Here is a 57671-nt window from a genome sequence, read left to right on the forward strand (position 1 = left end):
AAGACAACATTATTCCTCATCATAGAATCATTGAAGATAGCGAGGTTGACTTGGAAGAAGAGAGGCGAGTTTTTTATGTTGCATTAACTCGTGCAAAAGATTCTCTTGTTATTACTATGGCTAATAAGCGTAAAAAAGATAGGCAAATTTTTGATCAGGTGCCTTCAAGATTTATTTCAGAAATTCCTAAAGAATTTTTAAATTTTAATTATTATGCAGATTTTGTTGAAAACAAAGCTTAACCAATATTATTAAATTTATTGAATGAATTCAAAGATTAATTTAGTATAATATATTATTAATTATAAATTAAATCTAAGTATATTTATGGATTTAATATAATCAAAGGAAAGTTATTATGAGTATTGTAATTGATTCTTTTAAAGAGATATCAAAAATTCCAAGATGTTCAAAAAATGTTAAAGGAATTATTAATTTTATTAAGCAGAGAGCCAAAAAATTTGGTTATTCTTTTAAAGAAGATAGTGTTGGTAATATTGTGGTGCAGATAAAGTCAAATAATAATATTGATATGCATCCTATTATTTTACAATCTCATGTTGATATGGTTTGCGAAAAGAATGAATCTAGCTTGCATAATTTTGAAACAGATCCGATTGAAATTGTTGAAGAGGATGGATATCTTAAAGCAGTAGGGACTACCCTTGGGGCTGATAATGGTATTGGAGTAGCTATGATGTTGGGGATTATGAGTGAAGCCAATAATTTTCCTCATCCCGATTTAGAACTTCTGTTTACTGTTGATGAGGAAATAGGTTTAATAGGTGCTCTTGGCCTTGATCCTAATTTATGTAGTGGTAAAAGCCTTATTAATCTTGATGGAGAGGAAGAAGGTTATTTTTTAGTTGGTTGTGCGGGATCAAGACTTGTAGAAATTGTTTTTTCTCCTAAGTATAGTCTTGTAACGAAAAAAACAAAGGTAGAGATTTTGTTTAAAGGGCTTAAAGGTGGCCATTCTGGGGCAGATATTCATTTAGATTTGGCAAATTCTTTAAAATTAATGTTTTTTGCTCTTTTTGAAATTAAGGCAAATCTTAATTTTGAGATTGAAGGCATTTTTGGTGGAAATAGTAGCAATGCAATTCCAATTGAAGCCAAGGCTTTAATCTTTATAGATGATAGTGATTATGATTTATTAAATAAAGAGCTTAAACTGTTTGTGCTTAAAATTAAAAGTGCATATTCTCTTGAAGATGAATTTGATATTATTGTTAATAAAAGAGAATTTTCATCAGTTAAAGTTCTTGATGAAAATAGCAAAAATAAGCTTTTAAATATGGGAATGGGATTTTTACATGGAGTTCAAAAAGTAGAAAATTATGAAAATAAGCTTATAAAGACCTCTTTAAATTTTTCAAGTCTTTTGAGAATGCAAGACGATTATATTTTTACTTTTTTAATAAGATCTTTATTGGATTTAGACAAAGAGTATGTTTGCAATCATTTGCAATCTATCAGTGATTTATCAGGAGCTAATTTGCGTGTAATTTATGATGATCCTTCTTGGCAGCCTGATAAGAATAGCAATCTTTTAAAACATCTTCAAGAAGTGTATAAAGAGATGTATCTTAAAGATGCTAATGTTTCCATAATACATGCAGGTCTTGAAACAGGCATAATATCTTCTAGATTGGGGGGTGTAGAATCTGTTACTCTTGGTCCTTGGATTGAATGTCCTCATACTACTAGAGAAAGAGTAAATATTTCTTCAACTATTAGAGTTTATGATTTTTTGAAAAAAAGCTTAGAAAGATTTCAAAAATTTTAGTTTTGAAAAAAATTAATATTTTATTATAAATTTTTTAATAAAAGTCTTATGGCTTTTATTATTTTTATCTTTTATTGACTTAGGAATTAAATATATATAAAATATTATAATAATCATAGTCACTAGTTATTGGTGGTTGTAGCTCAGTTGGTAGAGCGTCGGGTTGTGGTTCCGAATGTCGCGGGTTCAAGCCCCGTCAATCACCCTTTAATCAATTTTATTTTTAACTGCATTCATAGCTCAATTGGATAGAGCGGCGGACTTCGAATCCGAAGGTTGCAGGTTCGACTCCTGCTGAGTGCGAAATTATTATTTATTTGGTAGATTAGGCATACTTGCAAAAGCTTTTAAGTTTTTGTATACTAGTTTGAGTATGAAGTATGCAGGAGTGGTGGAATTGGCAGACACGCTAGACTTAGGATCTAGTGCCTTTGGCGTGTGGGTTCGACTCCCACCTTCTGTAAAAGTGCGAAAGTAACTCAGGGGTAGAGTGTCACCTTGCCAAGGTGGAAGTCGCGGGTTCAAATCCCGTCTTTCGCTTTTTAATAATTATCAATAAGTTTTAGTTGAGGCATTAGCAGTGATTTTGAGTAAAGATATCAAGCTTCTTCCAGGTTCAAAAGTTGAGGTTGTCATTAGGGTTTCAAAAAGTGTTATTCAGGAAAAATATAATTCATTATTGCAAGATTATTCTTCTCGACTTAAAATTCAGGGTTTTAGAATTGGAAAAGTTCCTATTAATATTATTGAGAATAAATATTCTGAAGGTTTAAGAGCCACTGTTTTAGAAGAAGTGATTAACAATTCTCTTAAAGAATTTTTCAAAGAAGAGTCCAAAATGCCCTTAAGCTATACTACGCCTACTATAAAGGAAAATAATTTAAGATTAAATCTTGATGAAGATTTTGAATTTACTTTTGTATATGAGACTTATCCTGAATTTAAAATTCCAAGTTTTGATGAGATTGATATTAAAGTGGAGATCCCCGAAGTTTTTATTGATGATTCTGATATTGATGATGAGATTAGAAATCTTCAAATAGAAAATGCAATTATCATTGAAGATGAGGAAGGAGTTGTCAAGAAAGATAGCATTGTTAAAGTGAATTTTGTTGAGCTTGATGACCTTTCAAATGAGATAGCATCAACAAAAAGACAGGACTTTGTTTTTACGGTTGGAAAATCTGAGACTTATTATGATTTTGACAAAGATGTAATTGGTATGAGAATAAACGAAGAGAGAGTTATAGAAAAATCTTATATTGCAGATTACAAATTTAAAGAACTTGCGGGTTCTTCAAGAAAATTGAAGATTAAGATTAAGAGTATTAAAAAAAGAGATCTCCCTTTAATAGATGATGAATTTGCACAGGATATTAGTGATAAATATAATACGCTAGATGATCTTAAAAATTTTATAAAATCTAGTCTTTTAAACATTGTTGAAGAAAAAAAAGAAACTTTAAAGCTAAATAAATTTTTTTCTACTATTTCTGAAAAATTAGAAATAGATATTCCCCATTCAATGATTGAGGCTGAAATTGAAATTGCTTTTAAGGATTCTAAAAGGCAAAATAAAAATAATATGAGCTTTGAAGAGTTTAAAAGTATGTTTTATTCTTCAGGATATGTTGGTAGCGACAATTTAAAAGATAAGATTCTTAAAAATTTGAAATTTAAGCTAATAATGCAGAAAATGATAGATTTAGATCCAATTGAAGTTGCTGAGAGCGATGTTGAAGATGAAATGGCTAGGCAGTCTGAGAATTCGGGCGTAAGTTATGAGGAGATTAAAAAATTTTATGAAGATCAAAATTTGATTTCTTATTTAAAGGATGATATCAAAAGGGAAAGAGCTAAGAAAAAAATCTTGAAAAATCTTAAAGAGGTAAAGGGCAAAAAAGTTTCTTTTAAAGATTTTGTTAATTGTAAAATTTGTGAGTAAGAAAAAAATGGAATTTATGCATAATTTAATACCCACTGTAATAGAGAATACGGGCAATTATGAGAGAGTATTTGATATATATTCAAGGCTGCTTAGAGAGCGTATAATATTTTTGAGTGGCGAGATTAATGATCCTAAGGCAGATACTGTGATTGCCCAACTTTTGTTTTTAGAATCAGAAGATTCAAATAAAGACATTTATCTTTATTTGAATTCTCCAGGTGGCAGTATTACTGCGGGTCTTGCGATTTATGATACTATGCAATATATAAAGCCTGATGTAAGGACAATTTGCATTGGGCAAGCTGCTTCAATGGGCGCTTTTTTGCTTGCGGGTGGCGCTAAGGGTAAAAGAGAATCTCTAACTTATTCTAGAATAATGATTCACCAGCCCTGGGGTGGAATAAGTGGTCAGGCTAGTGATATTAATATACAAGCTAATGAAATTTTAAGACTTAAAAAATTAATAATAGATATTATGTCTAATCAGATAGGGGTTGATAAGGAAAAACTGGCTCTTGATATGGAAAGAGATTATTTTATGACTTCAAGTGATGCTCTTAAATATGGTCTTATTGATAGTATCTTAGTAAGGGAATAGTTTTATTTTCGGTAAAAGTTTTTATGGCAAGAGTAAAAGGTCAAAAAGTAAAAGAGTGTTCTTTTTGTGGACTTAGTGTCGCTGAACTTGGTGGTAATGTTGTTATATCTAATGGAGTAGCTATTTGTCCGGAATGTTCTAAAATATGTCACAATCTTTTTAAAGAAAAGTTGTGCAAGCCGCTAGATTCTAAGTCCAACGGGTTGCCAACTCCCAAACAACTTAAAGATCATTTAGACATGCATGTTGTTGGGCAAGAAGATGCAAAAAAAGTTTTATCTGTGGCTGTTTATAATCATTATAAGAGAATATTCAAAAATGATAAATATGATAATGGTATTGAGATTGAAAAATCTAATATACTTTTAGTTGGGCCCACAGGCAGCGGTAAAACTTTGCTTGCAAAAACGTTGGCCGCAGAGATGAATGTGCCATTTGCAATAGCAGATGCTACAACTTTAACAGAAGCAGGATATGTTGGTGAAGATGTAGAAAACATTTTACTTAAATTGATACATGCTGCTCATGGGGATGTTAGCTTAGCTGAGAAAGGGATTATTTATATAGACGAGATAGATAAAATTGCTAAAAAAAACGAAAATGTTTCAATAACAAGAGATGTTTCTGGAGAAGGGGTTCAACAGGCTTTGTTAAAGATAATTGAAGGTACTGTTGCCAATGTTCCCCCAAGAGGTGGCAGAAAGCATCCTTATGAGGATACTATTGAAATTAATACTCAAAATATACTTTTTATATGTGGTGGTGCTTTTGTTGGGCTTGAAAATATTGTTAAGAATCGAATAAATAAAAGTTCTATTGGGTTTTCAGCAATTGAGAAAAAGAATATAAGAGAAGATACTTCATTAAAGTATTTAGAAATGGAAGATTTGATTAAATTTGGCTTAATACCAGAGTTTGTTGGCAGACTTCCTGTGCATTCATATCTTGAAAAGTTAAATAAAGAAGATTTGTTGAGAATATTGGTTGATCCTCAAAATTCTATTGTTAAGCAGTACTATCATATGTTTAAAATGGACAATGTTGAATTGGTATTTGAAAAAGATGCTTTAGAATCAATAGTAGATGAGGCCATTTTAAAAAATACTGGAGCAAGAGGCCTTAGATCTATTTTAGAAGGCCTTCTCAAAGATGTTATGTTTGAGGTTCCTTCTATTAGTAAGGCCAAGAAGGTTGTTGTTACAAAAGAATCTGTTTTAAATGCAGATATTAACCCATTAATTTTGGTGGGAAATGCAATTAAAAAACCTTGGGCAAAAGAGTTATATGAAATCAATCTTAAATATGATAAAAAATAGAAAAGAAGATCTTCCAATTGTTATGTTAAAAGAAAATGTTCTTTTCCCTAATATGACATTGTGGGTAACCTTTGATAATGAATATGTAATTAATTCCATAGCTCAATCCATGTTAGAGGAAAGATTGATTTTATTTGCTTATCCAAATGAGTCTAATTATGATAGATCTGATAGGGGAGGAGTTAAAAATTTATGTTCTGTGGGAACTTATTCTAAACTTATCCAAGTTATAAAGGTAAGTAAAGACGTAATAAAAGTTTTGATTGAGTGCCAAAGTAGGGTTATTATAGGCAGCGTTTCCAAAAAAAATGATTATTTAAGAGCTAAAGTTACTTTTGTTCCTGATGATAGTGGATTAAACAGAGAGCTTTTAACTTACTCTAAATTTTTAAAAGAAACTTATGAGGCTTATAGAAATTCCTTATCTTTAAAATCTTATGATACTGATAATGAACCAATTAATTATTTTGAGAATCCAAGTAAGCTTGTCGATATTATAGCTTCTAATTCAAACTTGGAAAATAGCATAAAATTAGAGCTTTTGCAAGAGCTAAATGTTAAAACCAGAATAGAAAAGTTAATTGTTAATTTAAACATTGAAATTGACCTTTTAGATCTTAAAAAAGATATTAATTCTAAAGTTAGAGCCAAGTTGGACAAGGGGCAAAGGGATTATTTTCTTTCTGAGCAAGTTAAAGAGATACAAAAAAGATTAGGTAAAGATGAAAACGATTATATTGACAGATTAAACTCTAAAGATATTCCAGAAGATATTAAATCTAAGATTGAAAAAGAAATTTCTAGATTATCTAAAATGCAGATGAATTCACCCGATGCTAATATTATTAGAAGTTATATAGAATTAATATTAGATCTTCCATGGAATGAAAATACTGTTATGAAAAATCATTTAAGTGAGATTGAGTTTATCTTAAGAAATTCCCATTATGGTATGGATGAAGCAAAAGAAAAGATAATAAATTTTTTAGCTGTTTATCAAATTAATTCCAAGGTTAAAGCTCCTATTTTATGTCTTGTGGGGCCTCCTGGTATTGGTAAAACATCTCTTGTGGAATCTGTTGCAAGATCACTATCTAGAGAATTTGTTAAAATATCTCTTGGTGGTTTAAGAGATGAAGCAGAAATTAGGGGACACAGAAGAACTTACGTTGGCTCTCTTCCAGGTGTTTTTATTAGTGCGATGAAAAGAGCAGGCAAGTCCAATCCCGTTATTCTTCTTGATGAAATAGATAAAATTAATAGTAGTTATAAGGGAAATCCCGAATCTGCCCTTTTAGAAGTTTTAGATCCGGAGCAAAATTATAAGTTTGTAGATCATTATTTAGAAATTCCTTATGATCTTTCTAATGTTTTATTTGTTACAACAGCCAATTCTCTGACTGGCATGTCAAAGCCGCTTCTGGATAGAATGGAAATAATTAAAGTTGAGGGTTATTCTTATATTGAAAAGTTAGAGATTGCTAAAATTTTTCTGATTCCAAGCATAATTAAAGAGAGTTTTTTGGATAAAGTTTATATAAGAATAGAAGATGATGTTATTTTTAATTTAATTAGAAACTATACTATGGAATCTGGTGTAAGGGGGCTAAAGAGAGTTTTAACTAATTTGATTAGAAAACTTGTAAGGGAGCTGCTTTATGAGTATTCTAAAGATCAAATTATTAAAGGCAATTTTTATTCACCAAGTTCTTTGATACATGGAAATAATTCGCTTTTTACTCATGATCCTGATATTCCAGGTATTTATAAAATAATCAATATTAATAATTATTATAATTATGTTGATACTGAGGATAATTTAGATTTAATTAAGATTGATTCTTCAGGATTTGTTTATGGGCTTGCTTGGACAAGTTATGGTGGTACGGTTCTTCCTGTTGAGGCAACTAAGTTTGAGAAAAAGGGAGACATTATTTTAACAGGCAGTCTTGGGGCTATTATGAAAGAGAGTGCGCAGCTTGCATATTCTATAGTTAAGACCTATTCTTCTAAGCTTAATTTTGATGTAAAAGAAAGTCCTGAAATTCATTTACACTTTCCAGAAGGAGCAACGCCAAAAGATGGGCCTTCTGCAGGTATTACCATTGCAACAGCAATTGCTTCAATACTGTCTGACAAGAAAGTTCCTTTGGATCTTGCAATGACTGGCGAGGTGACTTTAAAGGGCTTTGTTCTTCCTGTGGGCGGTATTAAAGAAAAAGTTTTAGCAGCTTATAGAAACGGCATAAGTAAAGTTATTTTGCCCAAAGACAATAAAAAAGATTATTCTAAGCTTCCAGAAGAAGTTAAGGACAATATAGATGTTAAGTTTGTCTCAAACTTAGAAGAAGTTTTTGATTATTTGAATATTATTTAAAAATTCACATATTTAAATTTATATTTTAGGAGTAGATCTATGAAAGATGGGGTTAGAAAGCCTTCGGGTAATAGAGCATCTTTTAATGCACAGCCCAATGTTAAGGGTCTGAGAAAGAATAATAATTTTTCTTGTTTTGCTAAGAATAATTTGGGTAAAAATTTTTCAAAAGGTAAAAAAAAGGGTAAATAAAAAAGTGGCTAATTAAAGCCACTTTTTGTTCCTTTAACAATGCAGAAATAAAAGGTATGTTATGCTCTCTTAGAATAATATTCTACAACCATTTGTTCATTAGCAAGCGTAGGTATCTCGTCTCTTGATGGAGCATGCTTTACTTTTATGTTTAAATCATCAGCATTTACTTCTATCCAAGTTGGTAAATTCCTAAGAGTCGAAGTTTTTTCTATATTTGATCTTATTAATTTTTTTAAGCTGTCTTTCTCTTTTATTTGAATTTGATCATTTGCTCTTAGTATTATTGAGGGGATTGTAACCCTTCTTCCATTTAATATAATAATGCCGTGAGAAACTATTTGCCTTGCATGTGCTCTTGATATAGCAAATCCAGCTCTATATACAATATTGTCAATTCTTCTCTCAAGTATTGAGAGTAAGTTGTCTCCAGTAACACCGTGATGTTTTTTTGCTTCTTTAAAAGTGTTGGTTAGTTGTCTTTCGCTTACACCATAAGTAAACTTTATCTTTTGTTTTTCTATCAATTGTTTTCCATATTCTGTGATTTTAGATTTTCTGGTTTTTCCATGCATTCCAGGAGGATGCGGCTTTTTTTTAAGGATTTTGTCATATTTTGGCTGCTCAAAAATATTGATACCAAATCTCCTTACTAGCTTGCCTTTAGCTCTTTGTTTTCTATTCATTAATTCCTCACATATTAAAAATAAAGCATAGCAGGGATAGGACTCGAACCTATGACCTTCGGGTTATGAGCCCGACGAGCTACCAACTGCTCTACCCTGCGTCTTACAATTTAAAATGTTAACACAACTTTATTATGAGTGTCAATTATTTGTTTATTATTAATTTAATTAGACTAAAAAATATATATCATTTATTTCTTTATATTCTTGTTTTATGATTTTTTTAATATCTTGTATTTTATTTGTAAAATTTTTAAAGTCATTTTCTGAATTTAAATTTATTTTGATATAAAGCACAAGTTTGTTGCCTTGATTATGGAAATTGAGTGTTTTAAAGTTTATGTGTGAATTTTTTAATGTGTCTTTTACGCTTCTTTTAAGATCTATATTTTGCTTTGAGAGCAAATTGTTTGCGTTATTTATTATTACGTTAAGTCCTTCTTTTATTATGATAAAGCCAATAAATATAGACATAATTTTGTCAAAGCCGCTCCACATGTAAGTTGCAAGTAGTAAGCTTAGTGTAATCCCACCATGTGAGAATATACAGTTTTTATCAGCTGAAGCTAGTGCTAAGAGAAGCTGATTGTTGTATCTTTTTCCTATTTGGAATTTTGTCAAATATTCTATTATTTTCACTATAAAAAAAATGAAAGGGGTTAGTGGTATCCATAAGCTTTTTTTAAGCGATTTATTTGAAAATATTTCTAGTATATTTTTTTTGTCTTCTTCGCTATGATCGTTGCTATGATCATGATCGTGATTGTGATTATGTGAGTGACTATGGTCATGTTCATATATAGCATCGTTTTTATTTTTGTTTTGGTGTATGTGTAGATTAAATCCAGATTCCCCCCCAAGAGTGATAAATTTATTTAAACCTGTTGTATTTAAAAATAGTGTAAATCCCGCCATAAGTATGATTATTCCCATGATAAAAGCTATTAAGCTTTCCATTAGTTTGTGCCCATAAGGATAATGGATGGTTTCAGGCTTGCTTGTAATTTTTAAACTAAAGTAAGTTATTGTAGATAAAACAAAGTCGGCCATCACGTGGAAAGCATCAGCAATAAGTGCAAATGAATTAAACAGTATTCCAACAGTAAGTTTAGAAGATATTGATGCTACTTCGGTAAATATAGAGATTATTCCAATTCCCATTACAAACTTATCTTCTTCTATCTCAGATGCTAATTCTTTTTTATATTGAGAATCGTTATGTTCAAATCCTAAGCTTAAAAGCTCTTCTTGTATTCCAGTAATTTGGCATAAAATTGTTTTAAACTTATTTTTTTTGCCGTAATGAATTAAGTTGCTAATCATTATTCTTTCTATGCCTTCTGATTTAAAATCATCATCAATATAAAAATTAATTATTTCAATTTGATCAGCTTTTGCTTTCGCTTTAAGATTTGAAATTAATTTTGAATTATTTTCAATATAAACAATGTAGATATCTTCTTTTTTTAAAGGATCCAATTTTAAATAAGCAAATTTATGAATGTTTTTTAAGCTTATTATCTTGACCATAATTGTAACATTCTCCTAGTTGTTGCATAATTTTACTAATGTAGTATTAATGCTACATTTTATCATTTATTAAATTCAAGCTCAATCTTGATTTATTGAGGCAAGAGTAAGGAATATTTTATGCGACAATCGGATTTTTTTGTGAAAAAATGTAAAAAAAATATTTTAAATAATAATGATTTGCACAGTTTAATTGATAATATTAAAAATATTTTTTATGAGATTTTAATAGAGTTTGACAGAAGGTCATTAGAAGATATATTTAATTATTATTATAAAGCCTATGATCTTAATAGCAGTTTGTACGGTTTTATAGGAAAATTTGTTCCAATTATTAATTTTTTATTATTTGAAGATTTGGAATATAATTTTAATTCTGATGAGAAAAAACTTATTTTAAGTGTATTTGATTTGTCTGCCAATACTCTTGAAAGCAATAAATTAAATAGGCTTGCAAGTGCTTTAGTTTCTCTAAAGATATTAAGTTGATTTAATTTTTTGCAAGTTGAGATTATGTTGTTACTCTTAGTAGCTCTTTTTTATTAAAAGGAGCTTTAAGCAAATCTTTTAATGTATAAATTTTTATTGGTTTTTTGTTTTCATTAAATGATTTAGATTCTGTTATTATTATTTTTGTATCTTGATCAAAAAATTCTGCCATTACTTGCAAGCACATAGCGCATGGAATAGATTCAGGGCTTGTATTAAGCAATAAAAAATCTATTGTTTGTACACCAATTTTTGCAATCATGTTCAAAATTGCACTTCTTTCTGCGCAACAAGTTGCTCCAAAACTTGCATTCTCAACATTTGTTCCAATGAAAAAATCGTTTGTTTTAGTCTTAATGCAAGCACCCACTTTAAATTTTGAATATGGAGAATATGAATTGTTTCTTGCTTTTTCCGCCATATAAAATGCTTTATCTATATCTTCTTGTTTTAGTTTTTCCAAAATTTTCCACCTGTTATATTTTATTAGCCATTGTGGCTTATTTTATTGAAATATTGTAATATAGTCAATATAAAATAAGCCAAAAACTTGTTTTATGGAAGGTTTGCGAACTTTATTATGAGAGATGTTATCAATTTTATTGAAAAATATAATAATTTTATTATTATTGGGCACAAAGACCCTGATTTTGATTGTATAGGTTCTTCTTTAGCTTTATCGTCTTTTCTCTCAAGAATTGGTAAAAATTCTATTTTGTTAAATGAAGGTCCTTTTATTAGAAAAGAAATAGTTCCTTTTAAAGATAAATTTTTATCCGAATGGCCTAATATTGAGCTTTCAGATTATTCAGTTATTATTTTAGATTGCTCGATTTTAGATAGAATAGGCGATGAATTTATATTTTATGTAAAGAATATGCCTACTTTAGTAATCGATCATCATATGTCTGGTGAAAAATTAGAATGTGAGGGCTATATTGATCCTTTTGCGCCTTCTACTACTTTTTTAATTGAAAAATTGATAAGAGAGTTTGGATATGATCTTACAAAAGAAGAAGCTTGGTATATTTTAGTAGGATTTTGCACCGATACTGGTTTTTTTAAATTCATTTCAAGAAGCGATCCAGAGCCTTTTGAAATGGTTGCAAGACTGGTTTCAAAAGGCATAAGTCTTAAAGAAGTTTATAGCTATATAGAAACCACCAAAAGCCTAAAATCAATAGAAACCCTTAAGTTAATGCTTAACAGTCTTGAATCTTATTGGAATGGAAAGGTTTTGTTTACGTTTTTATCTTCTTCTAGTTCTGGAAAAGATGGTGGAGTTAGTGGAGTTAATGAGCTTTTTTATATGATTTTAAGCAATGTTGAGAATAATGAAATTTTAGGTATTTTAAAGGAAATGGAGGACGGTTCGATTATAGTTGGGCTGAGATCTAAAGATTCTTTTGATGTTGGAAAATTAGCAGAAGATTTCGGGGGCGGTGGGCATAAAAATGCTAGTGGGTTTAGAATTAAACAGGGTTCTCTAGAGATTGTAAAAAATAGAATGCTAGCATACATTAAGGATAATATTTATTTATAATATTTTTTAAAGGGATGGTCCCTTTTGGATCAAAATCCTTCGTGAGTGTTAAAAAACCAGATCTAAATGCCAGAGGCGTTGTTCCATAAATAATTACTATATTTTTTATCCAATTTAATTTTTTAACATGTTGAGGCGTAAGAGATACAATTACGCTTATTTTGTCTTTATATTCTTTTAAATTTTCTAAATATTTCAAGCTTCCAGGTGTTGATAAACTAAAGATAACCTGTTCAAATTCTTTAATTAATTTTTTAATTTCGTCGAGTTTTTGGGAGTTGATCCTGTTTAAGGGATAATAGTTGTAATAATAAGCATATGTATTTTGAAATATTTTTTTGCCTTCTGCAATCATTTTGTAATAAGGAGATATTATAAGGGTTTTTTTAGTTTTAGATATTTCTTTTTCTATTCTTACTTTTGTAATACCCCTTAATGTGTTTTGTTCAAAAAATTTTTCACCTTCTTTTGAGCATATTTTCTCATTTTTATTGAAATTAGGATAAAGATCAGATTTATTTTTATTTTCCTTTAAGTATGCCAATTTTATTCTTAATATTCTTTTATTAGATTCAACAATATTATTTTTTATTTCCGAATCTTTTTTCATTAAGTTTAGCAGCATGTTGTAAGCGTTTTTTTGTATATTTTCATTTAAAGATATTAAAAAAATATCACTTTTTGTTCTAACTATTCTTTCAATTGTATTGTAAATACTCTCATTATTGTATTTTGCTGCGTTCATCAATAGATCATCAGTAATTATTATATTATTGTATTTTAATTTCTTTCTTAGTATATCTTTAATTATTTTTATTGAGGATGATGCAGGAATATTTTCTCCATTTGTAAGCTTTGGATATGCCAAATGGCCTGTCATTATTACCGGGATGTTTTCCTGGATTAATATTTTATATGGCAAAAGCTCATTTAAGTTTATTTCTAGTAAATTAGAATTTATTATTGGAATATCTATATGAGAGTCAAGAGTAGTATTGCCGTGCCCCGGGAAATGTTTTGCAGTAGAAATTATTCCTCCTTGTTTTTGTCCTTTGTAAAAGGCCAGAGAAAAAAGTGAAACTATTTTAGGGTTATCCGAATATGTTCTTGGACCTATTGTGAAATTATTTTCATTACTATATATATCTACTATGGGCGCGAAATTTAAATTTATTCCAAGCTGACTTAGCTCTTGTGCTATGTAATATCCCGTATTATAAGAATCTTTTGGAGAAAGAGATGCTGTAATTCCAAGATTGCCAATTGTTTCTGATGTATTTGATTTTATGTGTTGTGTCCATCCACCTTCTTGATCTGTTGCTACAAATAAGGGAATTTTAAATTTATTATTTTGAGCTGTTTTTTGAGCTTTATTGATACTTTCTGTTAAGTCTTTTAAATTTTTTGCATTCCATCCAAAGATTTTAATTCCTCCAAGGTTTTTTTTACTTATAAAATCAAGAACAAAGTTTGTTATTGATTGATTTGGATAGCTTATCATAAACATTTGACCTAGTAGTTCATGATCTTGCATTTTATTTACCATTTCATTTATTAGTTTTTCTCTTTCCATCGTATCCCAAAAATCAATGGAGAAGCAGTTGTTAGTTATAAAAAGGAGAATAAGATAAAAATTTCTTTTCATTTAACCATAAAATAGTAAATGCTAAATATTAGTATGTTTATTAGCAAATCATTTTGTATTATACTTTATAATAATGCTTTTTAATAATAGCATTGACAAAGCATTATTGAATTTATACACTTAATAAAAGTTTAAGCTGATGTAGCTCAGTTGGTTAGAGCACTCGGCTCATATCCGAGTTGTCGTGGGTTCAAGTCCCTCCATCAGCATTAAGGGTTGTAAATATGGTAGTGGGAATTATTCTTGCAAATGGCTTTGAAGATATTGAGGCTATAGTTCCGATTGATATTTTAAGACGGGGTAATGTTAATGTTCAAATTATCAGTGCAAATGATAACAATGTTGTGATAAGTTCAAAAGGCGTTTCTTTTTTAACTGATGATGTAATATCAAACTGTAAGGAAAATTGTTTTGATCTAATAATTCTCCCGGGAGGCATGCCTGGAGCTACTAATCTTTTTAATTCAAAAGAATTGGATTTGATTTTAAAAGATATGAATGCCAGAGGTAAATATATTGCAGCTATTTGTGCTTCTCCAGTAGTAGTGCTTGCTGCTAAGGGTCTTCTAGGGTTTAATAAGTTTACGTGTTATCCAGATTTGGAAAAAAATGTGCTTGATGGTGAATTTGTAGATAAAAATGTTGTTATAAGCAATAATTTTATTACTTCTAAAGGTGTTGGAACTTCATTTGAATTTGCTTTTACTCTTCTTGAAATTGTAAAGGGAAAACAAATAATGGAAAATGTTAAAAAAGCAACTTTACTTTGCAAGAGTTAAATATAAGGCTATTTTAAATGATTATAATAAATAAACCAGATTTTAGGTTTTAAATTTGAAAAATTATAAATTTTTTGGAATTAAATTATAAATATCTTCAAGAATGGTCAATTCTTCGTTTGTTGGTAGTACTAGTATTTTTAGTTTGCTATTAATGGTTGATATTTCAGATTCTAAATACTTGCTTTGGGCCATTTCATTTTTTTCAAAGTCCAGTTCTATTCCAATTTTTTCAAACCCTTTTAGTGCAAGAGCTCTTATTCCATAATCAGTAACACCAATCCCGCCTGTAAAAATTATTGCATCAACATTAAAATCAAGAATAGCAATGTAAGATCCAATATATTTTTTTATTCTATATGTCATTATATCTATTGCAAGTTTTGATTGATATTCTCCTTCTTCAATTTTGTTCCAAATATCCCGCATATCATTTGATTTTTCAGAAATTCCTAGTATGCCACTTTCTTTATTTAATATTTCTTCAATTTGTTTTGTGGTTTTATTTAATATAGTGCTCATCAAATTAATGATTGATGGGTCTATATCACCGCTTCTTGTTCCCATTGCAAGGCCTTCAAGCGGAGTAATTCCCATGCTTGTGTCATAAGATTTTCCATTTTTAACAGCATTAATGCTTGCTCCATTTCCAAGATGCAAAATTATTAAATTTAGATTATCTATTTTTTTATTTAAAATTTCTGAGGATCTTTTTGTTATGTACGAATAAGAAAGGCCATGAAAGCCATACTTTCTAATATTGTGGTTTTTATACCAAGAATATGGAATTGCATAAAGAAAAGCATGTTCTTTTATAGTTTGATGCCATGAAGTATCAAAGCATAAAACTTGCTTTACATGTGGTAAAATTTTAAGCACCGCTTCTATTGCGATGATTGCATTTGGGTTATGAAGTGGAGCAAGTTCAGAAATTTGTTTTAATTTATTTAAAATACTATTATTAAGAATTACTGAATTTTTAAGGCTTGATCCTCCATGTACAACCCTGTGTCCTATTATTTTAATTTCGCTGATAGTTTTAAGGATGTTTAAATTATTGTTTAATAGCAATTTAAACATTTTCTCTATTGCTTTTTGGTGATTTTCAATTCCTTTTTCAAATATTTCTGTTATTGATCCGTCAGTATTTATTATTTTTATGATTGATTTTTGTGATTTTATTTTTTCAACAATTCCAGATATTATTTTTTTTGAATTTTCATATTGATAAATAGCAAATTTTAACGAAGAACTTCCTGTGTTTATGATTAATATTTTCATTTTTTTTCCTTTTGTATTTGACAAGTTATGTGCTTGTTTTTAGTAAGTTAATATTTTTATATATGTAATTTATTTTCTCAGATTTTTCAATATTTTTAAAGCTTAAAAATATTGATTTTTGATATGAGGGATTTAATATTAATAAATTGGGATGTTTTTGAAGTATTTCTATTATTTTTTCCATAGGAATGCTTTCTATATTTTTATACTCTATTTCCAAAGTTCTGTTTGTTTCTTTTAATTTTGTTATGTTTAAATCTTTTGCTAGAATTTTAAGTTCAGCTAACATTAATAGACTATTTATTTCTTTAGGTATTGGGCCAAAGTTATCTTGGAGCTCTGATCTTATTTTTTTACTTTCTTCTTCGGTTTGAATTTTAAAGATTTTTTTGTAGATTAGTATTTTATCCTGCTCATTTTTTGTATAATTTTCAGGAATAAATCCACTATAGTTAATTTCAATATCAACCTCTTCTTCTTCTGATGTGATTTTTCCCATTTTTTTTTCAATTGCTTTATTTAGCATTGTTAGATAGTAGTCCAATCCAATTGACTCAATTTCCCCATGTTGTTCTCTGCCAAGCAAATTTCCAACGCCTCTTATTTCCATATCTTTCATTGCTATTTTAAATCCTGCTCCTAGATCCGAAAATTCTGTTATTGCTCTTAGTCTTTCAATAGAGCGTTCATTTAGCTTTTCGCTATCTTGATACAAAAAATAAGCATAAGCTTTCTTAGATCCTCTTCCAACTCTTCCTTTTAGTTGATATAGCTGCGCAAGTCCAAACTTGTTTGCATTATTTATTATTATTGTATTTGCATTTGGAATATCTATTCCATTTTCAATTATTGTTGTTGCCAATAAAATTTGATACGCTTTTTTAATAAAATTGTGCATTATGTTTTCAATTTCGTATCCTGTAAGTTTTCCATGAATTATTGCAATTCTTGCATAAGGAGTTAATTTTTCAATGAGTCCCTTTAAATAATGCAGTTCTTCGATATTGTGATTTACTAAAAAAACTTGACCATCTCGAGATAGTTCACTCTCAATTGCATGTTTTATTAAAAGTTCGTTAAACGATTCTAAATAAGCTTCTATTTTTACTCTATTTTTAGGCGGAATTTTTAAAACGGAAATATCTCTGAGCTTAATTAGCGACATGTGAAGAGATCTGGGAATTGGTGTTGCAGAAAGAGCAAGGCAATCAACCGAAATTCTTATTTCTTTAAGTTTTTCTTTTTCTTTTACACCAAATCTTTGTTCTTCATCAATTATTATTAACCCTAAATTTTTGCAGGTGAATTTTTTTGAAAGAATTTTGTGTGTTCCTATGATTATATCAATTTTTCCACTTTTAAGTTCTTTTAAAATCCGAGTTTCTGCGTTATTTTTTATAAATCTACTTAATACTTCTATTTTGATTGGAAAATTTTTAAATCTTTTTTTGAATGTATTGAAATGCTGTTCTACTAAGATAGTTGTTGGTGAGAGTACAACAACCTGTTTGTTCCCCATTACGGCTTTAAAAGCAGCTCTCATAGCAACTTCGGTTTTTCCAAATCCAACATCTCCACAAAGAAGGCGATCCATTACTTTGAAGCTCATCATATCTTCTTTTATTTCTTTTATTGCTCTTATTTGATCTGGAGTTTCATCGTATGGAAATTCAGATTCAAATAACAATTGTAATTCGTTATCTTCTGGGTATTTAATACCTTTAATGCTTTCTCTTTTTGAATAAAGTTCTATTAATTTGTCTGCAATCTCCTCGATTCTTTTTTTTGCGTTTACTTTGTTTTTTATCCATGTTTTAGAACTTATTTTATCTAATTTGATATTTTTAGGATCACTTCCAATGTATTTTTGAATTAAATTTGTTTGTTCAATTGGAATAAATAGTTTTTCTCCTTCAGCGTATTCAATCTCAATATAATCCTTTTCAAGTGAGCTTGTTTTTATTCTTTTTATTTGCCTAAATATACCAATTCCATGGTTTATGTGAACCACATGACTATTTTTCTCAATCTCAACAAAAGAGTCAATAGCTTTTGTTTTTGAAGATTCAAAGGTTTTGTTTATTTTTTGCCCGGTATTGAAAATGTTTGATTCAAGAATAATGGCAATTTTTTCTTTTTCTATTATTAAAGAGCTAGATATTTTTAAAACCTCAATTGATACTTTTGGTAATTCTTTGAAAATATATTTAAGTTTTTCTTTTTGTGATTCAGATTCTGCTGCTATGATTATTTTAAATCCATTTTTTAGCCAATTTTCAAATTCCTCTTTTGTAAGTGCTATATTTGAAAAAAAGTTTCTCTCACTTTCGATTTTAAATTCTATAATTTCTTTGGATTTAGGGTTTTTAATTTTTGAAAATAAAACATCGCTTTTTAGATTGAAGGTTTTATTATTTAAGAGAATTCTTTTTGGATCAATAATATTTTTACCGGCTTCTTTTGCCTCTTTGTAAAGTTTTTCGTATTCTTGGTGTATTTTTTCAATTTCTTTTTCGAAATTGTTAATTTCAAAGTTTACAATAGGCGTATTTTTCTCAATCTCATCACTTAAGTAAGTATTTGCTACTAGTGGATAAAACATTTCTTCCGTTTTTGTTTCTTTTTTAAAATCCAACTCTTCGAGAATCTTTTTATATTCAACATATTTAATTTTTGTTTTTAAGGTGTTAATAGTTTCATCGTCCCAAATAATTTCTTTTTTTGGAAGAATTTGGAATTCTAAAATTTCATTATTATGTTTTAATTGGGTTAAAGGATTAAATTTCCTTATCTCTTCTATTTTGTCAAAGTTTAGTACAATTCTTATTGGATTTTGCTCTCCAAAAGAGTATAGATCTATAATTTCTCCTTTTATTGTAAATTCTCCTGGAATTGTTACTCTGAATGTTTTTTCATATCCCAATGTTATAAGAGTTTTTTCAATGTCTGCTGTATTAATATTGGTATTTTTTTCAATTTTATATATATTCTTTAGTAATGTATTTTTATCGGGTATTTTGCTAAGCAATGATTTTAAGACTGTAATATATATTCCAGGATTTTTTTTATAAAAATTGATTAAAAATTTGATTCTTTCATTAAAGATCGTATTTTTTGAGCCAATACCCTTATATACAAGGGGACTAAAATAGTTAAGTTCAAAGATTTGATTTGTAATTACTTGTAAATCGTTTTTAATTTTATCTAATGTGTGCTCGTCTTTAACTATTAATATTATTTTCCCAGTTTTGCTATATTCTTTGATTTTTTTAATTAAAAAAGCCTTGAAAAATCCTTCATATCCTGTTAATGAAAAAAATGTGTTTTGTTCTAAAAATTCTTTCATTTTTTTTAAATTGGAATTATTTTTTAATATTGTTGTTAGTTCTTCATCTATATTCATTTTTTACCTTTTTGTTTAATTAATTTAGTATAATAATATACTATAGGTATTATTACTTTCTTTATATATAATGTGGTTAGGTTTTGAGGGGAGCTTATGAATATTAGAAAATTGCTTTTTTGTATCTTTTTTATGAATATTTCTTTTCTTTTGTTTGCGGGAGATTACAAGGGTCTTGATTTTAAAATCAAGTTTTTTAATCAATCTATTTATCGCGTTAATAGTAATGTTTTTATTGAAGTTTCTCTTAGTAATGCATCTGACAGTGTTTTAACTTTAGAAATAGGCGATATTAATTCTTTTGGCTTTGATTTTGATGTTACTGATACCACCAATATTAAAGTTAAAAGACCTATTGAATATGTTAAAAAGAGATCTAAAAATGTTGCAATTCCTGTTAGAAATATGAGCTTGAGACCTAATGAAAAATTTTCTGTAGTTATTAACTTAAATCAATTTGTTAAGTTTAGTAAAGATGGAGTTTATTTTGTTAAGGGTATTTTTTTTCCAGACATTTCAGATCCATCTAAGAAAAAAGAATCCAATATTATTACGCTTTTTTTAAATGATAGTTTTGATGAAAATCCAGGCAATATAGATCTTGTTAATTTGTCTGAAAATAACGATATTCAAGATATCTTGAAAAAGAAAAAATTGTCTCCCGATGAGATTGTCAAATATTTGTTAAAGGCATTGCAGCTTGGAAAAAAAGAAAAGTTTTTTTTATATCTTGATATTGAAGGTTTGTTATTAAATGATAAAAGCAAGGCATACCTTTATAAGCAAAAGTTGTCACCCATTTCTAATAAAAATGTAGTTGAAGAGTATAAAGAATATTTGTGGAATTCCAATAATTCAGATATTTCAAAAGCACCAAATAAATTTTCTATCATTGAGACAACTTATTCTGATACTTCGGGCAAGGTGATTGCTGATTTATATTTTGACGATGGGCAATTTTATATTTCCAAAAGATATACTTTCTTCTTCAAAAAATATGATTATTATTGGATAATTTATGACTACATTGTTCAAAATACTGGCATTAAGGAAAAGTAAAGCTTTTTGTGTTTTGAAAATTATAAGGTTTAATATATTATTTTATTTTTTAACAATAAGTTCTGTTAGTCTTAATGCCGATTTTGAGTATAAGGTTGTCAAAGGAGATACTCTTTTTTCAATTGCAATTAAATATAAAGCCAAAGTAAGTGATCTTAAAAGGATTAATAAACTCAAAGTTGACAATATCAAGGTAGGGCAAATATTAATTATTCCAAGTGATTCTAATTTAGGTCGAAACATTACCCATAAAGTCAAGCATTCTTTTAGTTTGCTAGAACCTGTTAATAAAGGAGTAATTTTTTACACCGCAAAAGAGGGCGACACTATTGAGAGCGTCTCAAAGCTTGTTGGATTAAGTCAAGAAGAGATAATCGCTTGGAATGATTTGCGCTCTAAAGATCTTAAGGTTGGAATGAAGCTTGTATTAACTGAGCCTGATTTTTTAAAGCCTTATGTTGTTAAGAAAGGTGATTCACTTTCAAAACTTTCCCAAGATTTTGATATTAGTTCTAAGGATATTTTAAAATTTAATTTTCTTAATGATGATAAATTAAAGATTGGCCAGCAACTTTTCTTAAAAAAAGCTACTAAGAATGTTAATTTTCATTATGTTAAAAGAGGGGAAACTCTTGGTAGAATCGCTTATATTTATGGTGTTACTGCTAAGGATCTTGTAGCTCTTAATGGTAATCGGGCTGTTAATCTTAAAGCAGGTTCATTATTAAATGTTTTAAAGATTGTAAATAATGATTTAGAAAAACTTGTTGGAGGAGATTTAAAAATTGAGAAAAAAATAAATAATAAGTTTATATATCATTCAGTTGCTGTAGGGGAGACTTTGTATAGCATTGCCAGACATTACGGTGTTTTAATTGAGGATCTTAAAAATTGGAATAATTTAAACAGCAATAATATTATGCACGATCAAAAATTGAAAATTTTTGATAAAAAACTTACAATTGATTCTTCTATAATTAAAACTAAAAACGATTTATATATTAAAAACAAGGTTGATTCTAGCTCTAATTCTTCTAATAAAGTTCAAACAATAGTTAATCTTCCCTCAAGTAAAAACAAAAAGCTAAATTTAAATACTTTTGGAATTACTGCCAATCAAGATATTTTTGATATTAGCTCTTTGGTTATTTTAGACTCTAAAATACCAATATTTGAGGTTGTTGGTGATTTCTATTATTGGTATAGACCAAGAAAGATAAGTCAGCCAAGTGAGTTTTATTCAGAAGATTGGCATTCTCCTTTGAATTCTTATAAAAAGGCAACGCAACTTTTCAAAAGTTTTGAAAAGTTGGTAAATTCCAGGTTTAATAAAGGATCAAGGCTTAAAGATAAGTTAATAATTCTTGATCCAGGTCACGGCGGTCTTGATCCCGGAGCTATTGTTAAATCTAGAGATGGTCTTGGAAATGAAGTTTTTGTTGTTGAAGATGAATATGTGTATGATATTGCCTTGAGGCTTTATGTATACCTTAAAGAAGAGGGAGCTAATGTTGAACTTACTATTTTAGCCCCCGACCATTTAATTAGAAATAGTGTTTTTGCTAACAATACTTTTGTTAATGTTAAAAATGAGGTTTACAATGATTATGATCTAAATAAAAATGATACTGTTGATTCCTGGATAAGCGGCACTACATCAGGCCTTAAAAAAAGATTGGTCGTTGTTAAAAACATTGTTAATAAATATAAACATATTAAAGATAAGGATATAGCCTTTTTTAGTTTGCATGCGGATAATAGTGTTGGAGCGCCCAAGAGTATGGGATTTTATTATCAAAAAGATGATGAGAAAAAATATGATACTCATTCAAAATCTGCAGCAGAAAAAATTACAGAAGGAATGAAAAGAAGTTTTTATATTAAGGGTCAAAATCTTCATGTTTTAAGAAATAACATAGTAATGACTAAACTTTTAGTAGAAGTTAGAAACTTAGCATTTCCAGAGGAAGCTTGGTCTATTAGATCTTCTAAGCTTAGAGATCAAGATTCCAAAATTCTTGCAAATGGGATTTTAAAAATATTGGAAAATAATTGACAAAAATTTTTAAATTTAAGATAATGTTTTTAGTGTTCAATTTCCCCTATAGCTCAGTGGTAGAGCGGGTGGCTGTTAACCACTAGGTCGGAGGTTCAAGTCCTTCTGGGGGAGTTAATTAAAGCAAATTGTTTTTTTAGATCCGTTTTTGTTATTTTAAAGTAATTCAGTCTTTCTAAGAGTTTTTTGTTATTTCCATCTCCTAAACAAAGCTGTTTTTGTATTTTTTGTCTATTTTCTTTTGAGTTTTCTCCTATTATGCCAAGTTCTAACAAATCGCTTAATGTTAATAAATCTTTTTGATTATCTTTAGATAAAGTTCCAACTCTTTTAAGTATATTTATTATTTCTGTTTTATTTACCGATTCAACTTCAGTGTCTTTAGTATTAAGATATGCATGTTTGATTTTATTATTTTCTCCTAGATGTTTGACTATTTTTTGTCTAATAATATTTCCAGATTTGTCGCTGTCTGTTAATATTATTATTCCTTTGTATTTTAAGGCTTTTTTTAACAACTTAATAGTTTCAATTTTTAAAGCAAATCCTTTTGTTTCTACTACTATGCAATCAAAAGATTCTTTGATTCTTTTAAGATCATCTTTTCCCTCAACTACAATTATTTCTTTTATTTTTTCCAATTTTAAATTCCTTTTTCAAAGAAAACTCTTAGCAATTTAATTGCTTCTATGTGGTCAGCTATTGATACTGTTTCGCGTAGGGAATGCATTGCCCACATTGGTGTTCCAATGTCAATGGTTTCTATTCCTGTTCTTGCATTTGAAATTGGACCAATTGTTGTGCCTGAGGGAATATTTGCTTTCATTATTATTTCTTGAATCTTAATATTATTTTTAATAGCCAAATTTTTTAATTTTGCAAATCCTGTTGAAGTTGTTGCATATCTGTAATTAGCGCTAGTTTTTACAACTGGGCCTTTACCCAAATTTGCTTGATAGTTTGGATCATGTTTAGAGGTATAACCCGGATGAATGCCGTGAACGCTGTCAATCGAGATATTAAATGATTTGTTTGTTTTTATTAAATGTTCTTCTCTGGTTAAATTAAGAGCAAGATCGATTCTTTCTAGAACTTCTGATAAAAAATTTGAATCGGCGCCTCTTGAAGTTAAAGATCCTATTTCTTCGTTGTCAAAAAATACAGCTATTTTATTTTTATTATTGTTTGTATGAACATAAGCATTCATGATTGCGTGGCATCCCGATTTGTTATCAAGATTTTTAGAAGCCAAAAATTCTCCTTCTGTTCCTATTATTTTAGAGGGTTGTGATTCTGTAAATATTAAATCACAAGATAAAAAATTTTTACACTCTATTCCAAGTTGTTCTAAGACAGTATCTTTTATTGTTTTTTTAGTGCTGCTTATTATTGTTAAATTGTCATGAGTATTGTATTTAAATCCTTCGTTAATTTGTCGGTTTAAATGGATTGCAAGGTTTGGAATAATTCCTATATTTTCAATATTGATTAATTTTGATTCAATATTCTCATTTTTTTTGAAATATACAATTCCCGCTAAGCTTAAGTCTCTGTCAATCCAAGTAGAAATTATTGGGCTACCATAAACTTCAATATGGTTGTAAAGCATGCCACTTGTTTTTTCTGTTGCATCTATTTTTAATTTTAATCCTGGGCTGTCTGTATGTGCTGCTGCTATTAAAAACGGTTCATATTTTTTTTTCACATCAATATTAAAGGCAATAAGACTAGTTCCTTCTTTTTTTATGTAATATGATCCTGTTTTAATTTTCCATTTTTCATCAAGTTTTAATTGTTGTGCATTAAAATATTTTATTAATTTCTCTTCAATATAGTTTACTAGGTGATAGGGGGTAGGGCTATTGTCTAGCAGGTTTTGAAAAAATTTTGGTTCTAGTGTTTTATCATGCACCATAGGTGTTCTCCTTTAATTTTATTGCTTTATATCTATATATTCTATTATAATAGTTTTTAACTGTTAGTTAGGAGTTTGTTATGAGAAAGTGCTTTGTTAGTTTGAGTTTATTGGTTATTTTTTTTGCTTGTAGTTCTAATGTTGAAATTGAGTTAAATGATGATATTAGTGGTATTGTTTCAATATTTATTAATGTTGATAGAGAATTTGAAAAAATTAGAAAAGAACTCTTAACAACTTTGGTAGGAGAAGAAATTGCAAATATGCCTCTTTTTCCTGTAGATGAAATAAAAAAATACTTTAAAAATGGAGAGGAAAAGCTTGGACTTAGGCTTTTGAGTATTAAAATCCAAGGAGATTCTATTAATTTAGTTGTTAAGTTTGATAATTTAATTAAAATTTTAGGCGACTATATGAAAAAAACTGATGTATCTGTGTTTAAGATAGAAAAAAAAGACGGTAAAAATATTATTGAACTTAATATTAATTTGAAAAACGCTACTAAGAATATTAATGAAAATAAAGAATATATTAGTGATGCACTTGCTGCTCTTTTGCCATCGGATGAGGTTCCAATGTCTGCCAAGGAATATAAAGATGTTTTGGTTTATTTTTTATCGGATTTTACTTCCAAAGCAAACGAACTTATTGACAACTCTAAACTTAATCTTATAGTTAAAACTTCTAGAAATGTTCAAGAACAATTTGGATTTAAGCAAATCAACTCAAACACACTAAAGTTTGAGATAGACATGGTTAAAGGATTAAGTCTTGAATCTCCAATAAAACTTAGATTAGTTTATTGACTGGGCTAAAGAATATAAACTTAATCGTTTATATTCTTGTATTCTTTTTTAAAAATTCCTATTAAAACAGCTGTTATAACAGATCCTACTAGTATAGATGTTATCCACATTAATGGTTTTGCTACTATTGGTAGAATAAATATTCCACCGTGTGGCGCTATAACTTCTACCCTAGAAAGTGCAGAAACAAATCCTCCTACAGATGAGCCTAGTATGCATGCAGGTATTACCCTTAAAGGATCTGCTGCTGCAAATGGAATTACTCCTTCTGTAATAAAGCATGCTCCCAAAAAATAACAAACTTTTCCGGATTCTCTTTCTTCTTTTGAGAATCTGTTTTTAAATAAACTTGTGGCAAGGGCAATTCCTATAGGAGGTATCATTCCTCCTGCCATTATGCTTGCATGAGGAATATAATTTTTTGCAGTTATCATTGCAATTCCAAATGCATATGCAGCTTTATTTACAGGTCCTCCCATGTCTATTGCCATCATTCCTCCGAGCAATGCTCCAAGTATTGCCATATTAGTTCCGCTAAGTTGATTTAGCATATTTGTTATTGAGCTATTAATAACAGATATTGGGCCAAGCGTTACATATATCAAAATTCCTGAAATTATAACTGATAAAAAAGGATAAGTTAATACTGGATTTATTCCTCTTAAGTTGTTAGGAATTATTTTGTCAGATATTTTTTTTACAGTTAGTGTAACGTAGCCTGAAATAAATCCTGCTAAAATGCCTCCCAGAAATCCTGCATTTCCATTGCTCATCATTAGTCCTGTAATCATTCCGGGTGCAAGCCCCGGTCTTTCTGCTATGCTAAATGAAATATAGCCAGCAAGTATTGGGATCATTAAAGCAAATGCGCTTCCACCGCCGATTTGCATCAGAATATCTGCTATTTTATTGTAGCTTGGATCGTTTATGTCAAATGCTTTGATTCCAAACATGAATGATATTGCTATTATTATTCCTCCTGAGACTACAAATGGAAGCATAAATGAGACCCCATTCATTAGATGTTTATAAATTCCTGTTCTTTTGTTTTGTTTTTGGAGAGTTTTGGCGGTTTTGTTTGTGTTGATTTTGTTGTAAATTGGTGCTTCGTTTTTAAGAATTGTTTGGATAAGCTCTTTTGCTTTGTGTATGCCGTCTTTTACTCCCACTTCGATTAAAGGTTTTCCGCTAAATCTTTCTTTATCGATAGTTTTGCCAGATGCAATAATGACTCCCTTTGCTTTTTTTATTTCTTCTTCTGTTATTGGATTTTCTGTTCCACTAGATCCATTTGTTTCTACTTTTATGTTTATATTTAATTCCAAAGCTGCTTTTTTAAGGCTTTCTGCTGCCATATAGGTGTGAGCTATCCCCACAGGACATGCCGTTACGGCAAGAATGAAATCTTTCTTTGTATTTAAATTATTAGATTCATTTATATTATCATTATTCATAATTATTTCTAAAAATCTATCTTCATTGTTTGTGTTCATAAGTTCATGTCTTAATAGGTTGTTGCTAAAAGTGTTACTTAGGTATGATATAGCTTTTATGTGTGCATTGCTTGAAGTTTCTTCGGGCAGAGCCATCATAAAAAACAGTTTTGAAAGCTTTTGGTCAGAAGAGTTGAAGTCAAAACCATTGCCAACAACTCTTAAAATAGCAATTCCGTGTTTTTTAATGAAATTACCTTTTGCATGGGGCATAGCAATATGCTCTTCAATGCCTGTTCCGTTAATTTCTTCTCTTTTTTTAATTTCTTTTATAAATGCCTCCATGTCATTTAAATATCCATTTTCATTGAACATGCTAGCCATTTTTCTAATTACGTCTTCTTTGCTAGTTGCATTGTAATTTAAAACAATCAGGTTTTTTGAAAATAAATTTTGCATAATAATCACCTTTATATATCATATAGTATATAAATTTATTAAATTTTACTATTTATTTAATTGATTTTATAAATCAAAGGAGATTATCTTGATATATACTCTAACACTCAATCCTTCTGTGGATTATAAAATAGTTTTAAAAGAATTTCAGGAAGAAAGTCTTAATTATGCTTTAAATAACAATTTTTTTGCTGGTGGTAAGGGAATAAATGTAAGCACTGTTCTTAAAAATTTGGGAAAACCCAGTACGGCTTTAGGATTTTTGGGAGGTTTTACAGGTGATTATATAAGATTTTCTCTTGATTCTAGGGGCATAAAAAACGATTTTATTAAAATAAAGTATGATACAAGATTAAATATTAAAATGATAGCAAATGGCAGAGAAACAGAAATTAATGCCAATTCTCCAGATATTTCTGAGAATGAATTTGAACTTTTGAAAGATAAACTTAAAAGTTTAACAAATAATAGTATATTAGTGATGTCAGGAAGCGTTCCTTCAGCTCTTGGTGAGAATGCATACAATGAAATAGCTAATAGCATTTCTAATGATGTTAGACTTATCATTGATACTAGTGGCAAACCTTTGCAAAAAATTCTTAGATTAAATCCCTTTTTGATAAAGCCCAATATTTATGAACTTGAAGATCTTTTTAATGTTAAATTTAACTCTACAAAAGAATTGATTAAAATCGGAAAAAATCTTGTAGAAAGTGGGGTTCAAAACATTATAATTTCCATGGGAAGTGACGGTGCTATTTTTATTGGCGTTAAAAATGTTGCTTTTAGGGCTTTTGTTCCAAAGATTAATTCTGTTAGTACCATTGGAGCAGGAGATTCTGTGATTGCAGGATTTGTATATGCTTTTGATAATGGAAGTACTTTGGAAGATTCATTTAAATTTGGTGTTGCAGCTGGTGCAGCTACGGCATTAAAAGGTAATCTTTGCGAATTTCAAGATGTTAAAAAGATGCTTTGTGAGATTAGGATTGAGGATATTTGCACTTCTTAATCTTTTAAAAATAAGCTTAAGAAGTGTTTTAAAACTTTACTGTAGCTTTTGAAAAGCTACAGTAAAGTTTAGTTTGCTTAAATTTTTGATTTATATAATTTCTTTTTTACTAAGGCTAATCCTGTAGCTACTACTAGCAATGCAACTATAGCCATGCTTGCAAATAGGCTGGTGGTTGTATTTGATTGAGAGATTTTTGCAGCGATTTCTGTAGTTTTCTCATCGCAAATACAGTTAACATACCCGCATATTGGACAGATTTCTTCTACTCCAAATTGGCTTAATTTTCCATTTGGAATTACATTTTCTTTTGTTATTGTTTTGGTTTGTGCAAAAACAGATGTTGAAATCAAAAGCAAAGCAGTGAAAAATAGATATTTTTTTAGATTCATTTTACATTCTCCTTATATATTTTTTCTTTTTTAATCGCTTAAATTACAACTTTTAAATTAGATATTTGTAAATTTTTTTTAAACTTGCCATAATATTAATAGATTCTAAAAGAAAAGCTGCTGACACGATAAAATGTAAAATTCATCATCGGGAGCGACGGGTCTCGAACCCGCGACCTCCTGCGTGACAGGCAGGCGTTCTAACCATCTGAACTACGCCCCCAAAGCCATTCTTTTAAAAGATTATAGTAGTTTTTAATTTATTTGTCAATTTCTTTAAATGAGTTTATGTGTTCTAGTATTTTTGAATCTCTTTTGCTAGATTTTTTGCTTAGCTTAATGATAGTTTCTTTGTTAGAAATTATTTCTAAGCTATCTTTGGCTCTTGTTATTGCAGTATACATAAGTTCTTTTGTCAAAAAAGGGTTATTTTCTAATATTACTTTTATATGTTTATATTCAGATCCTTGGCTTTTGTGTATTGTTGTGGCAAAGCTGAATTCATAATTTGTTAGTAAATCTAAATTTATTTTTTTATATTTTTCCTCTTTTCTTTGGAATAAAGCATAAAATTTAGAATTTTCATTAAAAATAACACCCCGTTCTCCATTAAATAATTTATTTTTATAGTCAGTTTTAGTTATCATTATTATTTGGCCAATAAAGCTTCCATAGGTCTTTTTTAGGTAAGTTTTTATTATTTCATTTAGTGTTTTAGTTCCAAATTTGCCAAAATTTTTTGAACTTAAAATGATATTTTCAAGTAAAGTTTCAAGTATTGTTTCAATTTTTGATTCTTTTAGTAACTTAAGATTAAAAGTGGGTATTTTTTTATATAAATTGTTTGTATATTCTATTAGATCTTTTTTTAAGTTTATTTTTTCTATTTCTTTCAGTTGAATATTTTTATTGTTATTAATGTATTTGCAAATCAAAGTACTATCTTCTTTGTATATTGCTTTTGAGAGCAAATTTATTTCTTTGTTGCTTCTAAAATTTTCTTTAAGATCTTCTACATTATTGTTATTTATTTTTTTTAATCCTAAAAGACTTGAATATACATTTCCTTCGTTTACTGATGGGAGTTGATTTTTATCTCCTACCATTATTAATTTAGTGGTTATTGGAGTTGCTTTTAGCAGTTTTAAAAAAGTATATGCATCTACCATTGAAGCTTCGTCAATTATTATTACGTCAAAATTTAATTGATTTTCTTCATCATATAGATTTTTTTTGTTTATAAATTTGATTTCCAATAATTTTTGGATTGTGTTGCATTCTATTTCTAAATTTTTGAATGAATAGTCGATACTTGCTTGCAGCCTTAGACTAGCTTTTCCTGTAGGGGCTGCAATTGCTACTAATCCTTTTTTTTTCTTGTTTAATGTTTTGTTAATTGCTTTTAAAATATAGTTAATAGTTGTAGTTTTGCCTGTTCCTGGGCCTCCGCTTAATAGAAAGAAATTGCTTTTTAATGCCTTTCTTACTGATGTAATTTGCTCTTTATTTAAATTATTGGTATTTAAATTTGATATTATATTTTGTATTTTATTTTCATTTAATTTGCTGTTATGGTTTTCTAATCTTTTTATGATTTGTTTTATTAACTCTTCTTCTTCTCTGTAGTTTTTTTGAGTATAAATGTAGATATTGTTTTCCAAAATTAGGGGAGTTGTAATTTTAAGCTTATTATTATTAAATTCCATTAGTATATTGTTTTTCTTTAAAAGAAAAACAATATACGTAATAGTTTCTGGATTTCCAAATGTTTCTAGCCCTTTTAGCATTTTTATTAATTTGTTGTAACTTTTATTGTTTTTTTCTAGGTTTTCTTTTGTGAATATTATTGTATTTTGAATATCTTTTGCTAATAGATTTATGTCAGCTCTTAGGTGGCCTTTATCAAAGTAGTTAAATAAAAATATTAAAAATATTACAATATCTTCATTGTTTGTGGACTTTGCAAGTGTTTGTGCTTTATAACAATTTTTTTTATTGATATTTAAAAGTTCAATTATTTCATAAAGTTTAAGCTCAGGGGTTAAAAATTTTTTGTTTTTATCTTTTAAAAATTCTCTTAATACTAAAAAATCTCTCATAAGTATCTTTTAATGCTTAACTCCAATATGATTTTATCTAAATCAACGTCGTTAAATTTTGGAAGATTAAAATAAATACCATTTTCAAATTTTGATTTTAAGCATTCAACATTGTCTTTAAATGCTCTTGTAAAAAGATATATTATTCCACCAAATTTTTGATTATATTCTTTTTTGTTTTTAAATAATATTTTTTTTATCCCAAGAGCATATATTTTATATTGCAAATCATAATATTCTTTTTTTATTGTATTTTCTAAATTTGTTATATTATAATCATCCCTATCTTTTCCAAGATAGTTTGTTTTATAATCTAGGATATATATTTTATTATTAGCTTTAAATATGAGATCTACTATTCCTTTTAAATATCCATCGTTTAGTTTTATGTGAAGATCTTCAAAGTGTTTGTCAAAAAGATATTTTTGTTTTTGAAATTCAGGATTTATTTTTATTAAAAATTCCATTTCTTTTTGTAATTCTTCAATATCACACAGCCGAGTATTAATTGCTCTTATATTATAAGTTAATATGTTGTAAATCATTTTAGTTAATGAATTTTGTATTTCTATTGTATTGAGATTTGGATTAATTTTTTGTATTTGTTTTTCAATAATTTCAATGTTATTTTTTTTAAAATTATCAAATGTATCTTTTGCTGTGCTAAAGATTATTTCCTCCATAGCAGCGTGTAAAATGTTTCCACTGTCTTTTCCTTTGGGTAAGGTCTCTTCTAATTCAGGCTCGTAATCCAGTTCTGTATCTTTTTCATAGTTAATATTTTTAAAATCATAGTTTTCATAAAATGCTTTATGATGAGCTTGTGCTGTTAAACTTGAAAAACTAGATGTATATTCTTTTTTAAACATGTTTTTAATTATTGGTTTTGGTGGAATTAATTTTATATTTACATTTGTATTGTCTTTTTTTTTATTGAATCTTTTTTGTCCAATAAATTCATATATGTTAAAGTCATGTTTAATATCATCAACAGTAAAAATTTTTGCTATTTCTAATAATTTGCTAGTTATGCTATTTATTTTTGTAATAAAAAGAGCAAATTTAGCTCTTGTTGCTCCCACATAAAATATATTTTTTTCTTCGCTTAGTATTTTTAGTCTTGCATGTTTTTTATTTTCTTCCAATTTAAAAAAATCATATTCAATTTTTCCGTCTTGATAAAATTTGTAAAATTGATTTTTTTTTGAAAAAAAATTGCTATTTTCTATTGGAGTTGTATTTATTAAGAACACAATATTTATGCTAAGCCCTTTTGATTTGTGTATTGTCATGAGCTCTATAGATTCATTATCATTATTTATATTATTTGTTTTTTCTTCTATTTCTTCAGGCTCTTCGTTTATTATTAGGCTTTCTAAAGTAGAGATTAGAGATTGTATGTTTTGTTCTTTATAATATATTTTGGAGATGATCTCAAGTATTGTTTCATAGGTTTTTAAATTTTCAAGCTTACCTTCTTTAATAAGAAGACCTTTGTAATTTATTTTATTTTTTGCCCATTCAATAATTTTTTGATCTTTGGTAATATTTGCAATTTTGATCCACAAATTTTTTTCGAATGTGATTTTGTTAATTGCATTTACTAATGTTATTTCATTTTTTTCAAGCAAAACTGTTATATTTTCAATAAATTCTTCTATAAGGTGAATTTTGTCTTGTTTGATTAAAATTCTTTGTAAATTCCACGGCACATTTAATATTTTACTGCTTAGGATATAATTTAAGGTTTTAAAGTTTTGCTTTCGGTCTAAGCACTTAATAATATAAAAAATTTCGCTAAATTCTTTGGTTTTTAAAAAGTTTTCTTGAGTTTTGTTTGTTTGAATTTGCTCTTTTTTTAATGCTTTGTCTATTAAATTGATTTCATTTTTGCCTCTGCAAAGTACTTTAATGTCTTGCATTTTAATATTTCTAATTGTATTGTTTTGAACAATTTTCCCATATGCAAGCAAATATTTTATTGTTAATGCTGTTTTTTGGTAAATGTCTTCTTCGTTTTCTGTATTTGTGGTTATTATATTGATTCCTTCTATTTCTTGTTCGCCGATGACAATTTTATTATTGTCGTTTTTTTGATTTGGAAGTGAATTGGTAAATTCAATTTTTTCAATTTCATCGGCTATTGCATTATTGTATATATTATTAAAAATTTTATTTAAAGGCTCAATGAGTTTTTTACTTGATCTGTGATTTATTTTTAATACAACTCTGGCGTTTGTATTGATTTTATTTTTTATTTCTTTGTTATAAAATGAAATGTCTGCTTTTCTAAAGGAATATATTATCTGTTTTGGATCGGCTATGAATATTAATTTTATTCCTGCTTTTTTTAATATTTTAAATATTTCAATTTGTATTAAGCTTAAATCTTGTGCCTCATCAATTAAAATGATTTTGTATCGATTTTTAATTGCATTTAGAAGCTTTTTGTCTTCTGATTTTAAGTGATTTTTTAAATTTGAAATTATGTAATTTTGATCTATTGTGTTTGTTGATTTAATAATTTTTTCTAATTCTTTTTCTATATACTTTAGTATTTTGTATTCAACTTTTAAAATAACATATTGCTTTAAATTGTTTCTATTTTTATTTCTATTGTCCTCTGATTTATATTTTTCATGTTTAATATTAATTCCCAAACAGATTAAATCATTTTTAATCTTAAGTTCTTTAGGCGATAATTTAGAATTTTTTTTAGTTTCTTTTTCTATTAGAGTTGAAAAAAATTTATTTTTTAATAATGTTTCTGCTATTTTGAATATGTCGTTTTCTTTAGAGTATTCTATTTCAAGTTTACCAGTTTGAATATGTTTATTATAAAAACTTAATATTTCATCTTTTGTCATTTTATCTAAGTCTTCTATTATTTTGTTGTAATCTTTGATCAGCTCTTCCTTTTTAAGAAGAATGTTTTCAAATGCCTTTTGGGTTTTAAGCCAATCCCCAAGCTCTTGAGTTGTGTCTCTTTCGTAAGCTTTTTTTATTTTTAAAACAATCTCTTCTGTTTTCTTGGCGTCAGATTTAAATACTTTAAGTTCGTAGTCTTTAATATCAAGAGTTTGAATCAGTCTGTCTGATTTTCTTAAAAAGTCATAAACTATTTCATCTATTTCTTTTGAAAATTTTTCTTTAGGTTTGTATTTGGAGTAATTTTCTGTTTCAATTTGAAAATTATTTAAGGCATGTAATGCAAATTTATTGATTGTTGATATAAAGAGTTTTTTTGATTGCTCATAAGCTTCTTTTAAAATTTCATTTGCTTTTGAGTTAGAGTAAGCATTTTCTATTACTTTTAGTATTCTTGTATGCATTTCTTCTGTGGCTTTTTTTGTAAAAGTTAATACCAAAATTTCATTTATAGAGTACATCTTGGTTTTGATTAAATTTATAACCACATTTTCAAGTATGTGAGTTTTGCCGGTGCCCGCCGATGCTTCTATTAATATTGTTGTGTTATTTTGAATTTTTTCTAGGATTTTGTCCATGAATTTTAATTTTTTGTCCTTACGAATTTAATGTAAAATTTTTCTATTAATATTAATAAATTTTCGTCTAACTTAAAATCATGAGTGTCTTTAAATCTGTTATAGTAATCGCAGAGTGTTATTTCACTAGTTTTTAAAAATCTCTCGTGTGCTTTGCTTGTGAAATAAGCTTTGGAAGGATTTTTTATCTGCATTTTTATGAAATTCTTAAAACAATTTGAAAAATTATTTTGATTTGTTTTTGTTAAAATTTTAATTATCAAGCTTTGATAAATTGGAGTTGGATAGCTTGATATGTATGCAAATTGCATAAGTATATTTTCAATGTCATCAATTATTATTTCTTTGTGATGATAACAAATAGTTGTTTTTGCAGTTAAGTTTTCAAGATCAATTTTTACTTCTGTTAATGAATTAAAGTTTTGTATTTCTTTTTTTATTAATAGTCCTGTTATATATAAATCTATTTCATTTTTTATTTTATCTGAGATACTGCAATAGTCTTTTTTTACAAAATTTAAATAAAAATAATCGTTTTCGACTTTATACACATTCTCAATATCTTTTTTAAATTCAAATTCTATATTTTTTTTTTGAAAATTTAGTTTTATTGTTTGACAAAATTTAATTTTACTTTTTGTCATTACTGAAAGCTTTTTTAAGCTTTCAGTAGTATTGTATTTTAATTTGTTTATTTTTTTAAAGATTTTATTTACAGTCATTTTTTGGTCTATATTGAAGGGAATGTTTCCTTGTTGTATTTCATATCTAATGTGGTTTTTAATAATTTCTATTGCTTTTTTTGCATCATCTTTTTTCCCCATTATGTATTCATGCAGTAATGTTGAATTTATTATAAGTCTGTAAATAATTTCAATAACACTGAAAATTTGTTCTTCTTGTTTTTCTTTGATTTCATTTTCCAATCTTATGTCTTGTATTTTAACGTTTAAAATTTTTTCATAAAAGTGTTTGTAAGGGTTAGAAAGGGCGCTTTTTAATTCGTATAAATTTAGTTTAATTGGGCTTTCTAGTTTAATTTTATTTTGCTTAAACCTAATTGGTTTAGAATTTTGTAGTATTTTTGCGATATTAAATGCTTCTGGATCATAGTTTATTAAATAATTTTCTTTTGCATCTTTAAAATATGCTAGGTCGTGGTTTTCATTTGGATGTTTTTCTATTTGAAAATTTTTTTCATATTTTTGTATGTGTTCAAATATTTTGTTTATTGTTTTTGATGTATTAATTTCTGGGCTTAAGTTGTCTTGAAATGAATAGTAAAGGTAAAATTTTCCTGATGTTGCAAAAATTAAATTAAAAAGAGCCGCTATTGCCTCTTTTTCGGTATTCTCATGCTCATAGTATTCATTTAATAAATTCATATTATCATAATTTATATTAGAGTTGAATTTTTGAAATCCCAAAAAATGAATTTCTTTTTTTTGAAGATATTCTATTTCTTTATAATTGGCAATCAATATTCCATTTTTTTTATACATTACTCCGTATTTTTCTTTTTCAAGACTTTCCTCAAACATAATCTTAAAAAGATAAAATTCAATTTTTATTTCATTGATTTCTTTTAAATAGTTTTTGTAAAGATTGTCATTTAAATCTTTGGGGAAATTTTTAAAGGATTTTATCTTATTTTGTAAATATTCATCGGTTGTATTAAAGTCTTCAAGGTCAATATATTTTTGAATAAAAATTTCTATGATTTCTGCCCATTCGTATACTTTATATGCTTTATTTTTAAAATAGTTTATATCTTCGTACAAACTTTTTACTATTGTTATAAGCTTTATTATTGATTCTTGATCTTGGAATCTTATGCTTTCTTTTTGGGTTTCTTCTTCGTATTTTTCGTCAAATATTTCAGACATTAAAAATCGATTAAATCCATCTTCCCACGAGTTTAAAAAGGTTTGATCATAGTTTAGATTTTCTTTGTGGGTGCTGTTTACACCAAAACTGATGTTCATTGCATCGCTAAATTCTATTAAATAGTTTAATTCAGATGTTGATATATTAAATTTTTTCATTACTTTGTTGTTACTTAGTAGGTCAAATATTTCTTTTCTACTAAAATTGCTAATTGTTCCGTTTTTTGATATGAAAAGATCCATTAGCCTTTTTAAGGCTATTATGCTTTCTCCTCTTGATAAATTGTTATAACATAAAGCGCTATATTCGATTTCATATTTATTTAGGCACTCTTCTATATATGGCAAATATTCATTAAATTTTTCTTGCAAACAAGTTATTGCTATGTCGCTTAATTTTAGGTTATTTTTTTGCATTGAGTGTACTATTTGATTTGTTAAAATTTCTACCTCACGTTTTTGATTTTTAGCTTCTATTATTTTAAAGCTATCGTCTAATTTTGAAATTGGAGTTTTTGCTATGATATTATTTTTAATGCTTGTTAAAAAATTTTTGCCTTTAAATAATTCAATATCTACTTTTTCTAAAGCTTGATATTTTATTGGGCTAATTTTTGTTTTTGTTAACAACAATTCTTTAACAAGAGTAGATTTATAGTTGAGTAAATCTTCAAAAATTAACACATGCACGTCAAAGTTAAAAATTTTTTCTAAAGAGTTGAGAATTTTTTTTTCAACCTCTCTGTTATTGCCAATAAATATTATTTTTTTAATTTCAATTTCTATATTTTTTGTTGGTTTTTCTTGAATTATTTTTTTATGCAAGTTTAAAAGATTTTTTTGCTTTTCAAAGAGCTTTTTAAATAGTTCTCTTTGCATATTCTCGTAGGGTTTTAAATTTTCTTCTTGGAATAAAAATCCATTGTCTTCCCAAGTTTCAATTAATTTTGAAAATTTTGAGTAATAATGGTGGAATAAATCTATTATTTTTGATGCAAAAAAGTATCTATTCTTTGTTGATTTGAAATCTTTTATGTATTTTAGCTTTTCAGTTTTTAATATGTTATATAAAATGAATTTTTCTGTTTCCGAGTAAAATGGAAAAGTGTTCTCTTCTATGTATTTTTTTATATTGGGATTTTTAAAAGAAATTTCATATATGCTTTTTATGGCATTTTTTTTAATATTTAGATTATAAGAAATCCCATTTAGTTTTGCTATAGTTTTTTTAATTTCTTCTCTTAAGAGATCATTTTTTACTATGATGAGTGTTTCTTTTTTAAAAATATTGTCGTTTTGAGTTAGTTCTTTAATTTTATTATAAATTTTATTTACTTTGTTAGTTTTATATATATGCATATATTAATTGTTTTTGTTATCTTTTATGAGCTTGTTTTTTAACTTTCTTAAGTTTTTGCTGATACTTACTTTATATATGTGAGGATTAATTATTCTCCTGTATGTATGTTCAAGTTTGCTTAAGTCAAGTTTGGTTTTATTTCTAATATTGGTTAAGCTAGACTCGTATCCTTTGCTAAGTTTCTTATTTTCTAAGACAGTGTGAATTAGAAATTCAAAATCGTCATATTGTTTGATGGTTTTGAAAATATTATCTTGTATTGGATGAAAAACAGTAAATTCTTTTCTTGAATCTAGATGGTTTTTGATTTTATCTTTTTCTTCTTTTAAAAATATAAAATCAAGGATCATTTGGCCATTTAAATAGATTCTTGCAATTTCTTTTTCATCAGGCAATGTGGATTTTTCTACGTTATTTGATATTTTTATTTTTGGTATAAATTTTCCATTTTTTTCTATAGAGATCATTTTATATACCCCCGAAAGGTTTGGATCTCCTTTTGCTGTAACTAAATTTGTTCCAACGCCCCAAATATCAATTGGCGCATTTATTGAATTTAAGTACATGATAATATTTTCGTCAAGCTCATTAGATGCAATAATTTTTACATGATTTAATCCATTTTTGTCTAATTCTTTTCTTGCTGCTTTGCTTAAATATTCAAGATCTCCGCTGTCAATTCTTATTGAAAAATTATTTTTCTCTTTCTGTTTTAGTTCTTTGAATATTTTAATGGCATTTTTTAATCCGCTGTTAAGCGTGTCGTAAGTATCTATTAGTAAACTTACTTTTTTTGGATATGTTTTTGCATATTCTCTGAATGCTTGCTCTTCGTTTTCAAAACTCATTACCCAACTATGAGCCATTGTTCCTGTAACTGGTATATTGTATTTATATCCAGCTAGCATATTGCTTGTAAAATCTGCTCCTCCTATGTAGGCAGCTTTGCTGGCAGAGAGTGCTCCATTTATTCCTTGCGCTCTTCTTAACCCAAGTTCTGCTAAAATTTTTGCACCAGATTCTTTTATTCTAGCGGTTTTTGTTGCTATCAAACTTTCAAAGTTTATTATATTTAAGACCAATCCTTCTATTAATAATAATTCTATTAAGTGTCCTTCGATCACGACTACTGGAGTATAGGGAAAAACTAGGCGACCTTCTTCTATTGAGCTTATTTTTATGTTTAGTTGAAATTCTCCTAGAAAGTTTAAAAATTGTTCATCTAATATATTAAAGCTTTTTAAATATTTAAGTTCATTTTCTCCAAAACGAATATTTTTTAATTCATTAATTAATGTGTGCATTCCAGCTAAAACAATATAGCCATTTTTAAACGGTGTTTTTCTAAAAAAAACTTCAAATTTTGCTTTAGGATTAATACCTTTTGTAAAATAAGCATTCATCATTGAAATTTCATAAAAATCTGTAAATAGTGATAGATTTTTCATTCTCCTTATTATATACTAGTTTTGTTTGTAAAAAAATGATATTTAATTAAATGATATTTAATTTTGCTTGCTAATCTTTATGAATATGTTTTTTGTGATATATAATAAATTGACCAGATTGGACTAAATTCTATGAAAGAAAAAAGTGTTTCTAATTTTGATATTGTAATTTTTGGAGTTACTGGGAATTTGTCTAGAAAAAAACTTATTCCTTCACTTTTTAATTTATTTAAAAATAAATGTATTAGTAATTTTAGAGTTATTGGTTTTTCTCGTAAAATTTTTACAGATAAAGAATTTAGATTGTATATTAAAGATTCTTTATGGCAGGAAGAGACCGATTCTTTGATTGAGATTTTTTTAAATTTTTTTGTTTATGTATTTGGCGATTTTAATGAAAAGGAGCCTTATAAAAATTTATTTAAATTTTTAGATAAAAGTCGAGAAACTATATATTATCTTTCGACGTCTCCTGCATTTTATGGACCTATAATCAATCATTTGAAAAAGTATTTTTTAAGTGAAAGATTGGCTTTGTCAAAAATAGTTCTTGAGAAGCCTTTTGGCTCTAGCCTTGAGACAGCAAAAAAATTAAATACTTTGCTTTATTCTGCCTTTAAAGAAGATCAAATTTATAGAATAGATCACTATTTAGGTAAAGAAACGGTTCAAAATATTTTTACATTTAGATTTGGCAATTCTATTTTTGAAAATATTTGGAATAATCGTTATGTAGATTTTGTTCAGATTACGGTAGCAGAAGAATTGGGTCTTGATGGAAGGGTAGAATATTATGATTCTGTTGGGGCTTTGAAGGATATGGTTCAAAATCATATTTTACAATTGTTAAGTCTTGTTGCAATGGAGTCTCCCATTAAATTTGATTCTGAGTTTATTCATGCTGAAAAAGTAAAAGTTTTAAAAAGTTTGAGAAAAATTAGCAAAGAAGACATTAAGAATTACATTGTTAAAGGTCAATATATAGGCTCACAAGTTCAAGGGGTTTTTAAAAAAGGCTATAAAGATGAAACAGAATTTTTAGGAAATTCAAATACTGAAACTTATTTAGCTATGAAGGTGTTTATTAATAATTGGCGTTGGTCTGGTGTTCCTTTTTATCTAAGAACCGGCAAAGGTCTTTCTAGGAAATTTTCAGAAATATATATTCAATTTAAAAAACCAAGCTTTACTCTTTTTAACAATAGTTCTGTTGATTTTTCCAATGCTTTAATATTTAGGATTCAACCAAGGGATGGAATTGAAATTAAATTCAATACTAAAAAACCCGGATATAATTATGAAATTCAAACTGCTAATATGGAATTTTCATATCACGGGACATTTAAAAGATTGTTTGATGAGGCTTATGAGCGTTTATTGTTAGACGCTTTTTTAGGGGATGGTACTTTGTATGCGACAAGTGATGAGATTGAAAGTTCTTGGGAATTTGTTTCAGACATTGCAAATAAATGGGCAGATATCGAAATTTGTAATTATTTTTATGGCTCTGAAGGACCAAAAGAGATAGACTCTATTTTAGAAAAAGACCATTTTTGGCGTAAAATTTAATTTTCTAGTTTTTTAAATAGATAAATAGATAAATAGATAAATGAGATAGAATTTTTTATATAATTTATCCCTATTCCTTTTTAATGCTTGTTTTATTTATAATGAGTGCCTAAAGTTTTTGATAAATTTTATTTTTCTTTTTAAATATTTTAGGATAGTTGATGATTATTGTTCTTGATTTGATTGCAAATTTATGCATCGATTAATAATTTGCGGTATTATTTTAAAATATAAGTAATCTTTTTTATAAAAACAATGCTTATATTTAAAGGATGTATATGGAAAATATTGAAGTAAGAGGGCAGCCAAATTTTTTTGGACTTATTCCTTTTTTTGTTTTTATTATTATATATTTAGGCACGGGAATTTATTTAGTGGCTATTGGTGTAGAAATGGCCTTTTATCAACTCCCGGCTAGTGTTGCAATGTTTTTAGCTTCCATTGTTTGTTTTTTGGTGTTTAAAGGAAAATTTTCCGATAAAATTCACATATTTATTAAAGGAGCTTCTCAGTACGATATTATACTAATGTGTCTTATTTTTATGCTTTCGGGAGCTTTCTCTTCTCTTTGCAAAGAATTGGGCTGCGTTGAAGCTGTAGCAAATTTAGGAATTAAATATATTAATCCTAATTGGATTGTTTCTGGTATATTTTTTGTAACCTGCTTTCTCTCTTTTTCTGCTGGTACTTCTGTTGGATCTATTGTTGCAATTGCTCCTATTGCTTTTAATATTGCTGTTAAAAGTGGTATTAATCCGAATTTGATAGCGGCATCTGTAATGTGTGGGGCCATGTTTGGAGATAATCTTTCTTTAATATCAGATACAACTATTGTTTCTAGTCGAACTCAAGGTAGCAGCATTTTAGATGTTTTTATTAGTAGCAGTTTTTATGCTTTTCCATCTGCTATACTAACTTTTTTTTCTTTTTTCTTTCTTTCTGAAAATTTGTCTAATACCACAAACTTTTTACATGAAAGTTCAATAGATTTGGTAAAAACCTTGCCTTATTTAATAATTATATTTTTTTCTTTGGCTGGAATGAATGTTTTTATAGTTCTTTTTTTAGGTATTTTTTCCATATGTCTTATTAGCGTTTTGTATGGTAATTTATACTTTCTAGATGTAATGAAAAACATTAATAAAGGGTTTTTAAATATGGCAGATTTAATTTTTCTCTCAATTTTAACAGGAGGGGTTTCTTTTGCCGTGATTCATAATGGAGGTTTTAAATGGCTACTTGTTAAATTAAAATCTTTAATTAGAGGGAAAAGTTCAGCGGAATTTTCTATTGGGGCTTTTGTTTCAATAGTTGATGTTTTTCTTGCTAATAACACAATTGCCATACTTATTTGCGGCAAAGTAGCAAAAAATATAGCTTTTGAAAATAACATCAGTGTTCAAAGAAGTGCTTCTATTTTAGATATGTTCTCTTGTATTTTTCAAGGCATTATTCCTTATGGTGCTCAAATGATTATTTTAGTTAACTTTTCAAATGGACTTGTGTCGCCAATTAGTGTTTTGCCATTTTTAGTTTATTTTGGGTTTTTAATTTTTTTTGTTATTTTATCTATTGTGGGTCTTGATATAAAAAAAGTTTTTTTATTTTTTTTAAAAAAATAAAATTTTGAAAATTTTAAGATTTGCATTGTTTAATTTTGTTTGATTTTATTTAGAATAAATTGTTCTTAATTATGTTATATGATTTAGGAGGTTTAAATTGGAAAGAGATTTGAGGTTGGGAAGAGAAACTAATGTAGTTCCAAATTTTTGGGGACTTATGCCTTTTTTTCTTTTTATAGGGATTTATATTGGCACTGGAATTATTCTTTATTTTAATGGTGTAGAAAGGGCATTTTATCAAATGCCTCCCGTAGTTGCTATGTTTATTGCTATTGTTTTGACATTTATTATTTTTAGAGGATCTTTTTTAGCAAAAATGAATAAATTCATTGAGGGATGTGCTCAACAAGATGTTATTTTTATATCTTTAATATTTATGTTATCCGGTGCCTTTTCTGCTGTTTGTAAAGAAATAGGAAGTGTTGAGGCTGTAGTAAATATTGGCCTTAAATATGTTCCATTGAATTTGATAGTATGTGGCATTTTTTTAATTACTCTTTTTTTGTCTTTTTCTACTGGAAGTTTTATGGGTACTGTTGTTGCTGTTGCTCCTATTGCTTTGGAACTTGCAGATAAGGTAAACATCCCGCTTCCATTGATTGCTGGTACTATTCTTAGTGCTGGTGCATTTGGAGATAACATGTCTTTAATATCAGATACTCCTATTATTTCAAGTCATACTCAAAAGGTTAATATTGTTGATGTTTTCAAAAATGGAGCTTTTTATACCTTTCCAGCAGCAATTTTAGCAAGCATTGCTTTTGCATTTTTAGGTTCTTATTATTGCAAGACCGACAGTTTTATTATTGAGCCTGGTGAGATAAATTTTTTTAAAATTATTCCATATGTTTTTGTTATGGTTGTTGCAATCTCAGGTTTTGATGTATTTTTAGCCTTGTTTTTAGGCATTGTTGTTGCCGGCATTATTGGAATTTATTACGCAGATATTACTTTTTTATTGCTGGCTAAAAAAATCAATGAAGGGTTTTTAGGCCTAGGGGAAATGTTTATTCTTGTTATTTCTACAGGTGGAATTTCTTATATGACAATTAAGTATGGGGGGTTTGATTGGTTGCTTTTAAAATTGCAAAAGTTGTCAAAGTCCAAAAGAACTTCTGAATTTGTCATTGTTGTTTTAGTTGGTATTTTGACCATGTTTCTTGCAAATAATGGACTTGCTATTTTAATGAGTGGTTCTGTTGTAAGATCAATAGCTAAGGAGAATAATTTAAACTCAAAGCGTATTGCGGCCTTACTTTGTATGTCTTCGTGCTTTTTTTTAAGCATTTTGCCTTATAGTATGCATGTTATAGCTCTTGTAGATTTTACAAAAGGCAAGCTTTCTCCTTTTGCCATTTTCCCCTTTTTAATTTATCAAGGATTTTTGGTCTTATTGATTTCTTTATCTCTGATTGGACTTGATATAAAATTAGTATTTAAATCTTTTTTAAAAAATAGTTACAAAACTTAAAAGCTTTAAATTTTAAAAGCTTTTAAGTTGTCTTGAATTTAAATATTCAAGAAGATAGATTTAAATATATTTTAAGGATTTCTTCTTTTATTTTTTTAGGTATTTTTTTAAAAATTTCAAATTTTGAAAAATCTTTTGGTAAAAATTTTTCTTCTAAATATAATTTCATTTCCGGGTTGTTTTTTGCCTCTTCTTCTATTCTTTTTATTACGTTTTTGTTTGGAGAATTATACCTAGTTTCTTTAAAATTTTTATAAGATGGTTCATTCTCATATAAAAAGTTTATAAATTTGTAAGCCAAGTTTTTATTTGGAGCATCAATAGGAATTACAAATGCATCTATCCATAGATTTGTGTTTTCTGGCGCATAAAAATCCAAGTTTTTGTCTTTTAGCATAGCGTTTTGTGCTTCGCCGCTCCATGTGAGTTGAATAGATGCTTCTCCATTTAGCATTAATGATTTTGCAGGCACATCTGAAAAATATCCGATTAATAGTGGATTTTGGATTTTTAAAAGCTCCCCTGCTTCTTTAATTTTATCTTTATCATGTTCATTTATTGAGTATCCAAGTTTTTTTAAAGCAACTCCAATATTGTCTTTAGGGGAATCTAGCATTGTAATCTCTTTTTTGTATTTTTTATTAAATAATATGTCAAAACCCTGCATATCATTTAAATCTATTTTAGTTTTATTGTAAAGTATTCCCATTAATCCCCAGTAGGCTGGCACTGAATAAAGATTGCCAGGATCATGTTCCAAGTTTGTAAGATTTTGGGTAATATTTTTTGTTACATTTGGCAATTTTGAGTAATCTAATTTTTCAATTTTACCTTCATCAATTAATTCTTGGATTAAATATTCTGATGGGACTATTATATCGTAGTAATTCTTTGTGTTGTTAAATTTAGCCATCATTTCTTCATTGTTGTGAAAGATTTCGTAATTAATTTTTATATTATTTTCCTTCTCAAATTGATCTAGCAAAGTCTCGTCAATATATTCTGCCCAATTAAATACGTTTAAAGTTATTGTGTCTTTGTTAGTGCAAGCAAAAGTTGTAAGAATTGCTATTAATATAAAAATTTTTTTCATAAGTACTCCTTTTTTTCATTTTAAAGTTCAGCATCTGTTGTTAATTTTTTAATTCCTATAAATTTATTAATAATAAACAAAAGGCTTAATATTGTAAAAAACAATATTGCAGAAATAGCATTTATTACGGGTTTGATGCCCCTTTTTGTTAGTGAGTTTATTAAGATAGATAAATTATTAAATCCCTGCCCAGTGGTGAAAAATGATATCAAAAAATCATCTATTGATAATGTGAAAGCAATAAGAGCTCCAGTTGCTATGCTTCCGACGATTTCTGGATAAATTATATTGAAGAATATTTGAATTTCTGAGGCCCCAAGATCTTTGGCAGCATCAATAATATTGTTAGGAAGAGAATATAATTTGGGTAAAATTATTATTACTACGTATGGTGTTGAAAAAATTATATGTGATATTAGCATTGTGGAAAATCCTAATTGCATTTTTATTGTAGAATAAAATGTCATTAAGCTTATCCCTGTTACAATGTCAGGATTAATTATTGTTATTTTATTTGCAGATAATAGTATTGTTTTTAATTTTTTGTTTTCTGATTTATAAATTGCATAAGCGCCAATAATTCCAATAACAACAGAAGTCAAAGATGAGATTGTAGCTATTAAAATGGTGTTAAATATTGCTGATTTGATTTGACTTGAGGCAAAAATTTCTTTATACCATTTTAAACTAAATCCTTGCCATATAAATCCACTGTCACCAGAGTTAAAAGAATAAATTATTAAGATTATTATTGGAAGGTAAATAAAGCTAAGTATTAAAAATAAGAAAATGTTTTTAAAGGCTCTAAACATATTTTACTCTCCATTATTTTTTCGCATTAATTTTATTATTATTAAATTAAAAATTAATATCACTAACATTAAAATAAATGAGATTGCAGCTCCAGTATTCCAGTCTTCTATAAAGAGAAACTGTTTGCTTATTAGATTTCCTATTAAAATTTGTTTAGAGCCCCCTAGTAAATCTGAAATGACAAATACCGTAATTGAAGGAATAAATACCATAATTATTCCTGTTGCCAGGTAAGAGAGCGTTAGAGGTATTTTTATATAAAGTAATATTTGCCACATTCTTGCTCCAAGATCTTGTGCTGCTTCAATGTATTCTGGCTTAATTTTTAAAAGTCCTGTGTATATTGGCAAAATCATAAAAGGCAAAAAATTGTATACCATGCCTATTGTAACAGCCTGTTCATTATAAAGAAGATCTAAAGTTCCAATTCCTATCTTTTCAAATAAGTTGTTGATGAATCCGTTTTTTCCAAGTATTCTCATCCAGGCATAAGTTCTAAGCAATGTATTTATCCACATAGGAAGTATTATCATGATTATTAATTTGTTTTGAGCACTTTTTTTTGATAAGGAAATTAGCCAGGCGGCAGGATAGCCTATTAAAATGCAAAAAATTGTTGCTATTGTTGCGAGTTTTAGGCTTCTTGAAAAGATACTAAGATAATTTGGATTTAAAAGTTCAATAAAATTATAGATGGTAAATTCATTGTTTTCATTTAAAAATCCAAGCAATATTATTATTAGTAGGGGAAAAATACTAAATGTTAATAGGAATATGGAGTATATGATTAATATCAATTTTTTCACAACCACTATTCCTTGTGCATAACATGAATATCATCAGGTTCTAAGAATATGTCAACCTCTTCTCCAACTTTTGTAAGTCTTGTACTTTGAACTATCCAATTTGTTTTTTGAATTTCTAGAGTCATTTCGTAATGAACTCCTTGAAAAATTGCCGATGTTATAGTTCCGCTTAAATGTCCTTTTCCTTTTGGAAGCAGTTTTACATCTTCTGGACGTATTACAAGGTCAACTGCTTCTTCAGCTTCAAATCCCTTGTCAAGGCATTCAAATTCATGGCCAAGCAAACTTACAACCAGCTCCTTTTTATATGTTCCCTCAAAAATATTACTTTCTCCAATAAAATCGGCTACAAATTTTGTTTTAGGCTCGTTGTAAATTTCTTCAGGAGTTCCTACTTGTAAGATTATTCCTTCGTTCATTACAACAATTCTATCACTCATTGTTAATGCTTCTTCTTGATCATGAGTAACATATATGAATGTGATTCCAAGTTGTCTCTGTATTTTTTTTAATTCTTTTTGCATTTCTTGTCGCATTTTTAAATCAAGCGCAGAAAGTGGCTCATCTAGCAATAAAAGCTTGGGTTCCATTACTATTGCTCTTGCTATTGCAACTCTTTGTTTTTGCCCTCCCGATAGTTCGTTAATATTTCTGTATGCATATTTTGGCATTCCTATCAATGAAAGAGATGTTTTTACTTTTTCTTTGATAATATCTTTTGGCGTTTTTTTCATTCTAAGTCCAAATGAAATATTGTCAAAAACATTCATATGCGGGAAAAGCGCATAATTTTGAAATACAGTATTAATTTCTCTTTTGTTTGGGCTGGTTTTAGATATTTCTTTAGAAAAGAAATAAATTTCTCCATTTTTTTGATTTAAAAAACCACCCAATATTTTTATTAATGTTGTTTTTCCACATCCGGATGGGCCTAGTAATGTAATAAACTCATTTTTTTTAATTTTTAAATTTATGCTATCTAGAGTTTTGTTTCCATTGTTTTCATAATAATGACTTAGATTTTTAATCTCTAGGATATAATTATCCAACTAATTCCAACCTCCTTATGGCGGTATTAATACAAATCAAGATTATACTTAATATTATTATTTATGTAAATGCTTTTTTAAAAGGCATTATAATTCTTGTCAAGAATTATTTTGCCAAATTTACCTTCTCTGAATTCTTTAATTAATATTTTTGATGCTTTCTCAAGGCTGAGTTCATTTTTTTTACCGATTAATTTTCTTGCTTTTGCAAAATTTTGTAGAATATCAAGTGAATTTTTATGACATATTTCGTATTTTTTTAGTAAAATATTTTTATTGTTTTGATCCATTATTTCAAGTAAATACAGCGCAAGATCTATATTATCTACTATTTCATTTTTAATCATATCCAATATTGCAAGTTTTTTTGCAATCGATTGGTCTACCAGATTATGCCATAAAACTCCCGGCATATCAAAAAGATTGATTTCTTCATTTATTTTTACTATTTGTATATTTTTAGTATATCCAGGTTTATTAGCAACTTTTGCACTCTTTTTGCCGGACAATAGGTTTATTATTGAAGATTTTCCAACATTTGGGACTCCAATAATCAAAACCTTTATTTTTTCCTTATAATTTTTTATTTTTTTAACAATGGCCAATTTTTTAATAATATCTATTATTTGCTTACGCATTCCTTTTTTGTAAATATTGCTTATTATTACAGTATTGCCAAGATTTTCAAAATATTTTTTCCATTTTATAATTTCATTTATTTGAGCAATATCAGATTTGTGTAAAAGAATTATTTTAGCTTGATTTTTAATAATTTTTTCAGTTAATGGATTTTTACTACTAAATGGAGCTCTGGCATCAAGTATTTCTAGCACAACATTAGCTTTTTGCAAATTATTCTTTATCAGATCCAAGGCTCTTTTCATGTGCCCAGGAAACCAGTTGATTTTATTTATCATGCCTAAATTATAGCTTAATGTGTATTGAATGATAAATTATTTTTATTTTTATGTTGAGAATTTATGTTAGTTTTCTTTAAAAGAATTGTTTTTTTTAAAGAAAAAATATAATCTGTATTTAAGTTTTTATATTTTTTAAAAAAAATAAATTTTATAGGAGGTTTGAATTATTATTGCAAAAATTAAAAGAGGTTTAATAGTATCTTGTCAAGCTCTTGAGAACGAGCCTTTACATAGTAGTTTTATTATGTCTAAGATGGCTTTAGCAGCTAAAATAGGTGGAGCTATTGGAATAAGAGCCAACGGAGTTAATGATATTAGCCAGATTAAGTTGGAAGTTGATTTGCCAATAATAGGTATTATTAAAAAAAATTATAATAATTGTGATGTGTTTATTACTCCTACCATGAAAGAAATCGATGAGCTTTGTAATGAAGGGGTAGATATAATTGCCCTTGATGCTACTTTTAGAAATAGACCTGATGGTTTGCTGCTTGATGATTTTTTTAAAAATATTAAAAAAAAATATCCAAAGCAGTGTTTGATGGCAGATATTTCTTCTTTAGATGAAGCTATTAATGCCGATAAATTGGGATTTGATTTTATTGGAACAACTTTGTATGGCTATACAAAAAATACTAATGGCTTGAATATTGCAGACAATGATTTTAATTTTTTAAAAACCTTGCTTAATTCTAATTTGAAATCTACTTTAATAGTGGAAGGAAAAATAGACACCCCTTTAAAAGCTCAAAAATGTTTTGAAATGGGGGTTGATTTAGTGGTTGTAGGGGGTGCTATTACAAGGCCTGCTGAGATTACTAAAAAATTTGTAGAAAAAATAAATCAAATTAAAAAATAATTTTAAACTTAAGGGTTAATTTATTTTTTATTTTAGGAGGGTTTTATGTTAAAGGGTTTTGAACAAGCTCAGAAATTTGGACGTTCTTTTATGCTTCCCATTGCTATTTTGCCAGCAGCAGGGCTGCTTTTAGGAATTGGGGGTTCTCTTTCTAATCCAGAAACTATTAAGACATATTCTTTTTTGAATATATTCTTCTTACAATCAATTTTCAAAATAATGAGTGCATCAGGTTCTATTATTTTTTCAAATTTAGCACCAATATTTTCTATTGGAATTGCTGTTGGACTTGCAAAATCAGATAAAGGCACATCTGGAATTGCAGCATTTATTGGCTACCTTGTCATGAATGCTACTATTGGAGTTTTAATTGATGTATCAGGCAGAGCGGAGTCTTTATCTAGTGGTGCTGTGGGTTTTGTTCTTGGAATTAAGACTTTAGAAACGGGGGTTTTTGGTGGTATTGTAGTTGGTATTTTGACTTATTATCTTCATAATAGGTTTAACAAAATAGATTTGCCCAAAGTTCTTGGATTTTTTTCCGGATCTAGATTTGTGCCGATTGTTGTTTCTTTTTCTAGTATTTTTCTTGCTGTTATTATGTTTCTTTTTTGGCCATTTGTGCAAAGTGGAATTAATAAAGTAGGAGGCTTAGTAGATTCGACCGGTTATATTGGAACGCTTATTTATGGGATTTTTTTAAGGATGCTTGGACCTTTTGGTCTTCATCATATATTTTATTTGCCATTTTGGACAACAGGTCTTGGGGGATCTGTTATTATTAATGAAAAGTTGGTTGAAGGGACTCAGAACATCTTCTTTGCAGAACTTGCTGCTCAAGGTACAAATAGATTTTTTATTGGAACTAGCCGTTTTATGAGTGGGCGATTTATTACTATGATGTTTGGTTTGCCCGGAGCCGCACTTGCTCTATATTACACTGCAAAGCTCGAGGAGAGAACAAAAGTTTTTGGGCTTTTAATGTCTTCAGCGCTAACATCATTTTTAACAGGCATAACAGAACCTCTTGAATTTTCTTTTCTTTTTGTAGCCCCTATTCTTTATGTTGTTCACGCCACATTTGATGGATTTGCTTTCATGCTAGCTCATATTCTTCAAATTACAATAGGGCAAACGTTTTCTGGTGGGTTTATTGATTTTATTCTTTTTGGTATTTTGCAGGGAAATTCAAGAACTAATTGGCTTTTGGTGCCAGTTGTAGGCATCATTTGGTTTTTTCTTTACTACTTTACTTTTATATTTTTAATAAATAAGTTTGATTTTAAAACTCCAGGTAGAACGAAAGATTTAAATTTTGAAGATTCTCCAAGTTCTAAGAGTAGTGAATTTGAAGAAAGTTGTGCTACTAAGGTTATTATTGGGCTTGGTGGTGCTTCAAATATTGTTGAGCTTGATTGTTGTGCAACTAGGCTAAGAATTACAGTAAGGGATGTTCTTAAAGTTTCTGAAAAAATTTTAAAAAAAACTGGTTCTAAAGGAGTAATTATTAAAGGCAATGGGGTTCAGGTAGTTTACGGACCGGGTGTTAGTGTTCTTAAGAATGAAATAGAAGAATTACTATAAGATTGATTTTTAATAAGTAATGGCCTTACGGCTATTACTTATTAATTTTATTTATGAAATCAACTGCATATTTTGTAAAGTATGATGTGTTTTGGGCACTTTTGTAGCTTTGGTTTCCAATAGGTACGTGTGCATGTGAATTTTCAAGAAGTATAATGGGAATATCCTTTTTTTTACCCCCATAATTTTTTATAAATTCGTTTATTTTTATTGGGTCTACTGTGTGATCGTTGGGCGTGTGGGCTATTATTAAAGGTATTTTGATTTCGTCCAAATTATATGAATTTAATAATGTAACAAGGCCCATCATTGCAATAATTGCGTCTACATGCTGCACTTTTGAAGAGTGGCTTTTTATGCTCATGTGTTCTTTTCGTTTATATTCTTTTGTTTCAAATTTATTGTAGCCACCTGTTATAAGATGTGCAATTTGTCTTCCCCAAGGATAGTAAACGATATTTGTTCTCTTATCATAAGGGAATATATTGGGAGAAATTAATGCTACCGAGTTTATTTGATCTGGATAGTTTGCTAAGGCCCATATGCTGGCAGCTCCCCCATTAGAGGTGCCAATTAATATTAATTTATCACCTATTAATTTACCAATATTAATAGCTTCATCAATGTCTTTCAGCCAATCTTGGGTAGTTATTCCCCGAAATGCATTTTTATTGTTAATACCGTGTCCTTTAAGTCTTGTAAAAAAAATATTTGCATTAAGAGCTTTTGCAATATTATTTGGAACCGGATAAATTTCATTTTTTGATGCCCCAAATCCATGAATATAAACCACAGAATATTTTGTTTTTTGTGCTTTTTCTTTATACCAGATTATTTCTTTTTTTGTATTGTTTTCTAAATTAAATTGTAATTCTTCTTTTAATAAGTAATTGTCAATTTCTTCTATGTTTTTAGGAATTGTTTTTTTTGAAAATTCATTTTTAAATTTTACCCTGGGACTAACTAGTATTAAGAGTAATAAGAATATAAGTATAAAAATTATATTTTTTATATTCATAAAGTGATTCCCTTGTTTTCTGCTGGGACATTGTTGTTATTATGGGTATCTTTTTTGTAGCAATTATTGCAATGCCCTGAGTAAATTATTTCAATAGATTTTGTTTCCCAGTCTTCTCCAAGTTTGTCTTTCAAAATATCTTTAATATCGTCAAGTTGAATAGGGTGGACTTGATTGCATTTATTGCATTTAAAGTGAGCTATTGTGGAAGCCAAGCTTAGATAAAATTTTGTTTCTTTTTGATCAGTAGTTTTTATATCTTTTAGTATATTTCTTTCTTTTAGAATATTTAATGTGTTATATACTGTTGCTTTTGATAGGCTTGGGATTTCTTTTATAAGTTTGTTATAAACTTCTTTAGCTGTAAAGTATTCTTTTGGGTTTGATGCTATGTACAGAATGATTCTGTTTCTCGAGTGAGACGCTTTCATTCCTAATTCTGATGTTAAGTTTTTCAATAATACAGGATCGTTTGTAATGCCGACTTTTTCCAATGCGGAATGCACGTCTATTATGTTATCGTTCATATTATTATACCTTTTTTGTTTAAATTTAATATTAAATACTTTTTATGTTCTTCTTAGGATAATTTTATACCCAGTTATTAATATTTTACTACTTATTATTTATTTATTTTCATATTTTTTTATATTAGTATAAAAAATTAAATTTTTTATTTTTGAATTCAGTTTTATTTTGTTATCAAAATTATTATTTAATGGTAGTATCATTAAATTTATTGTTTGAGAGTAATTTATTACATCTTGGATCTTAACTGTGTTATAAGAACCCCCTATATTTAAAATTAACCATTTTTTAGAATTTATTTTTTCAATTTTATAATTAATTGTATGAATGATATGTTTTTCAACATTTAAAAAGCTTATAAAAAAGTTACTGTTTTTATCATTTCCTTTAGATATCAAAAATTCTGTGCCATTAATGTAGCCTTTGGGATTGTTTTTAGTTATTATTATTTTTTCATAAGTATCAAGATCGCTATATTTTGCTGTTATTTTTAAATTGGTGCCTTTTGCAATTTCAAAAACAGGTATTTCAAGAGCTGAATATTCAAGAAGATAATCAGGATTGCATTTTTTTAATGTTTTTTTATCTAGATCTATTTTAGAAGGCCATTTTATTTTAATTGATATAAAGAAGCTAGAGATATTTTCATCTATAAAAAAATCAATTGTTGATTTTTTAGCAGAGTTAAAAGCTAAATATTGTTTTATGCCTAAAATTTTTTCATTTGAGAATGAAAATGAACTTTCAATAGATGCTTCTTTTATTAATTCTTTTTTTGATGAAACTTTAAAATAGGTTCTAGATGTGTTTAGAAATTCAACTTTTTTATCTTTAAATTTTATTTTATTTAATTTTCCATTTTCGAATTTGATATTATATTTATCGTGAGATAGTGTGAAATTTCCTTCCATATTGTATTCTAAGTTCTTAGGCACAATTGATTCTGAATTTTTGACAATTTCATCTTGGTGTTTATTTATTAAAAATTCTCTTAAGCTTTTTTCGTTGATTTGATAATCTTTTAGCCTTTTGTTTTGAAAATTTATTATTGGCTCTTGCTCTTTAAGGGAGTTAAATTTTGGAATCTCTAGTAGTTCAGTAGTAAGCTTGGATCCTTCTAGATTTTGTATCTTAATGCTGTGTAAGTTGTTTTCTAGGGCTTTTAAATAAAGTAAAAAATTTTTTAATTCTTGATTATCATAAGTTTCTTTGATTTCATAAAAGTAAATAAGAGTTTCTACGTTGCTTTTTGGAGAATCTATGTTTTGTACTTCATATAAATATTGGCAGTTATTTTTATAAAAAATTAAGTAATTTTTATTATTTTTACTCTGCCTTATTCCTTCTGTATAATTGAAATTAAGCTTTCTATAAAGCTCAGTCACCTTTTTCCTAAACTTTTCTATGTTGTATATATAAAACATAATAGGCGTATTTTGAAATATGTCTTTGTAACCACTTTTGAATGGATTTTTTAATGCCCAATACAAATCCAAATGTATCTCATCGTGCAGCATGTATTCATGAGGGCTTCCACTGTAAGTTCCAGGCATATATATATCTGTATTAGTTTTGAATCTTTCAAATAGCCATTTATTTAGTTCCTCATGCTCTCTTAGAATTTCAAAAAAGTATATTGGAAATGTCCAATGTATTTTGTAAGCTAACTGTTTGTGCTCAATCAAATATTTTATATTTGATATTATTAATAACAGATTATCTTCTGAAAATTTAGTTATGGAAATAATAATAATATAAGTTTTCAATTTTTTTAGTTTTCTAAACATAAATTCTTTGTCTTTATAATATAAAGATTAGTCAATATTTACATTATATAATAAAAATTTGTGCTGGTTTTCTATATTTTGTATTTTTTGATGTATAGAAAGCAATACGCTATAGCGAATGTATTAAGTTTATGTTAATCTTATATTGTTATATAAATTATTTTTATTTATAGAAAGGGGTAAAATTTTTATGGCTAAAGACATATATTTTAATGAAGATGCTAGAAAAAGCTTACTTAGTGGCGTTGAAAAATTATCCAATGCTGTAAAAGTAACTCTTGGGCCAAAAGGGAGAAATGTTCTTATTGATAAAAAGTTCGGTTCTCCAACGGTTACAAAGGATGGGGTTAGCGTTGCTCGTGAGATTGAGCTTGAAAATCCGTTTGAAAACATGGGGGCACAGCTTTTAAAGGAAGTTGCTATTAAAACAAATGATGTTGCTGGTGATGGAACAACAACCGCTACTGTTCTTGCTTATGCTATTGCAAGAGAGGGCCTTAAGAATGTGTCTTCAGGAATTAATCCTATTGGAATAAAAAAGGGAATAGATCACGCTGTAAATTTGGCTGCTGAGAAAATTCGCCAGTCTGCAAAAAAGATTACAACAAAAGAAGAGATTGCTCAAGTAGCTTCAATTTCTGCTAATAATGACAGTTATATAGGTGAAAAAATTGCTGAGGCAATGGATAAAGTTGGAAAAGATGGTGTTATAACAGTTGAAGAGTCAAAAACTTTTGATACTACGATTTCTTATGTTGAGGGTATGCAATTTGATAGAGGATATCTTTCTCCTTATTTTTCTACCAATAAAGAGAATATGAGTGTTAATTTTGATGATGCTTTCATATTGATATATGAGAAAAAGATTAGTTCTATTAAAGAGCTTTTACCAGTTCTTGAGAAAGTTTTAGGGACAAACAAACCTTTATTAATTATTGCTGAGGACATTGAAGGGGATGCTCTTGCTGCGCTTGTTTTAAACAGTGTTAGAGGAGCCTTAAAGGTATGCGCAATTAAATCTCCTGGTTTTGGCGATAGACGAAAAGCAATGCTTGAAGATATTGCAGTGCTTACAGGTGGTGTTTTAATCAGCGAGGAGCTAGGTCTTACTCTTGAGACAGTTGAGATTGAGCAACTTGGACAGGCTAAAACTATTAAGGTTGATAAAGACAATACCACTATTATTAATACTGGCAATAAAGAACAAATAAAAGAGCGCTCAGAGCTTATTAAAAAGCAAATTGAAGATTCAACATCTGAATATGATAAAGAAAAACTTCAAGAGCGCCTTGCAAAGCTTGTTGGCGGAGTTGCTGTTATTAATGTTGGAGCTGTTACTGAGGTAGAGCTTAAGGAGAAAAAGCATAGAGTTGAGGACGCTCTTTCTGCAACTCGTGCTGCTGTTGAAGAAGGTGTTGTGCCTGGTGGTGGATCAACTCTTATTGAAGTTGCCATGTATTTAGACACAATAGATACAAGTAAATTAAGCTATGAGGAAAAGCAAGGTTTTGAGATTGTAAAAAGAAGTCTTGAAGAACCAATGAGACAGATTATTTCAAATGCTGGTTTTGAAGGATCTATTTATATTCATCAAATTAAAACCGAGAAAAAAGGGTTAGGGTTTGATGCTTCCAGCTTTAAGTGGGTAAATATGATTGATAGTGGAATAATTGATCCTGCTAAGGTTACAAGAAGTGCACTTCAAAATGCTGCTTCAATTGCTGGGCTTTTATTAACAACAGAATGCGCAATCACAGATATTAAAGAAGAGAAAAATACTTCTGGTGGTGGTGGTTATCCTATGGACCCAGGAATGGGAATGATGTAAATTAAAGTTTCACCGGTAAACTTGTGTTTTTGCCGGTGAATATTTTATTATTCAAAGGAATTATTTTGAGTGAGGATGAATTTGTTTTTTGTATAGGCTATGATTGTTCAAAAGCAATAGTAGATAGGCAGCTTTTAAGAGAAAATAAAGGTAAAAGTGCTAAAGAACTTTTTGAACTTGGACTTTACAGAAGTGCTTTTAGCAAAGCTCTTTATAGAAATGACGATGATCTTATTAATTATTTAATTGAAGAGTATAATAAAATAAGTAACTCTAATTATACAAAGAAAGATGATTTTAAGCTTTTATTTGGAGTAGTTTATCCTGATGATATTAATAAGATAAAAGTGACATATGTATAGGAGGTTTTGTGTTTTTATTGCAAGAATTTAGCGGCAATAGTAGCTTTTTGCGAAGTTTATTAGTTTTTGTGCCCGTTATTGCTATATTTTGGTTTTTAGTGATATCTCCTCAGCGTAAGGAAGAGAAGAATAAAAAAGAAATGATAAAAAATTTAAAAAAAGGCGATAAGGTATTAACTATAGGTGGAATTTTTGGAGTTGTGAAAAAATTAGGCGATACGGATGTTATTTTAGAATTAAGTCCAAATAACGAGGCGGTATTTATAAAAAACTCTATTGATAAAGTTTTGTCTGAAAAAAATGAAATTAAAAAAAGTATTATTTAAAGGTAAAATTAGAACTGTTAGCTAATAATGGTATTTTTTAAAAATTTTAAGGATTTGTATAATGAAAAAAGGATCTAAGCTTATATTGATATTGTTGGTGACGTTTTTTGCATGTCTTTTGATATTCCCGACTTTAAAGTGGTATTTTTTAATGAGCGTTGAGGATAAAAAAATAAGCTCGTATTCACAAGAAGCTTTAAGGGATTATTCAAAGAAAAAAGCTTTGGATGATCTTGTTAAGCTTAAGGATCTGTATAATAAAGATCCCAGTAGCAGTATTCCGGCTAGTCTTTCTTATTTAATTCCAATAGCAAAAAATAATTATAGGTCTTCAATGAAAATCCCACCCAATACTTTTACTGCTAAAACCTTACGTGAAGGATTTTTAACTGATTCGGATATGGGAGAAGTAAGCTTAGAGATATATAGATATTATGAGAACATAAAGAAGGGCAAAAGTAGAATAATACATCTTGGGCTTGATTTGTCCGGAGGGATGAGTGTTACTATTTCTCTTGATTATTCAAGTGTTGAAAAAAAATTGGGTCGTTCTTTGACTTTTGCTGAGAGAGAGGATGCTATTTATCGGATAATGCAAATTCTTAAGGATAGGGTAGATAGGTTTGGGCTTACAGAGCCTAAAATTGTAAGAGAGGCTGGGGGAAATAAAATTTTCTTAGATATTCCTGGAGAAAAAGATGAGAGTAGAGTAGGTACTCTTTTGAGCGGAAAAGGCAATTTGACTTTCTATGTGGTTGATGATGAGTCTACATCTCTTTTACATAGAAAAATATTAGAAGCGGGTTCTCTTTTTTCTGTTTCTGAAATTCAGGCAAGTATGAACCTTCCAGATAGTAAACAAATTTTTCCTTGGTATGTTAAAGATTCTTATGGTGTGGATGATGAGTCATCGGTTCGTTATTATGTAGTTAATGTAAGCCCTGAAGATTCGTTTGATGGTGCTCATATTAAAGATGCTGGGGTTTCTAACGATCCTAGAACGGGTCGAGATACCGTTGCTTTTAGTCT

At 28.1% G+C, this 57671-nt stretch carries 45 protein-coding genes and 8 tRNA genes (2 of these 53 cut by a window edge); 29 read left to right on the top strand and 24 right to left on the bottom strand.

Annotated features, from left to right (window positions below; translation table 11 throughout):
• The 11 genes from QIA00_RS03030 to QIA00_RS03080 all read left to right on the top strand — a co-directional run.
• Positions 1-242, top strand: partial view of an ATP-dependent helicase gene (locus QIA00_RS03030; protein WP_316257408.1) — the final stretch only. The gene continues 1738 nt to the left of window position 1, outside the view; only the last 242 of its 1980 coding nucleotides appear in the window; the start codon falls outside the window, past its left edge; it ends in the stop codon at positions 240-242.
• A gap of 116 nt (positions 243-358) precedes the next feature.
• On the top strand, positions 359-1789 hold the full coding sequence (gene pepD / locus QIA00_RS03035; protein ID WP_316257409.1) for a beta-Ala-His dipeptidase: 1431 nt from the start codon (positions 359-361) through the stop codon (positions 1787-1789).
• 132 nt (positions 1790-1921) lie between these two features.
• Positions 1922-1994: transfer RNA gene (locus tag QIA00_RS03040), tRNA-His, on the top strand.
• Positions 1995-2018: 24 nt separating this feature from the next.
• Positions 2019-2092: transfer RNA gene (locus QIA00_RS03045), tRNA-Arg, on the top strand.
• A 79-nt stretch (positions 2093-2171) separates the two neighbouring features.
• Positions 2172-2252 (top strand) — tRNA-Leu (locus tag QIA00_RS03050).
• A 5-nt stretch (positions 2253-2257) separates the two neighbouring features.
• Positions 2258-2329 (top strand) — tRNA-Gly (locus QIA00_RS03055).
• Positions 2330-2369: 40 nt separating this feature from the next.
• A complete protein-coding gene (gene tig / locus QIA00_RS03060) occupies positions 2370-3734 on the top strand; it encodes a trigger factor (protein ID WP_316257411.1) in 1365 nt (454 codons plus the stop codon).
• 7 nt (positions 3735-3741) lie between these two features.
• Positions 3742-4335 carry an ATP-dependent Clp endopeptidase proteolytic subunit ClpP gene (gene clpP / locus QIA00_RS03065; RefSeq protein ID WP_039949583.1) on the top strand — a complete coding sequence of 198 codons (594 nt, stop codon included), beginning with the start codon at positions 3742-3744 and terminating at the stop codon, positions 4333-4335.
• Positions 4336-4358: 23 nt separating this feature from the next.
• Positions 4359-5651: an ATP-dependent protease ATP-binding subunit ClpX gene (gene clpX / locus QIA00_RS03070; RefSeq protein WP_316257412.1), complete on the top strand. Its 1293-nt coding sequence runs from the start codon at positions 4359-4361 to the stop codon at positions 5649-5651.
• On the top strand, positions 5638-8028 hold the full coding sequence (gene lon, locus QIA00_RS03075; RefSeq protein ID WP_316257658.1) for an endopeptidase La: 2391 nt from the start codon (positions 5638-5640) through the stop codon (positions 8026-8028). Before clpX ends, lon begins: the two co-directional genes overlap by 14 nt.
• A 39-nt stretch (positions 8029-8067) precedes the next feature.
• A complete protein-coding gene (locus tag QIA00_RS03080) occupies positions 8068-8220 on the top strand; it encodes a hypothetical protein (RefSeq protein ID WP_316257413.1) in 153 nt (50 codons plus the stop codon).
• 59 nt (positions 8221-8279) lie between these two features.
• Here the strand turns inward: QIA00_RS03080 and rpsD are convergent, their stop codons facing one another.
• The 3 genes from rpsD to QIA00_RS03095 all read right to left on the bottom strand — a co-directional run bounded on the left by rpsD (position 8280) and on the right by QIA00_RS03095 (position 10436).
• Positions 8280-8906 carry a 30S ribosomal protein S4 gene (gene rpsD / locus QIA00_RS03085; RefSeq protein ID WP_316257414.1) on the bottom strand — a complete coding sequence of 209 codons (627 nt, stop codon included), beginning with the start codon at positions 8904-8906 and terminating at the stop codon, positions 8280-8282.
• Between the two features lie 28 nt (positions 8907-8934).
• Positions 8935-9007: transfer RNA gene (locus QIA00_RS03090), tRNA-Met, on the bottom strand.
• 67 nt (positions 9008-9074) lie between these two features.
• Positions 9075-10436 (bottom strand): cation diffusion facilitator family transporter, encoded by a 1362-nt coding sequence (locus tag QIA00_RS03095; protein WP_316257415.1) that lies wholly within the window; start codon positions 10434-10436, stop codon positions 9075-9077.
• Positions 10437-10556: 120 nt separating this feature from the next.
• Here QIA00_RS03095 and QIA00_RS03100 point away from each other — a divergent pair, with 120 nt between their 5' ends.
• On the top strand, positions 10557-10925 hold the full coding sequence (locus QIA00_RS03100; protein ID WP_316257416.1) for a hypothetical protein: 369 nt from the start codon (positions 10557-10559) through the stop codon (positions 10923-10925).
• 22 nt (positions 10926-10947) lie between these two features.
• On the opposite strand, the gene cdd is transcribed toward QIA00_RS03100, so the two are convergent.
• Positions 10948-11388, bottom strand: coding sequence for a cytidine deaminase (gene cdd, locus QIA00_RS03105; protein ID WP_316257417.1), 441 nt, complete (start codon positions 11386-11388; stop codon positions 10948-10950).
• A 117-nt stretch (positions 11389-11505) separates the two neighbouring features.
• On the opposite strand from cdd, the gene QIA00_RS03110 reads away from it, so the two are divergent.
• Complete coding sequence (locus QIA00_RS03110; protein WP_316257418.1) at positions 11506-12468, top strand: DHH family phosphoesterase; 963 nt, start codon at positions 11506-11508, stop codon at positions 12466-12468.
• Here the strand turns inward: QIA00_RS03110 and QIA00_RS03115 are convergent.
• Entirely contained in the window at positions 12446-14041 is a 1596-nt protein-coding gene (locus QIA00_RS03115) for a glycoside hydrolase family 3 N-terminal domain-containing protein (RefSeq protein WP_316257419.1), read from the bottom strand. The genes QIA00_RS03110 and QIA00_RS03115 overlap by 23 nt on opposite strands.
• A 207-nt stretch (positions 14042-14248) precedes the next feature.
• Between QIA00_RS03115 and QIA00_RS03120 the strand changes: the two genes are divergently transcribed.
• Together QIA00_RS03120 and QIA00_RS03125 are read left to right on the top strand one after the other, a co-directional pair.
• Positions 14249-14322 (top strand) — tRNA-Met (locus QIA00_RS03120).
• A 15-nt stretch (positions 14323-14337) separates the two neighbouring features.
• Positions 14338-14892 (top strand): DJ-1 family glyoxalase III, encoded by a 555-nt coding sequence (locus tag QIA00_RS03125; RefSeq protein WP_316257420.1) that lies wholly within the window; start codon positions 14338-14340, stop codon positions 14890-14892.
• Positions 14893-14955: 63 nt separating this feature from the next.
• Here the strand turns inward: QIA00_RS03125 and QIA00_RS03130 are convergent, their stop codons facing one another.
• On the bottom strand, positions 14956-16173 hold the full coding sequence (locus QIA00_RS03130; RefSeq protein ID WP_316257421.1) for an acetate kinase: 1218 nt from the start codon (positions 16171-16173) through the stop codon (positions 14956-14958).
• Between the two features lie 25 nt (positions 16174-16198).
• Positions 16199-19576, bottom strand: a complete 3378-nt coding sequence (mfd, locus tag QIA00_RS03135) for a transcription-repair coupling factor (RefSeq protein WP_316257422.1) — start codon at positions 19574-19576, stop codon at positions 16199-16201.
• Between the two features lie 96 nt (positions 19577-19672).
• Between mfd and QIA00_RS03140 the strand changes: the two genes are divergently transcribed.
• From QIA00_RS03140 to QIA00_RS03150, 3 genes are all read left to right on the top strand, one after another.
• Entirely contained in the window at positions 19673-20635 is a 963-nt protein-coding gene (locus QIA00_RS03140) for a hypothetical protein (protein WP_316257423.1), read from the top strand.
• Positions 20595-22691: a LysM peptidoglycan-binding domain-containing protein gene (locus tag QIA00_RS03145; protein ID WP_316257424.1), complete on the top strand. Its 2097-nt coding sequence runs from the start codon at positions 20595-20597 to the stop codon at positions 22689-22691. Before QIA00_RS03140 ends, QIA00_RS03145 begins: the two co-directional genes overlap by 41 nt.
• Before the next feature lie 42 nt (positions 22692-22733).
• Positions 22734-22805 (top strand) — tRNA-Asn (locus QIA00_RS03150).
• Here QIA00_RS03150 and rnmV read toward each other — a convergent pair.
• Positions 22787-23332 carry a ribonuclease M5 gene (rnmV, locus tag QIA00_RS03155; protein ID WP_316257425.1) on the bottom strand — a complete coding sequence of 182 codons (546 nt, stop codon included), beginning with the start codon at positions 23330-23332 and terminating at the stop codon, positions 22787-22789. The genes QIA00_RS03150 and rnmV overlap by 19 nt on opposite strands.
• A 2-nt stretch (positions 23333-23334) precedes the next feature.
• A complete protein-coding gene (locus QIA00_RS03160) occupies positions 23335-24606 on the bottom strand; it encodes a M18 family aminopeptidase (RefSeq protein WP_316257426.1) in 1272 nt (423 codons plus the stop codon).
• Positions 24607-24686: 80 nt separating this feature from the next.
• Between QIA00_RS03160 and QIA00_RS03165 the strand changes: the two genes are divergently transcribed.
• Complete coding sequence (locus QIA00_RS03165; RefSeq protein ID WP_316257427.1) at positions 24687-25412, top strand: hypothetical protein; 726 nt, start codon at positions 24687-24689, stop codon at positions 25410-25412.
• A 20-nt stretch (positions 25413-25432) separates the two neighbouring features.
• Here the strand turns inward: QIA00_RS03165 and QIA00_RS03170 are convergent, their stop codons facing one another.
• Positions 25433-27304: a fructose-specific PTS transporter subunit EIIC gene (locus QIA00_RS03170; RefSeq protein ID WP_316257428.1), complete on the bottom strand. Its 1872-nt coding sequence runs from the start codon at positions 27302-27304 to the stop codon at positions 25433-25435.
• An 88-nt stretch (positions 27305-27392) separates the two neighbouring features.
• Here QIA00_RS03170 and pfkB point away from each other — a divergent pair, with 88 nt between their 5' ends.
• A complete protein-coding gene (gene pfkB, locus QIA00_RS03175) occupies positions 27393-28316 on the top strand; it encodes a 1-phosphofructokinase (RefSeq protein WP_316257429.1) in 924 nt (307 codons plus the stop codon).
• A gap of 77 nt (positions 28317-28393) precedes the next feature.
• Here the strand turns inward: pfkB and QIA00_RS03180 are convergent, their stop codons facing one another.
• From QIA00_RS03180 to QIA00_RS03205, 6 genes are all read right to left on the bottom strand, one after another.
• Entirely contained in the window at positions 28394-28708 is a 315-nt protein-coding gene (locus QIA00_RS03180) for a hypothetical protein (protein WP_316257430.1), read from the bottom strand.
• Between the two features lie 149 nt (positions 28709-28857).
• Positions 28858-28931 (bottom strand) — tRNA-Asp (locus QIA00_RS03185).
• Positions 28932-28968: 37 nt separating this feature from the next.
• Positions 28969-30807 (bottom strand): exodeoxyribonuclease V subunit alpha, encoded by a 1839-nt coding sequence (gene recD / locus QIA00_RS03190; RefSeq protein WP_316257432.1) that lies wholly within the window; start codon positions 30805-30807, stop codon positions 28969-28971.
• The gene (gene recB, locus QIA00_RS03195; RefSeq protein WP_316257433.1) at positions 30804-34313 is read right to left on the bottom strand and encodes an exodeoxyribonuclease V subunit beta; all 3510 of its coding nucleotides are present in this window, start codon (positions 34311-34313) and stop codon (positions 30804-30806) included. The genes recD and recB overlap by 4 nt, the downstream gene beginning before the upstream one ends.
• 5 nt (positions 34314-34318) lie before the next feature.
• A complete protein-coding gene (locus QIA00_RS03200; RefSeq protein ID WP_316257434.1) occupies positions 34319-37558 on the bottom strand; it encodes a PD-(D/E)XK nuclease family protein in 3240 nt (1079 codons plus the stop codon).
• A gap of 3 nt (positions 37559-37561) precedes the next feature.
• Positions 37562-39007 (bottom strand): nicotinate phosphoribosyltransferase, encoded by a 1446-nt coding sequence (locus tag QIA00_RS03205; RefSeq protein WP_316257435.1) that lies wholly within the window; start codon positions 39005-39007, stop codon positions 37562-37564.
• Between the two features lie 132 nt (positions 39008-39139).
• Here QIA00_RS03205 and zwf point away from each other — a divergent pair, with 132 nt between their 5' ends.
• The 3 genes from zwf (at position 39140) to QIA00_RS03220 (ending at position 43669) form a co-directional block, all read left to right on the top strand.
• A complete protein-coding gene (gene zwf / locus QIA00_RS03210) occupies positions 39140-40576 on the top strand; it encodes a glucose-6-phosphate dehydrogenase (RefSeq protein WP_316257436.1) in 1437 nt (478 codons plus the stop codon).
• 278 nt (positions 40577-40854) lie between these two features.
• Positions 40855-42198 (top strand): Na+/H+ antiporter NhaC family protein, encoded by a 1344-nt coding sequence (locus QIA00_RS03215; protein WP_316257437.1) that lies wholly within the window; start codon positions 40855-40857, stop codon positions 42196-42198.
• A 115-nt stretch (positions 42199-42313) separates the two neighbouring features.
• A complete protein-coding gene (locus QIA00_RS03220; protein WP_316257659.1) occupies positions 42314-43669 on the top strand; it encodes a Na+/H+ antiporter NhaC family protein in 1356 nt (451 codons plus the stop codon).
• A gap of 46 nt (positions 43670-43715) precedes the next feature.
• Here QIA00_RS03220 and QIA00_RS03225 read toward each other — a convergent pair whose 3' ends face one another.
• The 5 genes from QIA00_RS03225 to ylqF all read right to left on the bottom strand — a co-directional run bounded on the left by QIA00_RS03225 (position 43716) and on the right by ylqF (position 48347).
• Positions 43716-44762: an ABC transporter substrate-binding protein gene (locus QIA00_RS03225; RefSeq protein WP_316257438.1), complete on the bottom strand. Its 1047-nt coding sequence runs from the start codon at positions 44760-44762 to the stop codon at positions 43716-43718.
• Between the two features lie 20 nt (positions 44763-44782).
• Positions 44783-45574, bottom strand: a complete 792-nt coding sequence (locus QIA00_RS03230; protein WP_184124195.1) for an ABC transporter permease — start codon at positions 45572-45574, stop codon at positions 44783-44785.
• 3 nt (positions 45575-45577) lie between these two features.
• Positions 45578-46381, bottom strand: a complete 804-nt coding sequence (locus tag QIA00_RS03235; protein WP_316257439.1) for an ABC transporter permease — start codon at positions 46379-46381, stop codon at positions 45578-45580.
• Positions 46382-46386: 5 nt separating this feature from the next.
• Complete coding sequence (locus QIA00_RS03240; RefSeq protein WP_316257440.1) at positions 46387-47430, bottom strand: ABC transporter ATP-binding protein; 1044 nt, start codon at positions 47428-47430, stop codon at positions 46387-46389.
• Between the two features lie 77 nt (positions 47431-47507).
• The gene (ylqF, locus tag QIA00_RS03245) at positions 47508-48347 is read right to left on the bottom strand and encodes a ribosome biogenesis GTPase YlqF (RefSeq protein WP_316257441.1); all 840 of its coding nucleotides are present in this window, start codon (positions 48345-48347) and stop codon (positions 47508-47510) included.
• Positions 48348-48513: 166 nt separating this feature from the next.
• On the opposite strand from ylqF, the gene QIA00_RS03250 reads away from it, so the two are divergent.
• Together QIA00_RS03250 and QIA00_RS03255 are read left to right on the top strand one after the other, a co-directional pair.
• Positions 48514-49209: an N-acetylmannosamine-6-phosphate 2-epimerase gene (locus QIA00_RS03250; protein WP_316257660.1), complete on the top strand. Its 696-nt coding sequence runs from the start codon at positions 48514-48516 to the stop codon at positions 49207-49209.
• Between the two features lie 45 nt (positions 49210-49254).
• On the top strand, positions 49255-50793 hold the full coding sequence (locus QIA00_RS03255; protein WP_316257443.1) for a maltose/glucose-specific PTS transporter subunit IIC: 1539 nt from the start codon (positions 49255-49257) through the stop codon (positions 50791-50793).
• A gap of 34 nt (positions 50794-50827) precedes the next feature.
• Here the strand turns inward: QIA00_RS03255 and QIA00_RS03260 are convergent, their stop codons facing one another.
• The 3 genes from QIA00_RS03260 to QIA00_RS03270 form a co-directional block, all read right to left on the bottom strand.
• Positions 50828-51811, bottom strand: coding sequence for an alpha/beta hydrolase (locus QIA00_RS03260; protein ID WP_316257444.1), 984 nt, complete (start codon positions 51809-51811; stop codon positions 50828-50830).
• Positions 51808-52338: an oxidative stress transcriptional regulator BosR gene (gene bosR, locus QIA00_RS03265; RefSeq protein ID WP_316257445.1), complete on the bottom strand. Its 531-nt coding sequence runs from the start codon at positions 52336-52338 to the stop codon at positions 51808-51810. The genes QIA00_RS03260 and bosR overlap by 4 nt, the downstream gene beginning before the upstream one ends.
• Positions 52339-52437: 99 nt before the next feature.
• Complete coding sequence (locus QIA00_RS03270) at positions 52438-54126, bottom strand: histidine kinase (RefSeq protein ID WP_316257446.1); 1689 nt, start codon at positions 54124-54126, stop codon at positions 52438-52440.
• 190 nt (positions 54127-54316) lie between these two features.
• Here QIA00_RS03270 and groL point away from each other — a divergent pair, with 190 nt between their 5' ends.
• From groL to secD, 4 genes are all read left to right on the top strand, one after another.
• The gene (gene groL, locus QIA00_RS03275) at positions 54317-55954 is read left to right on the top strand and encodes a chaperonin GroEL (RefSeq protein WP_231014385.1); all 1638 of its coding nucleotides are present in this window, start codon (positions 54317-54319) and stop codon (positions 55952-55954) included.
• Positions 55955-56019: 65 nt separating this feature from the next.
• Positions 56020-56316 (top strand): hypothetical protein, encoded by a 297-nt coding sequence (locus QIA00_RS03280; protein ID WP_316257661.1) that lies wholly within the window; start codon positions 56020-56022, stop codon positions 56314-56316.
• 8 nt (positions 56317-56324) lie between these two features.
• Positions 56325-56642, top strand: coding sequence for a preprotein translocase subunit YajC (yajC, locus tag QIA00_RS03285; RefSeq protein WP_231014383.1), 318 nt, complete (start codon positions 56325-56327; stop codon positions 56640-56642).
• 61 nt (positions 56643-56703) lie between these two features.
• Positions 56704-57671: the 5' portion of a protein translocase subunit SecD gene (gene secD, locus QIA00_RS03290; protein ID WP_316257447.1), read on the top strand. It continues 793 nt past the right edge of the window; only the first 968 of its 1761 coding nucleotides appear in the window; it begins with the start codon at positions 56704-56706; the stop codon falls past the right edge of the window.

Source organism: Borreliella americana, assembly GCF_032595795.2.
Taxonomy (GTDB): Bacteria; Spirochaetota; Spirochaetia; order Borreliales; family Borreliaceae; genus Borreliella; species Borreliella americana.

Coding starts and splice junctions, on each gene's coding strand:
- pepD (WP_316257409.1), top strand. CDS start 359: ATGAGTATTGTAATTGATTCTTTTAAAGAGATATCAAAAATTCCAAGA.
- clpP (WP_039949583.1), top strand. CDS start 3,742: ATGGAATTTATGCATAATTTAATACCCACTGTAATAGAGAATACGGGC.
- clpX (WP_316257412.1), top strand. CDS start 4,359: ATGGCAAGAGTAAAAGGTCAAAAAGTAAAAGAGTGTTCTTTTTGTGGA.
- lon (WP_316257658.1), top strand. CDS start 5,638: ATGATAAAAAATAGAAAAGAAGATCTTCCAATTGTTATGTTAAAAGAA.
- QIA00_RS03080 (WP_316257413.1), top strand. CDS start 8,068: ATGAAAGATGGGGTTAGAAAGCCTTCGGGTAATAGAGCATCTTTTAAT.
- rpsD (WP_316257414.1), bottom strand. CDS start 8,906: ATGAATAGAAAACAAAGAGCTAAAGGCAAGCTAGTAAGGAGATTTGGT.
- QIA00_RS03095 (WP_316257415.1), bottom strand. CDS start 10,436: ATGGTCAAGATAATAAGCTTAAAAAACATTCATAAATTTGCTTATTTA.
- QIA00_RS03100 (WP_316257416.1), top strand. CDS start 10,557: ATGCGACAATCGGATTTTTTTGTGAAAAAATGTAAAAAAAATATTTTA.
- QIA00_RS03110 (WP_316257418.1), top strand. CDS start 11,506: ATGAGAGATGTTATCAATTTTATTGAAAAATATAATAATTTTATTATT.
- QIA00_RS03115 (WP_316257419.1), bottom strand. CDS start 14,041: ATGGAAAGAGAAAAACTAATAAATGAAATGGTAAATAAAATGCAAGAT.
- QIA00_RS03125 (WP_316257420.1), top strand. CDS start 14,338: ATGGTAGTGGGAATTATTCTTGCAAATGGCTTTGAAGATATTGAGGCT.
- QIA00_RS03130 (WP_316257421.1), bottom strand. CDS start 16,173: ATGAAAATATTAATCATAAACACAGGAAGTTCTTCGTTAAAATTTGCT.
- mfd (WP_316257422.1), bottom strand. CDS start 19,576: ATGAATATAGATGAAGAACTAACAACAATATTAAAAAATAATTCCAAT.
- QIA00_RS03140 (WP_316257423.1), top strand. CDS start 19,673: ATGAATATTAGAAAATTGCTTTTTTGTATCTTTTTTATGAATATTTCT.
- QIA00_RS03145 (WP_316257424.1), top strand. CDS start 20,595: ATGACTACATTGTTCAAAATACTGGCATTAAGGAAAAGTAAAGCTTTT.
- QIA00_RS03160 (WP_316257426.1), bottom strand. CDS start 24,606: ATGGTGCATGATAAAACACTAGAACCAAAATTTTTTCAAAACCTGCTA.
- QIA00_RS03165 (WP_316257427.1), top strand. CDS start 24,687: ATGAGAAAGTGCTTTGTTAGTTTGAGTTTATTGGTTATTTTTTTTGCT.
- QIA00_RS03170 (WP_316257428.1), bottom strand. CDS start 27,304: ATGCAAAATTTATTTTCAAAAAACCTGATTGTTTTAAATTACAATGCA.
- QIA00_RS03180 (WP_316257430.1), bottom strand. CDS start 28,708: ATGAATCTAAAAAAATATCTATTTTTCACTGCTTTGCTTTTGATTTCA.
- recD (WP_316257432.1), bottom strand. CDS start 30,807: ATGAGAGATTTTTTAGTATTAAGAGAATTTTTAAAAGATAAAAACAAA.
- recB (WP_316257433.1), bottom strand. CDS start 34,313: ATGGACAAAATCCTAGAAAAAATTCAAAATAACACAACAATATTAATA.
- QIA00_RS03200 (WP_316257434.1), bottom strand. CDS start 37,558: ATGCATATATATAAAACTAACAAAGTAAATAAAATTTATAATAAAATT.
- QIA00_RS03205 (WP_316257435.1), bottom strand. CDS start 39,007: ATGAAAAATCTATCACTATTTACAGATTTTTATGAAATTTCAATGATG.
- zwf (WP_316257436.1), top strand. CDS start 39,140: ATGAAAGAAAAAAGTGTTTCTAATTTTGATATTGTAATTTTTGGAGTT.
- QIA00_RS03215 (WP_316257437.1), top strand. CDS start 40,855: ATGGAAAATATTGAAGTAAGAGGGCAGCCAAATTTTTTTGGACTTATT.
- QIA00_RS03225 (WP_316257438.1), bottom strand. CDS start 44,762: ATGAAAAAAATTTTTATATTAATAGCAATTCTTACAACTTTTGCTTGC.
- QIA00_RS03230 (WP_184124195.1), bottom strand. CDS start 45,574: ATGTTTAGAGCCTTTAAAAACATTTTCTTATTTTTAATACTTAGCTTT.
- ylqF (WP_316257441.1), bottom strand. CDS start 48,347: ATGATAAATAAAATCAACTGGTTTCCTGGGCACATGAAAAGAGCCTTG.
- QIA00_RS03255 (WP_316257443.1), top strand. CDS start 49,255: ATGTTAAAGGGTTTTGAACAAGCTCAGAAATTTGGACGTTCTTTTATG.
- QIA00_RS03260 (WP_316257444.1), bottom strand. CDS start 51,811: ATGAATATAAAAAATATAATTTTTATACTTATATTCTTATTACTCTTA.
- bosR (WP_316257445.1), bottom strand. CDS start 52,338: ATGAACGATAACATAATAGACGTGCATTCCGCATTGGAAAAAGTCGGC.
- QIA00_RS03270 (WP_316257446.1), bottom strand. CDS start 54,126: ATGTTTAGAAAACTAAAAAAATTGAAAACTTATATTATTATTATTTCC.
- groL (WP_231014385.1), top strand. CDS start 54,317: ATGGCTAAAGACATATATTTTAATGAAGATGCTAGAAAAAGCTTACTT.